At 50.7% G+C, this 57671-nt stretch carries 51 protein-coding genes and 1 pseudogene (2 of these 52 cut by a window edge); 29 read left to right on the forward strand and 23 right to left on the reverse strand.

Annotation, left to right across the window (positions count from 1 at the left end; translation table 11 throughout):
* Positions 1–720, reverse strand: the 5' portion of a protein-coding gene (locus C0081_RS13160; RefSeq protein WP_101534278.1) for a putative monovalent cation/H+ antiporter subunit A. It extends 1680 nt beyond the left edge of the window; the window shows 720 of its 2400 coding nt (coding positions 1–720); the start codon lies at positions 718–720; its stop codon lies off the left edge, out of view.
* Between the two features lie 507 nt (positions 721–1227).
* Between C0081_RS13160 and msrB the strand changes: the two genes are divergently transcribed.
* From msrB to C0081_RS13175, 3 genes are all read left to right on the forward strand, one after another.
* The gene (msrB, locus tag C0081_RS13165; RefSeq protein ID WP_101534279.1) at positions 1228–1626 is read left to right on the forward strand and encodes a peptide-methionine (R)-S-oxide reductase MsrB; all 399 of its coding nucleotides are present in this window, start codon (positions 1228–1230) and stop codon (positions 1624–1626) included.
* A gap of 151 nt (positions 1627–1777) precedes the next feature.
* Entirely contained in the window at positions 1778–2308 is a 531-nt protein-coding gene (locus tag C0081_RS13170) for a DUF3592 domain-containing protein (RefSeq protein WP_180966891.1), read from the forward strand.
* The gene (locus C0081_RS13175; protein ID WP_101534281.1) at positions 2305–3057 is read left to right on the forward strand and encodes a hypothetical protein; all 753 of its coding nucleotides are present in this window, start codon (positions 2305–2307) and stop codon (positions 3055–3057) included. Before C0081_RS13170 ends, C0081_RS13175 begins: the two co-directional genes overlap by 4 nt.
* Here C0081_RS13175 and C0081_RS13180 read toward each other — a convergent pair.
* Positions 3054–4085 carry a helix-turn-helix domain-containing protein gene (locus C0081_RS13180; protein ID WP_101534282.1) on the reverse strand — a complete coding sequence of 344 codons (1032 nt, stop codon included), beginning with the start codon at positions 4083–4085 and terminating at the stop codon, positions 3054–3056. The genes C0081_RS13175 and C0081_RS13180 overlap by 4 nt on opposite strands.
* 49 nt (positions 4086–4134) lie before the next feature.
* Positions 4135–4470: a 5-carboxymethyl-2-hydroxymuconate Delta-isomerase gene (locus C0081_RS13185; protein WP_101534283.1), complete on the reverse strand. Its 336-nt coding sequence runs from the start codon at positions 4468–4470 to the stop codon at positions 4135–4137.
* 182 nt (positions 4471–4652) lie between these two features.
* On the opposite strand from C0081_RS13185, the gene C0081_RS13190 reads away from it, so the two are divergent.
* From C0081_RS13190 to C0081_RS13205, 4 genes are all read left to right on the forward strand, one after another.
* On the forward strand, positions 4653–5162 hold the full coding sequence (locus C0081_RS13190) for a GNAT family N-acetyltransferase (protein ID WP_101534284.1): 510 nt from the start codon (positions 4653–4655) through the stop codon (positions 5160–5162).
* 92 nt (positions 5163–5254) lie between these two features.
* Positions 5255–7378, forward strand: coding sequence for a S9 family peptidase (locus tag C0081_RS13195; RefSeq protein WP_101534285.1), 2124 nt, complete (start codon positions 5255–5257; stop codon positions 7376–7378).
* Between the two features lie 198 nt (positions 7379–7576).
* Positions 7577–8644 (forward strand): glycosyltransferase, encoded by a 1068-nt coding sequence (locus C0081_RS13200; protein WP_101534286.1) that lies wholly within the window; start codon positions 7577–7579, stop codon positions 8642–8644.
* Between the two features lie 219 nt (positions 8645–8863).
* Positions 8864–9463: a superoxide dismutase gene (locus C0081_RS13205; protein ID WP_101534287.1), complete on the forward strand. Its 600-nt coding sequence runs from the start codon at positions 8864–8866 to the stop codon at positions 9461–9463.
* Positions 9464–9579: 116 nt separating this feature from the next.
* On the opposite strand, the gene C0081_RS13210 is transcribed toward C0081_RS13205, so the two are convergent.
* Together C0081_RS13210 and C0081_RS13215 are read right to left on the reverse strand one after the other, a co-directional pair.
* Positions 9580–9993: a hypothetical protein gene (locus tag C0081_RS13210; protein ID WP_146006461.1), complete on the reverse strand. Its 414-nt coding sequence runs from the start codon at positions 9991–9993 to the stop codon at positions 9580–9582.
* 169 nt (positions 9994–10162) lie between these two features.
* On the reverse strand, positions 10163–11017 hold the full coding sequence (locus C0081_RS13215) for a branched-chain amino acid aminotransferase (protein WP_101534289.1): 855 nt from the start codon (positions 11015–11017) through the stop codon (positions 10163–10165).
* A gap of 387 nt (positions 11018–11404) precedes the next feature.
* Here C0081_RS13215 and C0081_RS13220 point away from each other — a divergent pair, with 387 nt between their 5' ends.
* A complete protein-coding gene (locus C0081_RS13220; protein ID WP_101534290.1) occupies positions 11405–12076 on the forward strand; it encodes a haloacid dehalogenase type II in 672 nt (223 codons plus the stop codon).
* 11 nt (positions 12077–12087) lie between these two features.
* Here C0081_RS13220 and C0081_RS13225 read toward each other — a convergent pair whose 3' ends face one another.
* The 3 genes from C0081_RS13225 to C0081_RS13235 are packed head-to-tail and all read right to left on the reverse strand — an operon-like array spanning position 12088 to position 13540.
* Positions 12088–12582, reverse strand: a complete 495-nt coding sequence (locus C0081_RS13225) for a GNAT family N-acetyltransferase (RefSeq protein ID WP_101534291.1) — start codon at positions 12580–12582, stop codon at positions 12088–12090.
* Complete coding sequence (locus C0081_RS13230) at positions 12582–13169, reverse strand: LOG family protein (RefSeq protein WP_101534292.1); 588 nt, start codon at positions 13167–13169, stop codon at positions 12582–12584. Before C0081_RS13230 ends, C0081_RS13225 begins: the two co-directional genes overlap by 1 nt.
* A 50-nt stretch (positions 13170–13219) precedes the next feature.
* Entirely contained in the window at positions 13220–13540 is a 321-nt protein-coding gene (locus C0081_RS13235) for a heavy metal-binding domain-containing protein (protein ID WP_101534293.1), read from the reverse strand.
* Between the two features lie 324 nt (positions 13541–13864).
* On the opposite strand from C0081_RS13235, the gene C0081_RS13240 reads away from it, so the two are divergent.
* Complete coding sequence (locus C0081_RS13240; protein WP_101534294.1) at positions 13865–14911, forward strand: alcohol dehydrogenase family protein; 1047 nt, start codon at positions 13865–13867, stop codon at positions 14909–14911.
* A 90-nt stretch (positions 14912–15001) separates the two neighbouring features.
* On the opposite strand, the gene scpA is transcribed toward C0081_RS13240, so the two are convergent.
* A complete protein-coding gene (scpA, locus tag C0081_RS13245; RefSeq protein ID WP_101534295.1) occupies positions 15002–17158 on the reverse strand; it encodes a methylmalonyl-CoA mutase in 2157 nt (718 codons plus the stop codon).
* 12 nt (positions 17159–17170) lie between these two features.
* Entirely contained in the window at positions 17171–19027 is a 1857-nt protein-coding gene (locus C0081_RS13250) for a methylmalonyl-CoA mutase subunit beta (RefSeq protein WP_101534296.1), read from the reverse strand.
* An 802-nt stretch (positions 19028–19829) separates the two neighbouring features.
* Here C0081_RS13250 and C0081_RS13255 point away from each other — a divergent pair.
* On the forward strand, positions 19830–20555 hold the full coding sequence (locus C0081_RS13255) for a helix-turn-helix transcriptional regulator (RefSeq protein WP_180966892.1): 726 nt from the start codon (positions 19830–19832) through the stop codon (positions 20553–20555).
* A 366-nt stretch (positions 20556–20921) separates the two neighbouring features.
* Here C0081_RS13255 and C0081_RS13260 read toward each other — a convergent pair whose 3' ends face one another.
* Together C0081_RS13260 and C0081_RS13265 are read right to left on the reverse strand one after the other, a co-directional pair.
* Entirely contained in the window at positions 20922–21332 is a 411-nt protein-coding gene (locus tag C0081_RS13260; RefSeq protein WP_101534298.1) for a DUF4332 domain-containing protein, read from the reverse strand.
* Positions 21333–21473: 141 nt separating this feature from the next.
* Positions 21474–21860, reverse strand: a complete 387-nt coding sequence (locus C0081_RS13265) for a hypothetical protein (RefSeq protein WP_101534299.1) — start codon at positions 21858–21860, stop codon at positions 21474–21476.
* A 364-nt stretch (positions 21861–22224) separates the two neighbouring features.
* Between C0081_RS13265 and C0081_RS13270 the strand changes: the two genes are divergently transcribed.
* Together C0081_RS13270 and C0081_RS13275 are read left to right on the forward strand one after the other, a co-directional pair.
* Positions 22225–23814, forward strand: a complete 1590-nt coding sequence (locus C0081_RS13270; protein WP_101534300.1) for a helicase HerA-like C-terminal domain-containing protein — start codon at positions 22225–22227, stop codon at positions 23812–23814.
* A 216-nt stretch (positions 23815–24030) separates the two neighbouring features.
* Entirely contained in the window at positions 24031–24834 is an 804-nt protein-coding gene (locus C0081_RS13275) for a response regulator (RefSeq protein ID WP_146006462.1), read from the forward strand.
* A gap of 76 nt (positions 24835–24910) precedes the next feature.
* Here the strand turns inward: C0081_RS13275 and C0081_RS13280 are convergent.
* A pseudogene (locus tag C0081_RS13280) lies at positions 24911–25761 on the reverse strand (PhzF family phenazine biosynthesis protein).
* Between the two features lie 146 nt (positions 25762–25907).
* Here C0081_RS13280 and C0081_RS13285 point away from each other — a divergent pair.
* Entirely contained in the window at positions 25908–26393 is a 486-nt protein-coding gene (locus tag C0081_RS13285; RefSeq protein ID WP_101534302.1) for an Lrp/AsnC family transcriptional regulator, read from the forward strand.
* Positions 26394–26521: 128 nt separating this feature from the next.
* A complete protein-coding gene (locus C0081_RS13290) occupies positions 26522–27922 on the forward strand; it encodes a dipeptidase (RefSeq protein WP_101534303.1) in 1401 nt (466 codons plus the stop codon).
* A gap of 97 nt (positions 27923–28019) precedes the next feature.
* On the opposite strand, the gene C0081_RS13295 is transcribed toward C0081_RS13290, so the two are convergent.
* A complete protein-coding gene (locus C0081_RS13295; RefSeq protein WP_101534304.1) occupies positions 28020–28529 on the reverse strand; it encodes a ferritin in 510 nt (169 codons plus the stop codon).
* 343 nt (positions 28530–28872) lie between these two features.
* Here C0081_RS13295 and C0081_RS13300 point away from each other — a divergent pair, with 343 nt between their 5' ends.
* The 3 genes from C0081_RS13300 to meaB all read left to right on the forward strand — a co-directional run bounded on the left by C0081_RS13300 (position 28873) and on the right by meaB (position 32467).
* Positions 28873–29466 carry a DUF1131 family protein gene (locus tag C0081_RS13300; RefSeq protein ID WP_101534305.1) on the forward strand — a complete coding sequence of 198 codons (594 nt, stop codon included), beginning with the start codon at positions 28873–28875 and terminating at the stop codon, positions 29464–29466.
* 95 nt (positions 29467–29561) lie between these two features.
* Positions 29562–31268 carry a DUF3298 domain-containing protein gene (locus C0081_RS13305; protein ID WP_101534306.1) on the forward strand — a complete coding sequence of 569 codons (1707 nt, stop codon included), beginning with the start codon at positions 29562–29564 and terminating at the stop codon, positions 31266–31268.
* A gap of 197 nt (positions 31269–31465) precedes the next feature.
* Complete coding sequence (gene meaB, locus C0081_RS13310) at positions 31466–32467, forward strand: methylmalonyl Co-A mutase-associated GTPase MeaB (protein WP_101534307.1); 1002 nt, start codon at positions 31466–31468, stop codon at positions 32465–32467.
* A 97-nt stretch (positions 32468–32564) separates the two neighbouring features.
* Here meaB and C0081_RS13315 read toward each other — a convergent pair whose 3' ends face one another.
* The 5 genes from C0081_RS13315 to C0081_RS13335 form a co-directional block, all read right to left on the reverse strand.
* Positions 32565–33365 (reverse strand): arginine deiminase family protein, encoded by an 801-nt coding sequence (locus C0081_RS13315; RefSeq protein WP_101534308.1) that lies wholly within the window; start codon positions 33363–33365, stop codon positions 32565–32567.
* 37 nt (positions 33366–33402) lie between these two features.
* The gene (locus C0081_RS13320) at positions 33403–34440 is read right to left on the reverse strand and encodes an asparaginase (RefSeq protein WP_101534309.1); all 1038 of its coding nucleotides are present in this window, start codon (positions 34438–34440) and stop codon (positions 33403–33405) included.
* 145 nt (positions 34441–34585) lie between these two features.
* A complete protein-coding gene (locus tag C0081_RS13325; protein WP_101534310.1) occupies positions 34586–35752 on the reverse strand; it encodes an acetyl-CoA acetyltransferase in 1167 nt (388 codons plus the stop codon).
* 269 nt (positions 35753–36021) lie between these two features.
* Positions 36022–37320 (reverse strand): SDR family oxidoreductase, encoded by a 1299-nt coding sequence (locus C0081_RS13330; RefSeq protein ID WP_101534311.1) that lies wholly within the window; start codon positions 37318–37320, stop codon positions 36022–36024.
* 245 nt (positions 37321–37565) lie between these two features.
* Positions 37566–38750, reverse strand: coding sequence for an aminotransferase (locus C0081_RS13335; protein ID WP_101534312.1), 1185 nt, complete (start codon positions 38748–38750; stop codon positions 37566–37568).
* Positions 38751–38866: 116 nt separating this feature from the next.
* Here C0081_RS13335 and C0081_RS13340 point away from each other — a divergent pair, with 116 nt between their 5' ends.
* Positions 38867–39514, forward strand: coding sequence for a class I SAM-dependent methyltransferase (locus C0081_RS13340; RefSeq protein ID WP_101534313.1), 648 nt, complete (start codon positions 38867–38869; stop codon positions 39512–39514).
* Between the two features lie 178 nt (positions 39515–39692).
* On the forward strand, positions 39693–40610 hold the full coding sequence (locus C0081_RS13345) for a LysR family transcriptional regulator (RefSeq protein ID WP_101534314.1): 918 nt from the start codon (positions 39693–39695) through the stop codon (positions 40608–40610).
* Positions 40611–40629: 19 nt separating this feature from the next.
* On the opposite strand, the gene C0081_RS13350 is transcribed toward C0081_RS13345, so the two are convergent.
* Entirely contained in the window at positions 40630–41109 is a 480-nt protein-coding gene (locus tag C0081_RS13350) for an Rrf2 family transcriptional regulator (protein WP_101534315.1), read from the reverse strand.
* A 349-nt stretch (positions 41110–41458) separates the two neighbouring features.
* On the opposite strand from C0081_RS13350, the gene C0081_RS13355 reads away from it, so the two are divergent.
* From C0081_RS13355 to C0081_RS13390, 7 genes are all read left to right on the forward strand, one after another.
* Positions 41459–42499, forward strand: a complete 1041-nt coding sequence (locus C0081_RS13355; protein WP_101534316.1) for an SLAC1 anion channel family protein — start codon at positions 41459–41461, stop codon at positions 42497–42499.
* Between the two features lie 110 nt (positions 42500–42609).
* Positions 42610–44508, forward strand: a complete 1899-nt coding sequence (gene cydD / locus C0081_RS13360) for a thiol reductant ABC exporter subunit CydD (protein ID WP_101534317.1) — start codon at positions 42610–42612, stop codon at positions 44506–44508.
* Positions 44505–46220: a thiol reductant ABC exporter subunit CydC gene (gene cydC, locus C0081_RS13365; protein WP_101534318.1), complete on the forward strand. Its 1716-nt coding sequence runs from the start codon at positions 44505–44507 to the stop codon at positions 46218–46220. The genes cydD and cydC overlap by 4 nt, the downstream gene beginning before the upstream one ends.
* A gap of 286 nt (positions 46221–46506) precedes the next feature.
* Entirely contained in the window at positions 46507–47841 is a 1335-nt protein-coding gene (locus C0081_RS13370) for an acetyl-CoA hydrolase/transferase family protein (protein ID WP_210200489.1), read from the forward strand.
* Positions 47842–48110: 269 nt separating this feature from the next.
* Positions 48111–49706: a succinyl-CoA:acetate CoA-transferase ScpC gene (gene scpC, locus C0081_RS13380; RefSeq protein WP_101534320.1), complete on the forward strand. Its 1596-nt coding sequence runs from the start codon at positions 48111–48113 to the stop codon at positions 49704–49706.
* A 674-nt stretch (positions 49707–50380) separates the two neighbouring features.
* Complete coding sequence (locus C0081_RS13385) at positions 50381–51022, forward strand: transglutaminase-like cysteine peptidase (protein WP_180966893.1); 642 nt, start codon at positions 50381–50383, stop codon at positions 51020–51022.
* A gap of 312 nt (positions 51023–51334) precedes the next feature.
* Positions 51335–52570, forward strand: a complete 1236-nt coding sequence (locus tag C0081_RS13390; RefSeq protein ID WP_101534322.1) for a TIGR03862 family flavoprotein — start codon at positions 51335–51337, stop codon at positions 52568–52570.
* 240 nt (positions 52571–52810) lie between these two features.
* Here the strand turns inward: C0081_RS13390 and C0081_RS23245 are convergent, their stop codons facing one another.
* Together C0081_RS23245 and C0081_RS13395 are read right to left on the reverse strand one after the other, a co-directional pair.
* Positions 52811–52957, reverse strand: a complete 147-nt coding sequence (locus C0081_RS23245) for a hypothetical protein (protein ID WP_180966894.1) — start codon at positions 52955–52957, stop codon at positions 52811–52813.
* Positions 52958–53037: 80 nt separating this feature from the next.
* Positions 53038–53892, reverse strand: coding sequence for a D-amino-acid transaminase (locus C0081_RS13395; protein WP_101534323.1), 855 nt, complete (start codon positions 53890–53892; stop codon positions 53038–53040).
* 293 nt (positions 53893–54185) lie between these two features.
* On the opposite strand from C0081_RS13395, the gene C0081_RS13400 reads away from it, so the two are divergent.
* From C0081_RS13400 to C0081_RS13410, 3 genes are all read left to right on the forward strand, one after another.
* Entirely contained in the window at positions 54186–55100 is a 915-nt protein-coding gene (locus tag C0081_RS13400; protein ID WP_101534324.1) for a cation diffusion facilitator family transporter, read from the forward strand.
* Positions 55101–55179: 79 nt separating this feature from the next.
* Positions 55180–56139 carry an NAD(P)H-dependent flavin oxidoreductase gene (locus tag C0081_RS13405; RefSeq protein WP_101534325.1) on the forward strand — a complete coding sequence of 320 codons (960 nt, stop codon included), beginning with the start codon at positions 55180–55182 and terminating at the stop codon, positions 56137–56139.
* Between the two features lie 67 nt (positions 56140–56206).
* Complete coding sequence (locus tag C0081_RS13410; RefSeq protein WP_101534326.1) at positions 56207–56626, forward strand: MAPEG family protein; 420 nt, start codon at positions 56207–56209, stop codon at positions 56624–56626.
* Between the two features lie 56 nt (positions 56627–56682).
* On the opposite strand, the gene C0081_RS13415 is transcribed toward C0081_RS13410, so the two are convergent.
* Positions 56683–57671, reverse strand: the 3' portion of a protein-coding gene (locus C0081_RS13415) for an amidase family protein (protein ID WP_101534327.1). It continues 322 nt past the right edge of the window; only the last 989 of its 1311 coding nucleotides appear in the window; its start codon lies off the right edge, out of view; its stop codon occupies positions 56683–56685.

Raw genomic sequence — 57671 nt, forward strand, 5'->3', positions numbered from 1 at the left:
AGCGTTGCGCAGCCAGAAATGAAACGGGAATTGGGCGGATTTTGTAAAGGCGCCACCCAGAACCAACAGCAACATTGCCGTATAGGCAGGATTGTCGCGGAGAACATCCCCGCTGGTCAACAATTGGCTCAATTCCATTGAGCCACCGACTTGGCTCATCAAGATCAAACCGGCAAGCAACGCCAGTCCGCCGCCACCAGTGACCACCAAAGCCTGAAGGGCTGCACGGCGCGACGCTTCATAGCGATGATTGAACCCAATCAGCAAGAAGGACGTGATCGACGTTAACTCCCAATAAAAGAACAACGTGATCAGATTGTCGGCAACGACCACTCCCAGCATAGACCCCATAAACAGAAACATAAAGCTTAGAAAGCGCCCTTGCTCAGGGTGGCCCTTGAGATAGCCACCTGAATATAAAATCACGCATGTGCCGATCCCTGAGATCAGCAAGGCAAAGACCAGACTGAGGCCATCTACAAACAGCGAATACTGGATGTTATATTGCGGCAGCCATGCCAGAGGTGTTGAACGCACAACATTGCCTGCGGCGACGGCTTCGATAAAGCCGCATAAATGAACAAAAATAGCGGCGGGAACCAGAGCTAACAGCCAAGCTGCATTGTGCCCTAACATCCTCTTGGCGAAAGGAGCCACCAATGCAGCAGCAAAGGGGGCGGCCATTGCCCAGTTTAGTCCGTCACTGAATTCAAACGCCATGCGTCAAACCTCATTCAGCTGGTAAGAAAGCCTCTTGGCGCGGGCAGACTCCGCCACAATGGCTGTAATTGGGGTGAACTTAGTCTGGTGGCAGCAAACATCAGGATCAGCGAACCCATTTCATCAAAAGAATATTATGTTCCATCCACTTACCTAAGGGTAAATTATTCTCTATTTTTCCGATATTTATAGCCATATGGGTCTGATTAACCTAAAGCACAATGAATATTATTGTTTATCCAATTGATCACGGAGTATTCTGACGAAAATATTCGGTTAAACGTCACATTTTCACTTACAGACCAGCGCTATTTTGGCTAACTAGATTGTGAATTTGTGTGTAATGACACAACGCATGGCCGCTGATATATCCCATTCATCACATTGACAAATGCATTGTTCTTCTAAACGATTCCGCGTCTTGGGACCATACTCTATCGGTCGTATAGATCATCGTGAGCGCCATCTCTGCATTACTGTTGTTGTTCTATGAGAAAAGAGGACGTTATGGTCAAAATAGAAAAAAGTGAAGACGAATGGAAAGCACTTCTCTCCGAGGAGCAATATCGCATCCTGCGTAAACACGGCACCGAACGGGCAGGATCCTCGGCACTCAACAATGAGAAGCGGGCTGGAAAATATTTCTGTGCTGCTTGCGGCAACTTGCTTTATCAGTCTGATACAAAATATGAATCTGGTAGCGGATGGCCCAGCTTCTATGCTCCAGCAAGGGCAGATGCCGTGAGCGAGCATGTCGATCGCAAATTGTTTACAAAGCGCACAGAAATCCGCTGTGCCAAATGCGATTCACATACGGGACACGTTTTTGATGATGGTCCGACCCCTACCGGGTTGCGCTATTGCATGAATGGTGTGGCTTTGCGATTTGAAGCTGACGAAACATAGCGCTCCTGTTGCGCAGGGAGGCTCATCCCTAAAAAATTTGAGATCGCGCCATCCCAATAGATGGTGCGATTTTTGGCTTTTACCCTTTGCATTTAAAAGCCTTGAGCGTATGGTCGCCATCGTCTGAAATGTGACGGATATGGCGATACTTATGACAGATCAAACGACGTCTAAACGCGGCTTATTCAGCCCGATTGCTTTTTTATTTCTCGCGATTGCTTTGGGCGGCTTCGTCTATGCCGGACTGGGATTTGTAGGACTGCATGAAGCTCAAATTCCTGACTCTTGGCAACAGGCGCCCGGGCAGATTGTTGACACTGGCATAACTGTTGGCAGTCAGGACATGGCCGATGGCAGCAAGCTTGAGGTCTTCCAGCCCAAGGTTCGCTATCGTTATGAGGTGGGCGGGAAATTTTTGCTTGGGGAACAATTGAGCCGTCACCACCCGATGCGCTCGTTGCGAGGCGTGGCTGAGACAGAAATTGAAGACCTGCATCAAGGCACCAATGTTACGGTTTATTTTGATCCCGAAAATCCTGCGGATGCGGTCTTGCGCAAATCCGATACGATTGGACCGATGCAGGCAATTTCATCTGGACTTGCCATTGGCCTGACCTGCTTTGCAATCTTTGTCGTATCCTTACGCCGTTGGCGGAAGGTCACGCCCAAGATGACTGCTTGAGCGGCACAAGCCACGTCACCAGACAAGACAAACGTTCGAAATTGCGTTTCCGAACGTTCGAAATCACGCTTCAAGGCGCAGATACACCAGGTTTCCCCTTATTGATGAATATCGCCGCACTGACCAAAGCGGCCAAGCATTCATTAAAAGGAAACCCGATTATGCGTCTTCTCTCCCAACATTCTGTGCCAAAGCTGGCTGCTTTCGCTGTCTTTGGTGGCCTGCTAGTGGCTTTTGGTGCAAACGCCAGCAACGGTTGGTTTCAGCCAACCCACCCCGTTGAAGAAACCGTTCAGACCCGCTCGGGAGTGACCCTGCCATCAGGCAGTTGGGGCGTGGTTTATCTCAATAATGCCCGCGAGGGCAATCTATTGCACCTGCGTGGCATTGCTGGAGCTGGAACATTGGTGCTGCGCTCTGATGCGCCAAACGAATGTTTGCAAAGCTCAATCGAACTTGTGGCCGGTGATTTTGGTGGGCGCAGCATCCGGTTCGGATCAACCGGCCCCATTCGTCTGGCCATTAACAGTCGTGCGGTTGCCAAAACTCTGTATCATGGTGATGAAATTGTCAGTGCTGACATCAAAGTCGGTTACGGGCCGTCCCAAACAGATGCGGATATCATATTGTTAGAAGGTCTGTCACAAAGCCACGGCTTCGTGCTCGATCCCGGCCATTCATTCTGGGACGATCTGTTTGGCGTTGCGTTCAAAAAAGTAACCTGCCTCGGCATTTCACAGGCACGTTAGGTGCTTGGTTGAGAAGCCCTAAACTGTGATGGCGTCTGCCCTACTATGCGTTTGAACTCTGTATTGAAGCTGGATTTGCTTATAAATCCGGCTTCAAGCATGATTTCCGTAACCGGCAAATCGGACGCTGCCAGCAGCTGTTGCGCGTATTTGACGCGATATTCGTTGATATAGCGCGAAAAATTATTGCCAGTGCAGCGATTGATTACGTTGGAGATATCCCGTGACGGCATGCCAAGACGACGTCCCAGCCGCGCCAACGTTATGGCGTTGTCACGATAGAGTTGCTTGTCGATCAGTGTTTTATCTATTTGTTCCAAAAGCGCTCTGTCTTGGTCTGTCGCGGAGGTCTGTTTGCTGGTGGATGTTTCTTCACGGCTTGTATTACGCATGATCATCGGAGTGCCAACCAAGGCAGCCACGACGAAAAACATGGTCATAAATCCCGATGCGCCACTTATGAAGCGCATTGCGGGCCCGTTGCCACCCAACATACTGGCAACAATGATCACCAAATCTGCAGTGATCATCAACGCAAATAACACCACCGTGCCAATGATCATGGTTCGCAGGGTGCGAAAGGAATGCGGCGGTGTGTAAGGAAAATCATCGTCACTCAAACGCAGCAACGCGGCGATCCTGACAAGATAAACGACATTCACCACCATGATGGTAAAGTCGATTGGCAACGGAAGCCGCAACAGAAACGCCAGCTGAATGCCCAAAATAGGCAGGCCATGCCAAAGCAACAGATTGCCTACTGGCAGGGTCCCTTCCCGCGTCAGGGATCGAAAGCCCAAGAAGGCAAAGGGTGCGATCATCACTGCGATCACCGGCTGCAGCAGAAAAGCCCAATCCGCCCAACCGGAGAGCCTTAACCCCAGCAGAGCGGCCAACGTGGCGATACTGACCAGAAAACCAGCCAAAAGCCCCCGCGACAACAAAGGCAAAACCGTGTTTTGCACCAACGTGACGGCGGCGATCGTTGCCAAAACAGTGACGAGCCACACAACAGGAAATGCGATCATGTCACTCTCCTGAGAACGAATTGGCCGCTAAAAACCAGTTCATTTGCCTCTATCGCTTCAAATAGTTGCTCTTGGCCAATTCGATGGCCTCAACACTGATAGAGACATCGTCAGCCACGAGGTTGGCGATAACATCAAAATACCCACTGAGCATGCTCTGTTTCTGCTCAACGGTTCGTCCTTCGAATAATTTTGCGTCAACATGAACAAATGGTTGGTCTGTATTGGCGGTGACATAGTGTTCGACAGGGAATGCGCGCACTTTGATGGCCTGGGGAGTAAACAAACCGGTTTTGTCCGCGCTGTCCCAAATGGCTTGGGTAAGTTGTTGAATGTCGATTTTCTCAGCGAGTGCTTTGGAATAGGAAATCACCATATGCGGCATTTTGAGAACTCCTTGGGTCGACCTAATGGGCCAAATTTGGTACCGAACCCTATAGCTAACATCTCAAACGCAATTTGCAATGACTGGAGCAGAGCAAACGCGACATTTGTCCTTATGCATAAAAACAAACATCCATGACGACTAAATCTAGCCGATCAAACAGCCTCCAACCGAGCAAGCCGATGCCAGACATTCCATCCATCAAAACCGAACGCCTTTTGCTCCGCCCGATGAATATGGCCGATTGGCCACGCTATGCCGCATTGATGCAGTCCACGCGCTCCGTCTATATGGGTGGCCCCCATTCCCCCAAAGACGCATGGGGTTTGTTTTGTAGCGATGTGGCCCAATGGGCCTTGATGGGACATGGCGCCCTGATGCTTGAGAACCAACGCTCCGGCCAGTGCATTGGCCAAGTGGGGATCAATCATGGCCCTTTGTTTCCGGAGCATGAACTGGGTTGGTTTGTCTATCCAGAGGCAGAAGGCAGGGGATACGCTTTTGAAGCGGCCTGTGCCTTTCGCGCATGGGCCTATGAAACGCTCGGCATCGAGAGTTTGGTTAGCTATATGGATGCTGAAAACCACAGATCACGCCGTCTTGCGGAAAGAATGGGGGCCGTTCTTGATTCAACAGCACCGCGTCCCGATCCAGACGATCTGGTGTTCCGGCATCCTCACGCAGAAAGATGACAGTCCAATTGCGTCGGCATGCCTGCTTGCACATCAGATCTTAACGCCTTACCTGTAGGCCAAATGAAAAGCTTGTTTGCAAGGTAAATCATATGTCAAATCAAAACGCTTCGTCCTTCACCAAAGCCGCTTTCAGCTCTGATGCCCCCCGCGCAGAGCAGAGAGACCACCGCACCAGCAATCACGGCATCGAAATGACCGATGACTATGCCTGGTTGCGGGCGGACAATTGGCAGGAGGTCATGCACAAGGGGCGCGACGTGTTGCCAGACGACATCGAAGCCTATTTGGAAGCCGAGAATGGCTATACCAACAAAGAAATGGCCGATACCGAAGCGTTGCAAGCCGCTCTCTTTGAAGAGATGAAGGGTCGCATCAAAGAAGATGACAGCTCGGTGCCCTCTCCTGACGGACCCTATGCCTATAATTCCCGCTTTGTACAAGGGGGGCAATATCCCCTGATCGTTCGCACCCCACGTGAAGGGGGCGATGAGACCATATTGTTTGATGGCAACAAGGAAGCCGAAGGACAAGCATTCTTCCGCCTTGCAGCCACAGCACACAGCCCCGACCACCGCAAAATGGCTTGGGCGGTTGATACCAAGGGATCAGAATATTTCACCATTCGGGTGCGCGATCTGGAAACCGGAACTGAGCTGGAAGACCATCTGGAAGAAACAACCGGCGGAGCGGTGTGGAGTGCGGACAGCACCCATCTATATTATACATGGCTCGATGAAAATCACCGCCCCTGCAAAGTGTTTCGTCACAAAATAGGGACACCGCAAAGCGCGGATGATTTGATTTATGAAGAATCAGACGCAGGCTTTTTTGTCGGCATTGGCAAGAGCCAATCGGGCAACCAGATCATCGTCGACTGCCATGACCATGAAACCAGTGAAGTTTATTTGATTGATGCAAAAGACAACGCAGCAAAAGCAAAGCTCATCGCCGCGCGTGAAAACGGCGTTGAATATAGCGTCGATGAGGGCATGGGCGTCCTTTATATCTTGACCAATGCCGATGGTGCTGAAGACTTCAAGCTGGTGACAACCACCCCAACCCAATCGGGTCGGGCACATTGGCAGGATCTGGTGCCCCATGAATCGGGTCGTTTGCTCCTCAATCATGGCGTCTTCCAGAATCATCTGGTTTGGATGGAACGCTTGAACGGTCTCCCACGGATCCAGATCCGCAATCTAACCACCGGTGTGCAGCACGCCATTGCCTTTGAAGAAGAAGCCTATTCCTTGGGGTTTGCCGGCTCATTGGAGTTCGAAACCGACACCATTCGCTTCACATATTCATCAATGACGACCCCGTCCCGCGTGTATGATTATAATATGTCGAACCGGTCTCGCACCTTGCGCAAGGAACAGGAAGTCCCATCCGGCCACAATTCCGATGATTATGTCACACGCCGGCTGTTTGCAAAGGGGCATGATGGTGTGGCGGTGCCAGTCACCCTGCTGTATCGCAAAGACACGCCGCTTGATGGTTCGGCGCCCTGCCTTCTGTATGGCTATGGGTCTTATGGCATCTCCATTCCGGCCAGCTTCTCCACCGTGGCTCTATCCCTTGTTGACCGTGGTTTTGTTTATGCCATTGCCCATATTCGCGGTGGCAAGGAAAAAGGCTTTGCTTGGTATAAAGACGGCAAGCGCGATAAAAAAACAAACACTTTTAAAGACTTCATTTCGGCTGGAGAATTCCTCGTCGAAGAAGGCTTCACCTCACGCGGAAAGATTGTTGCCGAGGGCGGGTCTGCCGGTGGTATGTTGATGGGTGCGGTGGCCAATATGGCACCATCTCTGTTCTCCGGTATTCTGGCGCTGGTGCCCTTTGTTGATGTCCTCAACACGATGTTGGATGACACCCTGCCGCTGACCCCACCGGAGTGGCCAGAATGGGGCAATCCGATTGCGTCTGAAGAAGACTATAAATCCATCGCGGCCTATAGCCCCTATGATCAAGTCTCACCCCAAGCCTACCCTGCCATTCTTGCCGTGGGAGGTTTGACCGATCCACGCGTGACCTATTGGGAACCAGCAAAATGGGTTGCCAAATTGCGCGAGCTAAGGACCGATGACAATCTGTTGCTGCTCAAGATCAACATGGGAAGTGGCCATGGGGGCGCTTCAGGCCGATTTGACCGTCTGAAGGAAACAGCTCTGGAATATGCCTTTGCCCTGAAGATCAGCGGCAAACTGAACTGAGCCATGTGCAATACATAAAAAAGCCGCCTTTTGGGGCGGCTTTTTGTGGCCACATGCAGGAAAACACCCCATTGGTGCTGGTTCTACCTGAAATATTGCGACAGCGTTCGAAACCTGTCATAGACTCCTCATTGGAATGCATGGCAGATAGATTCGAGTGTGGATCAAACCACCTGCACTTGTTGAGGACTAAGACGAATGCAAGCGATGGATAGCGAAGCAAAAGAAACCATGCCGCGCAAGACACTGGCATTTTTTGCTCCAGAACATTCCAATAGAACCGTGCTAGACGCATACGATCTTTATTTGCATCATCTTGACCATTCGGGGCGCTTTGACATTACGATCATGGCACCCAATGGATCCATCTTTGCCCAAAAAGCGCGAGAGCAAGGCTTCACTCTTCATCCTGTTTCGGATTTTGCCCGAAAACTTTTGCTGCGCACGCCCCAACTTTGGCCTATTTTAACAGCAACCCGGCGCTATCGGTTTGATATCGCTTTGTCTCATCAGGCCTTTGCCTGTCGCGGTTTAAACATGATCGCCCGAACCGTAATCGGTGTTTGCCACGATGACCAATTTGATGGTTTTGAAGCCGCACATCGGGTCATTGCGCTCACATCCGGTGCCGCTGATCTTGCGCAAAATCTACTAGAAGACAAAGTTACGGTCGATATCCTACCCTATCCCTATCGCTGCCAATTTGACGACATTGTGCCTTTGCCAACTGACAAAGACGGCGCACTGACCATTGGAGCCAGTGGATCGTTTGAAGAGGGCGATGGTCTGGGGGCATTCATTCATGCCGCACAATTGTTGCATCAGAGTTGTCCGCAAGCGCGCTTTGTGATCGCAGGTGAAGGCCCTCTGGAGCATGATCTAAAGGAACTTGCCGACCAGATCGCACCATTTATTGATTTTGTTGGACCACTCACCCCTGAAGAGCTGGCTGAACAAATTGATATCTACTGTCTCACAGCTCCCAACGTGCCCTATTCTTTGCCGCTGTGCGAGATGATGGATGCCGGCATCGCCTGTGTATCGACCTGCACTCATGGGCCGATGGATATTCTCAAAGGCGGGATGGTGGCACCGTTGGTACCGATTGGCGACGCATTCCTTCTGGCAGTTCAGCTGCAGGAACTGCTGGAGGACCGTGCTTTCGTTGAACGGATCAAAAAATCCTGTTTTGAACGCATCCGAGAAGAGGATTTTCAACCAGATTTGTTTGAAAAACGCTTGCTCGATCTATGCAACTCAGCCTAGATTGATTCGAACAGTTGGAGACTAAACTGTCAAATAGCAAAACAGATCCGTTCTTTCCCCTATTCATTTGTCGATCTTGTGAATTTTCTGCCTGTTCTCGGAAGAATGGTATTACTACCTCTTGCCGTAGAGACGGTTTACTCCTATTTTGACATAAATCAAAGAAAGAGGCGACCGTTTGTGTCGACCTCCCCGCCCCTTCAATAAGGAGATTTTTCAATGGCTTTTGAACTTCCCGAACTGCCTTATGCTTATGACGCGCTTGGCGATTTCATGTCTGCAGAGACTTTGGAATTCCACCATGACAAGCATCACTTGGCTTATGTTACCAACGGCAACAACCTGCTGAAGGATTCCGGTCTTGAAGGCAAAAGCCTGGAAGAGATCATCAAAGCAAGCCACGGCACAAATGCAGGCCTGTTTAACAATGCAGCCCAGCATTATAACCACGTTCATTTTTGGAAATGGATGAAGCCTGTTGCCACTGATGCTGGCATGCCGGGTGCTTTGGCAGCAAAAATCGACGCTGACCTTGGCGGCATGGATAAATTCCGCGCAGACTTCATCAATGCTGGCCTGACACAGTTTGGTTCTGGCTGGTGCTGGTTGGCTCTGGTTGATGGTAAATTGGCAGTGACCAAAACACCAAATGGCGAAAACCCGTTGGTGCATGGTGGCACACCGCTGCTTGGTTGCGATGTTTGGGAACATTCCTATTACATCGACTATCGCAATGCGCGTCCTAAATATCTCGAAGCATGGTTCGACAACCTGATTAATTGGGAATATGTCGCTGAGCTTCTGGAAGCTGCCTCTTGATTGATGCCAAACTTTGGATCGCAACCATAGCGGTCCATTAGATCACAAGAATCAAAAACCCCGTCTCTTATCGAGACGGGGTTTTTTGTTTGTTTTAAGCAGTGATATAGAGGCTCTTACAGGCCACGACGGCATGGTCTGACTGAAGAAAATTCCGGATAATCGGTTCTTTTCCAATAGAGCCAGTCTTCACATTCCTTGCGGGTTTTGAAACACCCTATAGAATTGAATACTTCTTTGCTGGGGCCCCATTTAAATAACGGGTCAAGCTCTTTCGATCCCACATGACGCCCCCACCAAACATTTGAAGCACCAATTTGCTTGGCCAGCGCTAAACATTTGGATGCTTTGGGATTTGTCCGCTCCATCGCGCTGACGCTGTTTGGCAGCAACACCACGGGAGCAGACAAAGTGGCCATAAAAATCGAAAGAATCAGAAACGAAAAAAGGCTTCTTTTTGCCACCATATGCTCCTGACAATTAGTGTCCGGATGGTCCGGATAAGTCGATAGTGGTGCCAGATCCATCACATTATCTCTCATTGGAACTGACGCTGAACATCATCTAAGACAGCAAAATGTCAAAAGCAGGGCAAGCTCGACGTCTGCGGATTATAATGACCTGCTTCAATTAGGTCAGGGGAGCCAACGCTCCCCTTTCCTTATGACAAACAAATATGATTAAAGGGCAAGCGCCATGTTATTTATGGGCAAATTCCCAATATAATTCTTTTGCTTTGGCGGACATCGGCCCCGCGCCAAACTCTCTGTCATCAAACGCGACGATCGGTGCAACTTTGGAATAGTTTCCGGTTGAAAACATTTCGTCTGCATCGCGGCAATCATCAATCGACAGCGTACATTCGACGACCTTAATACCTGCGGCTGTCAGCAATTGAATGACCCGTTGGCGGGTAATACCATTGAGGAATGTTCCATTCGGCACAGGTGTTTTGACGATACCGTCTTTGACAATAAACACGTTGGCAGTAGCGAGTTCGGCAACATTGCCTAGCATGTCGCACACAATGGCGTTGTCAAATCCCTTGGCGATGGCTTCTTTCAGACACCGAGCATTGTTGGGATAAAGACATCCGGCTTTGGCGTTGACCGGCATACACTCCACGGTTGGTCGGCGGAAAGATGTGGTGGTGATGCGCATACCGGCAGATTTTTTCATTGGTGCTTCAAACATCGTCAAACAAAAATCGATGTCATCGGGATCGGCAGTAATGACACTAAGCCCTTCTCCAACACCCCAATAGGTTGGCCGGACATAGATCGCGATATCTGGATCGAACTTGTCGGCACCTTCTTTGGTTAACTCCACAATAGCACCGGCTTCCATCGTGGGGTTCATACCCATCGTGCGGGCGGAGTTGTTTGTGCGAGCGCAGTGTAAATCAAGGTCAGGCATAACCCCTTCAAACACACGGGCACCATCAAACACACTTGATCCCAGCCAGAACGCATGAGCGCGCGGCCCCATGAGAGGCGGATTGCCTTCGTGCCAGTCGCCTTTGTACCAAGTCCAGGTTTTTGAAAATTCGGTCATTGCCATTTTCCTTGCTTTTCGTCACTGCGTCTTCGGCGCAATCGTTTTTTCGTTAGCAATAGGGACGAGCCGAATGGATCAGCACACTGTCTCGAATTGTATGAAAATGATTGAAAACGCGGATTGGGCGCGTTGGAGCATGTTGTTAAGTAGATCAGATGAAAACATCTCTATTTAAAATCAGGAAGTTCTCCTGATCTTAAGCTGAAAGACCAATTTCATCCATATTCCCGTCGTGGTAGCGAAATAAAATACGATTTGAATGATGAATTCAAGATACTGTTCCCAACAATATAAAAAAACGACCTCTCATACCATTCTATTGGTGCGCAATTAAGAAAATTGATGTGGTTGGGAGACTAAAAATGACTTTTAAAGGAGACCTGCATGGCTGGAAATGACGCCTGTTCGATTTATGTGTTTGACGCCTACGGCACATTGTTCGATGTGCATGCTGCAGTACGCCAACATGCCGATGCTTTGGGCCCAAATTCTGCTTTGCTTTCCGAAATCTGGCGGTCTAAACAGCTAGAATATAGCTGGGTGCGGGCTTTAATGGGTCGCTATGTCGATTTTTGGACCTTGACGGAAGAAGCCCTCGATTTTGCCTTTAGCAAAGTGCCGGACGCAAACAAATCCACACGTCAGGATCTTCTAGCGGCATACCATAAACTGGCAGCATACGGCGAAGTGCGCATGGTTTTGGATAGCCTGAAAGCACGCGGAGCACAGTTGGCAATCTTGTCGAATGGTTCACCTGCCATGCTGGAAGCTGCAGTAGCGGGCAATGGGTTGGAAGATCTTTTCGATCATGTTCTGTCGGTCGACGCAACACGGACCTTTAAAACCAAGTCCGAGACTTATGATCTGGTGACAACAGCCTTTCGCTGTTTTCCAGATGCGGTGTCGTTTCAATCCTCCAATCGCTGGGACATCGCAGGAGCAACGGCCTACGGTTTTAACACCGTCTGGATCAATCGCACCGGCCAACCTGACGAGTATCGCGACTTGGCGCCGCTGGCTCAGTTCAAGGATTTGAATGGATTGCTGAACTTGTGAAGCTCAGGGTTTTAATATGCCTTGCCGATCACCCAATGTTCGCGGTTGCCCTTTTCAAAAGACTCAATTTCGGTGAAACCGAACGCTTTGAAAGGGGCGACATTGTCCGTCTGCATAAAGAGTTGAGCATAGCCCAGATCATGGGTAAGTGCCTCAATGTGACCAACCAGCTCATCAGTTATTTTTTGTGTATCACAGTTTGGCGAGACCATAAGGCCACTTAACCATGGCCCAAGATCATCAAAGGCCGTCATTTCTGCTTTGAGCAATACGGCCATACCAGCGATCTGTCCGGCCTGCTCACCTTGCGCAGCAAAGCACACAATGGCATCTTCTTCTTCGCCGTCAAGCGCCAGCTTTTGAAACGCGGCTTTGCGCATTTCAAACCCGTCTTCGCTATCATCTTTACTGATGGATGCATGGAAACGGGCACAAGCTTGTACCTGTTCCGGGATATCAGACAGACGAACAAACTCGAATTGATTTTGCGGCTCGGAATCGGTCATTACATCTGGCTTTCTTTTTGGATCCATTTGGCTATGTTTTCCGGCGCCTTATAGGCTTCCATCTGATCAAGCAGCGATGACGCGTCGGTGTCGACAATCAGCATGTCACGATGAGGTTGTTTGACGAAGTCTTCCTGAGACGTTTTGTCTAGAAAGCGGATAAGGTCATCATAATAGCCTTCGACATTCATTAAAGCAGACGGTTTGTTGTGCCAGCCTAACATTGCCCATGTCCAGACTTCGAACATTTCATCCATAGTGCCTGCCCCGCCGGGTAGTGAAATGAAGCCGTCGGACACCTCCACCATCTTGGCTTTGCGCTCATGCATGCTATCGACGACATGCAATTCCGTCAGGCCGGCATGATCAATTTCCTTGCGCTTCAAAGAATGGGGGAGAATGCCCACCACTTCGCCACCGGCCGCAAGCGCGGCATCGGCACAAGCGCCCATTAGACCGACAGAAGATCCGCCATAAACAAGACGGTAGCCACGGCGTGCGATTTCTTGCGACAGCGCAATTGCGGCATTTTCATATTCTTTTCTGCGCCCCCAACTGGAGCCGCAAAAAACACAAATGCTTTTCATGATTTCCCGTTCCTGCCTGACAAACCAGTGATCAGGCTATGTCAGAATCTTTATTCAATAATGACTGCGGTGCCTGATGCCGCGACCATTAGCATAGAGCCTTTATCGCCAACAGTCTCATAATCCACGTCTACGCCAATAATAGCGTTGGCGCCAAGACGCTGGGCATATTCGGTCATTTCTTGAATGGCAATTTCTCGCGCACGCTGAAGTTCGCCCTCATAGGCTCCAGACCGGCCACCTACGATGTCACGGATGCCGGCAAAAAAATCCTTGAACACGTTGGCACCAAGGATGGCTTCGCCATTTACCATGCCTTTATAGTCTTTGATGGTACGGCCTTCGACAGTGTTGGTGGTCGTAATTAGCATATTTATACCCCTGCTCAGTACAATCGATTTTACCGGTGGTTTGCGTCAAACGGGTCAAGTCACCAGTCATTTTTTCGAATAGAATTATCAAACTATTTGAAAAACTTTTCTTGCCCCCCTCAAAACAAAAGGGATTCAAATGGTTTTTCTATCCCCTAGAGAGGTAAGGACTTCTGTTTCAAGGTCAAGAAGCTTTGGGAAAGAAACCGCTCTTTTGCTGGGGTCATTTGTTTTAATGGACCACGCCCATTAGTGTGGCATAACACAGTGTGGCCGACTGAACGACGACAAACCACATCGAAATTCAACATCAAAGGCAAGCCAATGAACACGATCCCCGCACACATGAAGGGCGTATTGATGACCGGATATGGAGGTTTTGAACGCCTCGAAATACGCGATGATATTGTGGTTCCCTCCCCTGCTCAGGGTGAGGTTTTGGTGCAGGTCAGTGCAGCAGCCGTCAACAACACAGACATCAACACCCGTCTGGGCTGGTATGCCAAGGACGACGACAATGATGACAAAGCAAGCTGGTCCGGTAGCTCCCTTCAGTTTCCGCGCATACAGGGGGCCGATGTTTGTGGCCATATCGTCGCTGTTGGTCAGGATGTGGCACAGTCGCGCATTGGCGAACGCGTATTGATTGAGCCTTGCATCGTCACCGTCGATCAATCGGGGAGCGAGAGCATTCGCTATTTCGGCTCTGAGATGGATGGTGGATTTGCAGACTATACCGTTATTCCATCCGCCCAGGCGCACAAAATTGAAAGCGATATGACAGCCATTGAGCTGGCATCATTCCCCTGCTCCTATTCAACGGCCGAGAATATGCTCACGCGGGCGCGCTTGACATCAGGCGAGACAGTTCTGATCACCGGGGCGTCTGGCGGTGTTGGGTCAGCGGCGGTGCAATTGGCCAAAGCAAAAGGCGCCGAAGTCATCGCGGTGACAAGCCCTGCCAAATTTGAAACCCTGCGCACAGCTGGGGCAGACCATGTGCTGGACCGGAATGACGCGATGCTCGATATTCTGGGCACCAACAAAGTCGACGTGGTGATCGATCTTGTTGCTGGTGAAAAATGGCCTGATCTGCTTGAAGTGTTAAAACCCAAGGGGCGGTATGCCGTCGCGGGCGCTATCGGCGGGGCGTTTGTGACGCTGGATGTTCGCACGCTTTATCTCAAAGATTTGAGCTTTTTCGGCTGCACAATTCTGGAGCCGGAGGTCTTTCCCAATCTGATCAAACTGATCGAACAGAAAAAGATCAAGCCCCTGGTTTCTGCCACATTCCCGCTTGAAGAGATCGTTAAGGCACAAGAAGAATTTCTGCGCAAGAACCACACAGGCAAGATTGTTCTGACCCTTTAAAACAGGTGGCTGCATTTCCATTTCCCCCTGAAACGCGCACAAAAAAACCGGGCCATTGGCCCGGTTTTCATTTATCTCAAGCAAGAAAGCTTATTCAGCAGTCGTACCGTAACCCAGACGCTTGCTCAGTTGGTTGAGCAGGTCTACAGCGGCATCAGCGATCACTGTTCCCGGAGGATAGATAGCCGATGCACCAGCGGCATACAAAGCATCATAATCCTGCGGTGGGATCACACCACCTGCAACGATCATAATGTCACCGCGGCCTTCATCTTCGAGCACTTTTTTCAAAGCAGGCACCAAGGTCAAGTGACCCGCTGCAAGAGACGAAGCGGCAACCACATGCACGTCATTTTCGACGGCTTGTCGTCCGGCTTCTTCCGGTGTCTGGAACAACGGCCCGATATCCACATCGAAACCAAGATCAGCAAAGGCCGAAGCAATCACCTTCTGACCACGATCATGTCCATCCTGCCCCATTTTGGCAATCAGGATACGAGGGCGACGTCCGTCATTTTCTTCGAACGTTTCGACCAGTTTCTGAACCTTCAGAATCACGTCTGACATTGCACCAACCTCTTTACGATAGACGCCAGAAATGGATTTGATTTCAGCACGGTGACGGCCGAAGACTTTTTCCATAGCTTCTGTAATCTCACCGACGGTTGCCTTGGCACGTGCGGCTTTAACCGAGAGGTCAAGCAAGTTGCCCTCACCGGTTTTGGCAGATTGTGTCAGAGCTTCCAGTGCAGCATCAACATCAGCCTGATTGCGCTCGGCTTTCAGGCGCGCCAGTTTTTCAAGCTGCTGTTTGCGAACTTCAGCATTTTCGATCTTCAGAACGTCGAGCTGCTCTTCGCTTTCGGGTTTGTATTTGTTCAACCCAACCACAGTCTGTGAGCCACCGTCGATTCGTGCCTGTGTTTTGGCAGCGGCTTCTTCGATGCGTAATTTAGGAATACCGGCTTCGATGGCTTTTGCCATGCCGCCCAGTTCATCCACTTCCTTGATGTGAGCCAATGCTTTTTCAGCCAGCTCAGCGGTCAGTTTCTCAACATAGTGAGAGCCGCCCCAAGGATCGACCACTTTGGTGGTGCCACTTTCCTGCTGCAAGAACAGTTGGGTGTTACGAGCAATACGGGCAGAGAAGTCAGTTGGCAAAGCCAATGCTTCGTCCAGCGCGTTGGTATGTAGAGACTGGGTATGTCCCTGTGTTGCGCCCATGGCTTCGATAACCGTACGACCCACGTTGTTGTAAACATCTTGCGCAGTCAAAGACCAACCAGATGTCTGCGAGTGCGTACGCAAAGAGTAGGATTTTGGATTTTTCGGATCGAACTCTTCCTTGACCAATTTAGCCCAAACAAGACGCGCAGCGCGCATCTTGGCAACTTCCATGAAGAAGTTCATGCCAATAGACCAGAAGAAGGATAGGCGCGGTGCAAACGCATCCACATCCAGACCGGTTTTCACACCAGCGCGGATATATTCAATGCCATCGGCGATGGTGTAAGCCAATTCCAAATCGGCCGTCGCGCCGGCTTCCTGCATATGGTAGCCGGAAATCGAGATCGAGTTGAATTTGGGCATATTGCGCGATGTGTAACCGAAGATGTCGGAAATGATTCGCATGGATGGGGTTGGCGGATAGATGTAGGTGTTGCGGACCATGAATTCTTTCAGAATATCATTCTGAATGGTTCCGGCCAGTTTTTCCTGAGACACACCCTGTTCTTCAGCGGCAATGATATACAGCGCCATAATCGGCAACACAGCGCCGTTCATGGTCATAGACACGGACATTTTGTCCAGCGGAATGCCGTCGAACAAAGTGCGCATGTCATAGATGCTGTCAATCGCCACACCAGCCATACCAACGTCACCAGGAACGCGAGGATGATCGGAATCATACCCGCGGTGCGTGGCAAGGTCGAAGGCAATAGAGAGGCCTTTTTGACCAGCGGCAAGGTTGCGGCGATAGAAAGCGTTGGAATCTTCCGCAGTTGAGAAACCGGCATACTGGCGGACGGTCCAAGGACGCTGGGTATACATGGTGGGATAAGGACCACGCATGAAAGGTGCCAAGCCCGGCCAAGTGTTCAGGAAGTCCAGTGAGGCAATGTCGCTCTCGGTATAGACATCTTTAACATCAATGCCTTCTGGCGTGTGCCAAATGGCGTCTGACCCTTTGGCAGCTGGGCCAGCTGGCTTATATGCAATATCGGCAAAATTAGGGATCTTGCTCATCATTCCGACTCCTTAGCCCTGTGCCTGAGGGGCAATGCCCAGCTCTGCGTGAATTTTATTAAGCTCCGCGAGAACGTCGCAGCTTTCGAATGCGTAGGCGTCGACACCAGCGGCAGAGAGGGCTTCCATCAGGTCTTTAGGCCGACCTGCCAGATAGACCATTTTCGCGCCAGCAGCTTTCAAGCCTTTGGCAAGGTCTGCTCCCCGCTCCTCATACAATCCATCCGGACCAACGAGACAAGCGATTGAGGAACCAGATGCCTTGAAGGCCTCGACGGCAGCATCGTTTTCGGTAAAGCCTTTGTCCGATAGCGCGCGGATGCCACCGGCTTCAAAGAAGTTCTTGGCCCAAGTGGAACGAGCGGTAAAGTCCGCGATGCGGCCCATATTGGCAAAGAATACGGTTGGCACGCCAGCCGCTTTCGCTGCAGCGCGTAGTGCTTCATAGGGTTCAGAAATGCGAACCACTTTAAGGGCTGTGCATTTTTCACCCTCGGCAAGCTCAGGAGCGGCCAAAGGAGCCACATCAAGAACCTCAACGTCTGCTTCATCGATATTGGGGAAAGCAGAAGCACCGGTCAGAGACGCTCTGCGTGTCGCAATCAACTTGTTGCGAGCGGCATTGGACTTGGCGATTTCATCGACAAGCAAGCCTGCTTTCAAAGCCTGAACCATGTTGCCGGCTTGTTCAATCGTTTGGAACAATGCCCATGCTTTGCTGCCCATCTCGTCTGTCCAGCTTTCAACAAAGCCAGAACCCGCAGCAGGGTCAGTCACACGGTAAAGGTTTGATTCTTCCAGCAGCATGGTCTGCAAATTGCGTGCAATCCGACGAGCCAAAGGATCTGGCAAACCGTGAGTCAATGTGTGTGGCAAGATGCAAACACTGTCTGCCCCACCAACACCGGCAGCGAAGGCTGCTGTCGTGGCGCGCAGAATGTTCACAGCAGGATCCAAACGGGTCATCATGGCCCAAGATGTTTCTGCGTGAATGTGAAGCGGAACAAAATCCACGCCAGCTGCATGCATCAAATTGGCCCAAAGATGGCGCATCGCGCGCATTTTGGAAAGAGACCCAAACTGGTTGGTTTCAGCTGAAAGCGTCACATCAATGGAAGCGAGTGCTTCGGACGCGTCGAAACCGGCAGCTTCCAGAACACGCCAATATTCAGCAATGGTGGCAACCACAGCACCCAACTCCTGGGCTTCAGAGGCGCCGGCATTATGATAGGGACGTCCATCAACGGTGATGAATGGTCCTTTGAAACCTTTGGACTTGAGACCCTTGATTGTTTCAATCATTGCTGCGGATCGTCCGGCCCAGTCAGGAGCCATCGTTCCCGTCGAAGCAAATGTGCCAATGGGGTCCAGTCCGAAAGAAACTTTCAGAGAAGAAGCATCCAAGCCTTTGTCTGCGACAAAGTCGGCAAAAGCATTGGCGGCAATCTCGCCGCTCGCTCCACCTTCAAGGCGGACACTGACAAGATCAAGCATAACGCCATCAAGTGCCTTAGCGAGGCTTTCCTTGTTGGCGGCAAGACCAAAGCCATGTGCGCTGGCGCAACCGACAAAAGGAATCGACAGCATGTTCGCGCCGTTGCTTAGGTCTGTCAGCAATTGCTCGTTGGCTTTGTCTGCATCAGGATGATCCACTCTTTGACTGACAGCCCAAGGGAGATCTTCAGGGCGCATCGCCAAAGGCGTTTTTCCTGAGGCACGTTCATAGATCGGGTCTATCTTTGTGCCATCAACAGTCGTGGTAGATATGCGGGAAAGAGGTTGTCCCTTGAGGGCTTTCTCGGCTACGGCAACCCATTCATCATGGGAATAGCCGGGAAAAGTCTCGGTAATCCTCAGAGCATCGCTCATCGTGTTCGCTCCAAATTGTTAAAGTCGAGATAAGAACTACGCGGCTGGCACTTCAATCTCCGACCCATGATCAAGTTTCCCAAGCGCGATGTCTTATGCTCACAAAAAGACTCAACGCGCTTATTCTTACTTATGCGAATGTCCGCGATAATATCCAAAATGAAATTGAACGCTTTGTTCTATCTCATACTATCGTCCAAAATTTAAAATCATTTTGGGGCGAACAATCCCTTCGTTCCGAGCCGTTATGCTAGCGAGGTCGACGGTAACATGGCAAGATCGGGATACACATAAGGGTTTAAAAGGCAGCGTGCCGCTTCGCAAGCTGGCCGAATGGTCCTGTTTGGTAAAGCAATCAGTCAATTCTTTGATGTTTTCCATGTAAGTTCCCCGCCACAAACGAGGACGCAACCAAGCAATTCTGGCAACAGGTTCCATCGAATCGAACGAGAGGTTTGGGCAACGCATAACCAGCACAGGCATAAACTATCTTTGGGATCCAGGAAATTTCTCCACAATTTTACCTAGCTTTGTCGCATGAGCGTGACAAATATTGGACAATATTAACAATACCCAACCCTTGTTCATGGATTTGCAGACAATACCCCCGCTTTTGGGTTGCCCACCTGTCGACAATCGTTCAATGTCAGCTTGGGTAAATATGGGTAAAGCGACAGGTTTTCAGCGTTGATTGCAATCAGCGTTGACTTTGCTGTTGTGTCTAAATTTCGTGGTGCGTCCCGTTAGACCGCCGTAACAGCAACACAAAATTTGCAGTTTATAATTCATGAATGACCCCCTTTTGGGCAATGCCAAAAATGCGCTTTTGTTCGAAAATGCAGGCTCAACCCCTGTGGAATTTTTCGAAAGTGCCGCAAATCATTTCCGGTCCATTGGAGCGGAGCATATCCTAGTCACAGGTCTCCCTCTTCCGGGTAAAGACCTCAGCAAGCTCGTCTTATTTCAGCAATGGGGCGAAACAGAATTATCTCCATCTCAACTCGTTCATATCTATGGCAATGATCCGCTTTTGCGTAGAGTGGCTGTTTTAAACAAGCCCACTAAATGGCGATTTGGTGACAGTGAAAATAGCTGGCTGCATAAATCTGCACTCGTGAATATTTTACTGAGAAGTGCAGTCCCGCCGCGGTCCTATCAATCTTTTATTGGCATTCATATCCACCACTTCAATCACTTGCAGGTGGCTATATGTATTGCAGGTGAAACTCTGGATGTTAAAGCCCGTTCGCTCGAAGAAATAACCAGCAGTTTGCAGTATGAATTGAAAGAGATGCATGCAATCAGCCCATTGGTGACCAATCGGCCAGGTGAGTTATCGCGACGAGAAAAGCTTGTCCTCGCCTTGACAGCAGAGGGGAAGACCGCTGGTAGCATCGCTGATGAATTGCAGATCTCACAACGCACCGTGCATGCTCACTTGCAGAATGCGGCGGAGAAAATGCAAGCCTCCAACAAAACCCAGACGGTTGTGGAGGCAATGCGCTATGGACAAATCCAGCTATACTAAGTCGTTGGAGTTCTTCTTTTGGCACAGCTAAAAACCCAACGAAGACCGACCTCAAGAATCATGCGTCTTGAATGAACGACAATAGATTGGGTTCAATCGAAAGCTAAAACACAAAAGCCAACGCAGCACCGCGTTGGCTTTTGTGTTTATAGTGCCATTGGGTTGGATCATCCCAAATCACAAGCGGTGCTCAATTGGCAATCGCTTGACACATCCATCATATTCGAATCTTTGATGTTCTGGTGGTTTGACACCAATGCGTCAAACCACCACACATTCTTTGATGGAAGAAATACAGAAACATTTTATTGCCTTATAGTAACAACCCGCAAAATATCGAGGGATACAAATGTTTCGTTCTGTCCATTAGTAGGTCATCATAGGGGGCAATTCTTTGGCTTGTGCCACCCATTTTTCAACGTTGCTCTGCGCAGGAACCTGACGAACAAGTTTTTTCTCGTCATTGGCTTCCTTCATGGCTTTGGTCAGATTGGCGGCATTGCGATTGCGCAATTCTTTGACCGTATCCACTCCTGCAGCTTCCAGCAGTTCAGAATATTCTTCTCCGACACCTTTGATGCGCATCAGGTCGGACATATTCGCCCATTTCAGAATACGCTTGTGATCGATTTCGGTTTCTTCTTCCAGTGCCTTGCGGCCAACAGCATCTTTGGCGCGTTCAAGATATTTCTTGGTATTGGAAATCCCAACCGCTTTGAGCTTCTCAGCGTAGGTTGGACCAATGCCTTCGATCTTCGCTATAGGATATGATGACATGTATGCCTCCTTGTTTGCTGCCCGCAGGCTTTGTCTCTTGGTGCCAGTTCGCCCGAATTATTGACAGCTGACACAATGCACTTTTGCCATAAACAGCTTGTGACAAAAAAATACGACCCGCAAGGGCTGCATTCGTAAAATTTACAAGATTTGGCTTAGGCCGGGTACGGCAGCCACGATTTCATCAACGACACTCTCGTCGACATTTTCTTTCGCAGCGGCAACAAGTTCACCGGCAACAGATTGAACTTCACCCATCCCCAGTCCGGCGCTAGTGAGTTCATTCATAGCGGCCATTGCACCACCCATTCCGCCCAAGGACCCCATTAAACCGCCCAGAAGACCACCGCCACTGGATTCTGTTGGCGCATCCATCAAATCCGATACCCCCAACGCTTCAACCAACTGGCTCATCTTACCCTCTGGTGCTTCTTTCGCGAGGAAGTTAAGAATGATTTTTACCGCTGTCTGCGCCATTTCTTCAGAAATACCGGCAGCTGCCGCGACGCGAGAAATAATCTGTTCCATATCCGTCTCCAAAATTCGTCCCGATTCGGAACCTTACGTTAGCGTTAGCCTACACCAGACTTTTCCGAACACAAGCCGCAGATGCACGGATATTCGACACAAGTCTTATTGGCGCACCATCAACGCAACACCTTATATATATGTCGCTATTTCTGACATGCCGGTTGCGGCCTCGTAGCAAGAGCCGTAAAAGATTCAGTAGGGTTCGACCCAAGCAGCTCTGGACAAGCAATATATATAGATGAATGAATGGAAACTGAATGGGTCAATAAGAATGCATTGTGCGCAATGTCATTCCAGTGGACGTCGCCATTGATAAGCACTTCACTTGGCTGCGATGAGGCAAAAAGGATCACGGGACAGCATGTTACAGGATGATAAAGTTTATCTCGGCACGTCTTTTCTAACGGATGCCGATGGGATCGAGACCAGTCAACCCGAGTATCTCAACCTCAGACTGGCCAACCGCCACGGCCTGATCACCGGAGCCACGGGGACGGGCAAAACGGTTTCTTTGCAAATTCTGACCGAAGGTTTTTCCGCCGCTGGAGTGCCCGTTTTTTGCGCTGACGTCAAAGGCGATTTATCCGGATTAGCGGTAGCAGGCGAACCCAAAGATTTCTTGGCCAAACGCGCCGAGAAAATCGGTTTTGCAGACGAGTATGAATATGGGTCTGTGCCTACCGTTTTCTGGGATCTGTTCGGCGAACAAGGACATCCTGTCCGCACAACGATTACCGATATGGGGCCTCTGCTTCTGGCGCGCCTTTTGGGGCTGAACGATACGCAGGAAGGTGTTTTGAACATCGCGTTCAAGTTGGCCGATGATGAAGGCATGCTGCTGTTGGATCTCAAGGATCTGCGGTCCTTATTGATTAATATGGACGAACGCCGCAAGGAGCTCTCTGCTGCCTATGGTAATATTTCGTCGTCGTCCATTGGCGCAATCCAACGTGATTTGCTGGTTTTGGAACAACAGGGTGCGGAAGACTTCTTTGGCGAAAGTGCGCTTGATATTCTAGATTTGATGCGGACGACCCGTGATGGACGCGGCGTTGTATCTATTTTGGCCGCTGACAAGCTGATGCAGTCCCCTCGCCTCTATGCCACCTTTTTGTTGTGGCTACTTTCGGAGTTATTCGAGGAATTGCCCGAGGTTGGCGATAGGGATCGTCCGCGTTTGGTGTTTTTCTTTGATGAGGCTCACTTGCTCTTTGACGACGCTCCTAAAATTCTCGTTGAAAAAGTCGAACAGGTGGTCAAACTTATCCGGTCCAAGGGCGTCGGCGTCTATTTTGTTACGCAAAACCCGCTGGATGTGCCCGATGGCGTGCTGTCTCAACTTGGCAACCGCGTGCAACATGCGTTGCGGGCCTTTACCCCGCGCGACCAAAAAGCTGTAAAGGTGGCGGCTGACACGTTCCGCCCCAATCCGGGCCTGGATACCCGTCAGGTCATCATGGAAATGGGAGTTGGTGAGGCGCTTGTGTCGACCCTGATGAAAAAGGGCGTGCCGTCGATGGTGCAACAGACCCTCATTCGGCCACCAAGCTCTCGTCTGGGTCCATTAACACCAGCTGAGCGCAAAGCCGTGATCAATGAAAGCCCGATTCTGGGCATATATGACAAACTGATCGATCGCGAAAGCGCGTTTGAAATTCTTACGAAAAAGGCCGAAGAAAAGGTTAAACGGGAAGAAGAACAGCGCGAAGAAGAGGACCGTCAGCGTGAAGCAAAGGGACGAATGAAGAAAAGCCGCACAGGCTTTACGCTGCCAGATTTTGGCCGCGATGATACTCCCAGCAAAAAATCTCGCAAAAAGACCACAACCCGCCGCTCCAATCGCCAAAGCGTTGCAGAAACAGCAATGAAGTCGATCGCCCGCTCGGTCGCCTCTTCATTGGGCCGAGCCTTGGTGCGAGGCATTTTGGGCAGTCTCAAAAGCGGACGTTAGTCTTGTAGCAAGTCTTTGTTAACCTTATACATTTGATCTGGTGAATATTTACCGATTGCAAGGGTTTATAACGCAGAATGAGGCCGCCTGCCATTGGACGGCCTTTTTCATTTTGATAATAAAAAGCCAACTAAGAAGGCAGCCAAACACAACGAACCAAGTTGCATCTGGTTCTTGTTATCAACCTTTTGAAGTGAGGCTCAAGTGGCGCGTCGCTTGAAACCAGTTAAAGATCTTTCGGTTCTTATCCTTGCTCCTCGCAAGCATGATCGCCAGCTATGGTCAGAATTGCTGAAGAACTGCGGCATCAATTGTCCGCAATCCATTTCAAATATTGAACAAGCAGTAACAGTCGTTGCCTCAGGCCATGCGGATATTGTTTTTGTGGATGATTCCTATGGAGCAGAAGGGATCGCCAATGTTTTGATCCCGGCTCGTAATGTCGAATTTGCGGGCGGGCGCGGTGTTTGCCTAATATTATGCTCCAAAAAAGCAACTATGCAGGACGTTATCAACGCTCGTAAATTGGGATTTGCCTCTTTGGTGATTTTGCCAGCGTCGACCGATACAGTCCGCAAGCATCTTGAATTGGCTGCACAATATATCCCCCCCACTGATGACGAACTTGGTTGGTCAACGCCCAAAGCCAAAGCAGAACAAAAGCACAAAGGTTTGCGCGCGCGCAAGGCTCCTCCCCCGTCTGAAATAGTGCGCAATGACAAGAGTTCCTTCGCCGCCAAGGATCCAACACCGCATACTCATACCCATACCGAAGCAAATATGTCTGTGCGGGGTTCGGAGGCCTCCCGCTCCTTGGGCATGGCTGATGCAAAACAGAGCCGAGCGAAGCGGCAGGATGAGAAACCCATTGCCAGCAACCAACCTGAAGCCCCAAAGCCCGCTGATCGCGTCAATGGCAAGAAGGGTTTTTCCAAGCCACAACAGGACCAAGACTTGCTTCATCTAAACGCACCTGGACGATCTGGCCAGTCGGCTGAAGAAGAAGTCGTCTTTTTATAAAACTCCACGTCCCCCAAGTCTCGAGTTTGATTTGACTGACGCGGCAGGGTCACTTCTGACCAAACAGCAGACCCGTTCAACTCTCCTGCATCAACCGCACTTTACCGCTGACTTGCGCTGGTGTTCCCTTATCAGGCGAGACGGTTGCGACTAATCGAGACGGGTGCCCCATGTCATCCCCTTGATTTAGATGTATCGTCTGTTCGACACGCCAATCTATCTCAAGCAAGGCTTTATCCCTTAGATATCCGGCAAAAGCCGCAGCAGCCGCCCCCGTTGCCGGGTCTTCAACAACACCACCGGAGGCAAACGCGTTGCGCACATCAAAACTGGTTGGGTTTTTTGGCTGACCAGCATGATCGTTACCAACCCGTATGCCAGCATCAGCGCACGCCCCTCAGCGAGATCATAAGACATGGCGGCCAGTTTGGCGCGATCCTTAAGTCCCAACACCAAATGGTCAGCACCAGCGTGGACCTGAGCAGGTGGAATGGATAGATCAATGTCATTTGTCTGCAAACCAAACAATACCAACGCTTTGACAAGCAGCTCAGGATCGGCTGGTTTGTTATACGTGGGCAAAGATCGCAATTGCGCCGCCAGAGGATCACCTCCGACGCCCCCTTGAACAGAAATTTCTCCTTCATTGAGATAGAGAGAAAAAAGATTTGCCCCGAACCTTTGTGCCAACGCCGCACCGAGCGCGATGGTGGCGTGACCACAAAAGGCAACTTCATTCTCTGGCGAAAAATAGCGCACACGCCAGCCCTCACCCTGAGGTGCAGCAAAGACCGTTTCGGAAAAGCCGACCTCTGCTGCCATTGCCTGCATGATGCGCGCCTCTGGCAACATATCGGTCAGGACAACTCCCGCCGGATTGCCACCCTTTTGACCATCTGCAAAAGCTGCTATTTTTTGAACGGCCAGCTGCATTTTTACATACCTTCGTTTGCGCAGCCTCAGATCGACTGCTGGATATAACTGATATCAATAGAGTAGAGTTGTAACAGGCTTGATGATATGCACTAACTTAGGAAGAACCCAAGATAATCCGTTGATGTAAAGGCATAACAATGAAAACGCCAAAGATTTCGAAGGCGATTGATGAAATTGACGAGCAAATTCTTTTGCGCCTTTCCAATGATGGACGCATTTCCATGTCCGACTTGGCCAGCCAAGTTGGTCTGTCAGCCCCAAGCGTGACAGAGCGGGTGCGGCATTTGCAACAGCATGGCATCATTCGTAGCATCAGCGCAGACATCGACTGGAAAGCCCTAGGTTATGTGCTCGAAGCCATTGTGCGGATCAAACCCAGACCGGGGGAATTGCACAAGGTCGAGGCGATGATAGATGCACAACCCCGCTTCACTCATTGTGACAAGGTGACAGGTGAAGACTGTTTTGTTACCCGACTGTTGGTCCGAGACATCGGCGAATTAGATCCTCTTCTGGATCCCTTTCATGATCGAGCTGAAACCAACACAGCCATTGTCAAATCCTCACCGCTATCTGGCCGGTTGCCACCCTTGTTGGAAGAAAAAGGCTTTACCGTAAAATAGTGCATGGTCCACCTACAAGGCTGGAACAATTGAGGGGAAGCTGATACTTTCTGCACCATAGTGCAAGACACATCCCCAATGCTCCCCTATCCTTTTTTCCAGCCTTTCAGCCCCTATAAGGAACTTCCATGACACAACATGACGCCTCTCTTGATGCCGTATTGGCGCATATCGATTCCAATTTTAACGCCTCTCTTGATCGTCTCGATGCGTTGGTCCGCTTCAAATCGATTTCTACGGACCCGGCGTATAAAGACGAGTGTCAGAAAGCTGCGGATTGGTTAGCGGCTGAGTTGAATGGCATTGGCATCACCACCCAAGTGCACCCAACACCGGGGCACCCCATGGTGGTTGGACATGATAGCGATACGTCCGATAAGCCTGGCCCACATGTATTGTTTTATGGGCATTATGATGTGCAACCCGTCGATCCTCTTGAACTCTGGTCAGCAGATCCATTTGAACCCGCTATTGTCGAGCGTGATGGCGTGAAGATGATGTTCGGGCGCGGCACATCGGACGACAAAGGACAATTGCTGACATTTGTCGAAGCATGCCGTGCCTATAAAGAAGTGCTCGGGGCTTTGCCGGTTGCCCTTTCTTTGTTGTTTGAAGGAGAAGAAGAGAGCGGTTCGCCCAGCCTGCTACCTTTCCTCAATGCCAACAAAAAAGAACTGTCTAAAGATCTGGCGTTGGTCTGCGATACCACAATGTTCAATGCAGACACACCGGCAATCACCACCATGCTGCGTGGTTTGGTGGGTGAAGAAATCACCATAACCGCGGCAAACCGCGATTTACATTCCGGCATGTATGGTGGCCCCGCTGCAAACCCGATCCGCATTCTGGCCAAAATCCTTGCAAGCCTGCATGACGATGAAGGACGCGTTCTAATTCCTGATTTTTACGATGGTGTATCCGAGCTGACACCTGAAGTGAAAGCACAGTGGGACGCCCTGCCCTTTGATGACAAGGCATTCTTGGCAGACGTCGACCTATCCGTTCCGGCAGGTGAGAGCGGATACAGCGTTTATGAGCAGATCAACGCCCGCCCGACATGTGAATTCAACGGCATCACGGGCGGTTACACCGGCGACGGCTTTAAAACAGTGATTGCGTCCAAGGCATCGGTCAAAATCTCGTGCCGGTTGGTCGGGCAGCAAGACCCGGACAAGATCAGGGAAAATCTTCGTGCCTTTGTTAAAGCACTCGTGCCTGCAGATTGTAGCGTGGAATTCAGCGAGCATGGTGCGTCACCAGCGCATAGCTTGTCACCAGACTTCCCGCCCCTAAAACAGGGTGCCAAAGCTTTGAAAGATGAATGGGGCAAGGAAGCCATTCAAATGGGCATGGGCGGCTCGATCCCGATCGTTGGTGAATTCAAATCCATTCTAGATATGGACTCGATGCTGATTGGCTTTGCTCTGGATGACGACAATATCCACTCACCCAATGAGAAATACAATCTCACCAGCTATCATAAAGGCATCCGTTCTTGGGCGCGGGTGTTGGCTGCGCTGGCAGAGTAAAAATCAAGCTATCACTCAAATTCAAAAGCCGGGTTCAAGACCCGGCTTTTTTATTTAATTTCGCTCGTTCATATGCAAAAGGTCACAGAGTGGCAGATTATTCTTCGGATGTTGGAGCAGGCGCGCGCACGCTCAGACGGGCGTCCATGTCCTGAAGATTCCACTCATCATCACCGGCTGCAAGGGCCAGCTTGTAGTTGCGACGGAAGGTATCTTCTTCTTCCACCTGTTCATCAAGGAACCATTGCAGCATCGCGGTTGTACCATACTCGCGTGCTTCGGCTGCCACTGAAAAGATGTCATGAATAGAAGCTGTTACATGCTTTTCATGTTCGTATGCTGTTTTCCATGCGTCGGCAGGAGAGTCAAAATTTGATTTCGGCGCGCTCAATGCGCCGATCTCGATGCGAGCGCCGCGTTTCTCCATGAAGTCAAACAATTTACGAGCATGCTCATGTTCTTCAATTGAATGCGCCTGAAACCAGTGGGACATGCCGATCAGATCAAGAGATGCAAAATAGGCAGCGATGGAAAGATACAGATGAGAAGCAGAGAGCTCACTATTGATTTGAGCATTCAGTTTTTCAGTGACTTTTTCATTTAGCATTGGATGGCTCCTTGGTTGGGCATTCGTATGCGCCCTAAATAGACTTTGTAACCGATTTGCGGCACTCGACCAATCGATCCATCCGTTGATTTCTAATTTGGCTTCCGGATTTCTGCATATCAATTGATAATCCGGTCATTAAACCGGTCTTTTCCCCATTCAGACAATGTTGACTACTTTTCCTCCATCAGGGTAGGTGTTAGTGTCGGATCGTTGGGAGGGCGTTTAAACGTTTGGTGCGATTGGCGATTCCTTTCATCCATGCCAGAAACCACTGGACAGATATAACATCTGACCAAGTGCCTCTTTCTTTGCGCTTTTAAAAAGGATTTCGGTCAACTCAATGCTTGACTTTAAGTTCACGCCATTCGTTCGAATTTTGACAATTTCAACTGTTTGTAGCCTCCTCATCAGTTGCGGTGTGCCTGTAGGCTCTTTGGTAGATGAAGCGGGAGCGCCACCGCCTCGCGCGATCGTATCGATTACAGATGCTGGAATCGCAGGACTGACCCGAGAAACCGGATACGGCCCCAAGGCAATAGCACAAGCAATGCCGGGCTTTCAGATCGAAACCATCCAGACGGCAGGCGAAACAGGGACAGAATGGACCTATGCGGCCTTTTTGGATGGCTTGCAGATGGTGCAAATCTTTAAGGGCAGTGGCGGCAAAATCGGAGTAGTTCATGGAGTTGGCGATGCCGTTGCAGGGCCAAATGGGGAGCGCCTCGGCATGACTTTTGCGCAGTCACGGTTGCCTAAAAGTGCCTGTCGAGTGGGCCAACAATTGTGGCGCGGCATGGCAATTTGCAAAGCTGCCAACACCGAAAGAATTACATTGGTCTTCTCTATTGCCAGTTTCACTGGCCCGTTTGACCGTTTGCCTCCGTCGTCCCAACTAAACCAAGCAACTTTGCAACGCATTCTTTGGACACCTTGAAGTTTTTCGTCTTGAAAGCCTTCGTACATGCCATAAATTGGGTCGAAATCTGCGTTAAAATAAACTCCCATAGGGATGAAAAACTAGTAGTGAGTATGATCGAGTTGAACAAGATAACTACAGTCAAAACGACGGCCGCTCGTATCGGACACAAAGTGTCAGACAGGGCTGTGTTTTCTGTTGCAATTTTGGTTGCATCGCTTTCCCTCACGCATGCCCAAGCGGGTTATCTTACAATCGGGTCGCAAGCTCTTCGTGATACCACAGACATTATGCAACAGGCATTGGTCCCCAGCTCTGACTTGCCGTTTGATTTTGGTATGACAGGCTCGTCGTCCGGACAATCCTTGCAGACAGCTCAACTGGCCACAAATGGCGAGACGGCCGGTGAAGACCCTTCCAGCAAGGCAACGCCAGAAACAAATGGAACAAATGCTGACGGGATAGAGGGTTCTTCAAGTGAAGCGATGCCCTCATCCTTGACCAATCCGGTTTTGCCCAATGTTCCCTCCACTATCAAACAAAGTGACATTGTAGAACCACCTGTAACGACAGAGCAAAAAGAGCAGATCACCACGGCGCCGTTAGTAGAAAAAAGCACTCCAGCGGTCAAGAATACAGCACCTATTCGCCCCGGGCCGGCGTTACGCAAAGGCTTTTCCGCGCTTTTCACTGAACAACGCCCTTTCCTGCTCTATTCTCAGGACGCCTCAATCACCTATCTCATGCCCAATGCACTGGTGGACCATCCCTCACTGGGACGTTACTTGCGCGGCATATTGGAAGAGCGCGCACTGACCCGCTGGCAAGAGATTCGTACCAACGGTGTAGAGATAGAAGGTTTGAAATCTTCTGATAGCAATGAACGGCCTCCTCTCGTGATCACCGGTCGGGTTGAGGACCGCTTTTATTCGCCGGCATTCAGCTCACTTTATCTGGAAGAAAAATACAGCATCGGGGATAAAAAATACCCGGATCGCATTCTCAGCTTCAATTTTAGCCACGGGGACCAGAAGCCCTTTGGCCTTTCAGACCTCTTCAAAAGCGATGGCGACAAGACCCTTGGCGCCACCATTGAGCTCATTGCAGCTTATATCCAAGCGGATATTGTGAGGCAGAAAACGGTCAAATTTGGCACACCTATCACTCCGGACCAAGACTCATGGCTCAAAGGCCTCAAACCAAGTGTCTTGCTTTTTGGTACATTCACGCTGGTTCCATCGCGCGAAACAGGTAAAATCGCAGGGCTTTCCTTCCATTTCAATCCCGGCCTGCTTGGAGCAGAAGCCGATGGCAGTTACAATGTCTTTGTTCCAGCCTCCATTTTCTCTCCGGCTCTTTCTCCCAGATTTGCAGATTCTTTTGGCGGCGATGCCCTCACGGCCAGCCGTCACAATGCCAAAGGTTTCTCAACTGCAAGCGTGAATATCGAAAGATTAAAGGCCAACTCAGAGCTGGGAGGCAACATGCTGATCGAGGGAGAGGTGCCGGGCAATTGGTGTGATGGTTTTCACTTAACGCTGAACGATGTCACTTCTGGACAAATTGTTACCGAAGGTCTTGTTCAGATGTTGCCAGAGCTGCCATCCTATGGACTGTCAGGAAATATGATCCGCTTTCGCGCTGAATTGTCTGTTTCGGGCGCGGGTGGCAAAGACGGCAAACTCGTATTTGAGCCCTTCTCTGTCGCAGTGCATGAAGGGCGGGTTGCGCCACGTGTGGGCAGTGTGTGTCAAGAAGATCGCTCAATCAGTTTGCCGGATCCAGCACGTGACATGATTTCAATACCTGTCACTTATTGACAATTCCGACTTGGTTGTTCACCGATGACGCTGCATTTCCCTTTGATCTAGCAGACAAACGCGCCACGATGCGATAGAGCATGGTGGCAGCTTGAGGCAACGACTCGTTGCTACAGGCCCAGCTCGGGTGACGCACACCCAGCCCAGAATATTGATTGAAACGATACGCTCCCAAAAAGGGCGGAGGATACTGTGTTATGGCACCAGCAAAACTGAACGCGGAGACGTTGGCTACACAAATAAGAGAAGGCAACAGGGCTTCTTTGGCACGCGCTATCACCTTGATAGAAAGCCGCAAACCTGAACACCGCCTCATCGCGCATGATTTGTTGACAATTTTGCTGCCATACACGGGCAAAGCCCATCGCGTTGGGATTACGGGCGTTCCCGGCGTCGGAAAATCCACCACAATCGACCAGTTGGGCACCAACCTGACAGCGACGGGCAAGAAAGTTGCCGTTTTGGCCGTTGACCCGTCTTCAACACGCACCGGCGGCTCTATCCTGGGCGACAAAACGCGTATGGAGCTTCTCTGCGGCGATCCCAATGCGTTCATTCGCCCTTCTCCTTCCGCAGGAACACTGGGCGGAGTTGCGGCCCGCACCCGCGAAACGATGTTTCTGTGTGAAGCGGCTGGCTATGACGTGATCCTTGTCGAAACCGTTGGTATTGGTCAATCAGAAACCACGGTAGCCGACATGGTCGATTTCTTTCTTGTGTTGATGTTGCCCGGTGCCGGCGATGAATTACAAGGGATTAAAAAAGGCGTTTTGGAAATCGCCGATATGATTGCGGTGAACAAAGCCGATGGCGATGGCTGGGCTCGTGCGCGCAAGGCTGCCGCTCAATATCGTGCTGCTCTGCATATCATGCGGCCAGCAAGCCCCAATTGGTCTCCACCGGTTATGACCGTCTCCGGCCTCGCTAATGAGAGCCTCGACAAGATGTGGAAGCAGGTTGTAATCCATCAAGAAAAACTAACAGCCACGGGCGAATTGCAAGCAAAGCGCAGTGGTCAACAGGTCCGCTGGATGTGGTCCATGCTGGAAGACCGTATGAAAGCGCTGTTGCGGGAAAATGAAAGCGTAACCTCTCTACTCGAACAAGTTGAGAGTGCCGTTGAAAGTGGTTCAATGCCCGCGTCTGTTGCTGTTCAGGATATAATGGATAGCCTTCTCAACAGCCTGAAAAATGGTTAGCCCGACCAATAAAGCCGACCATGTCGCAGTATGGCCTTCGCTAATAAAGACAAAGACGGAGAGACTCGTAGGTTCGGTCTCTCCCTACTAGCCCTTTTCAAACTCTGGAAAAGCGCAGCGACATGCAAGAAAGACCTCCATCGACCAAGGCAGCTTGACTAGTATCCAATTCGACCAGTTTGAGGTCAGCAAACCGCTCGCGCAATATCTGTGCGGTTTTAGGAAAGCCTGCTGACAACAAAATAGTATCATTCACCCGTATGGCGTTTGCTGCGGCTTCTTCACCCTTTGCGACCTGCACAATTTGATAGGCATCAAACACACCACTTTGTGCCATGACCTCGGTGCAGAGGATGGTATTGTCTCCCAAAAAAGAGCTGGCGGTTTTAAAGTGCAGAATGGATGCTGGCGTTTGCACCATTCTGGCTTTGTGACCCCAACCGGCAAGAAGCGTTTCAAGCTCGGAGAATCCGGATTCATCTGTTCGGGCGGACAGACCGACGAGAACTTCATCATCGGTGACCATGATATCTCCGCCGTCAACCATCCCCGGCCCTTGTAATATATGCACTGTGTCAAAATGCGTGTACAATACAGGCAACATTTCCTGTGTTTCACCGGCGCGGCTTTTGGCACCGGGTCGCAACAGGATGGCACCTTGCGGCATGCATAAAGCGGGATCTTCAACGAACACCGAGTCAGGGTAGGCCTCAAGTGCTGGTAGACAGCTCGGCTCAACACCGGCCTCTCCAAGAGCCACCAAATAGGCCTTGTGTTGCGCGATAAACAAAGCCGGATCAGGGTCTGGGCCACCACCAGCTCGAAGGCCTGAGGCAATAGACTGTCCCGGCATTCGACTGATGCTATGTGTGAAACGAAATCCCAATCCTGATGTCATCTTAGATCGTCCTTTTGAAAGTAATATTCCAGCACGCTCAGACCGTCTTTTTCTGCATCAAATGTGAAAGCGCACCATCGACCAGTTTGACATCGCCAACATGCAAGCCATTCCAGTTTATGAGCTTGTTTGAGCGCCATTTTTCCATGGCAACAGCCTCACCTTCACTCATAGGCAAAAAAGCATCCAACACAGCTGCCATCAAAACCTCCGATGCGCGCGATGCGCCATCCCAGCATTTAACGGCTACACCAAGCCCCTGATCGGGCAATGTGGCGCAAAACACGCCTTCAGCGCCGGTTTTGACGAAAGCCCGCTCCGCAAAAATTCCCATGACATCGGAGCAAAAACGATCATGCCCTGCCACCATATAAGGGGCTTTTGCCACGGCATGTCGCAGTCGTTTTGCCGCATCAGCACGTGTCGGAGAAAGGTCTGTTCCCGTGCCGAACCGGGCAAAGGCGTGGGCGAGATTTTGCAACGGAATGGCATAGGTCGGAATGGAACATCCGTCGGTGCCGCACAGATCCATCCATGCATCCCCATCGAGCGCAACACCGGTCATCTGTGCCAATACAGATCGGATTTCACGTTGAACGGGATGCCCGGCTTTGACATATCCTTGGTGGTCAAACCCGGCTTTTTGAGCAAAACAGAGAAAGCCAGCATGTTTGCCAGAGCAGTTGTTATGCGCAGCTGTCGGCTGAACTCCGTTGCGATGCAGGATTGCTTGATCATATTCGAACTTAGGAGACTGTGCCCCACATTCTAGCGCATCCTCAGTCAAGCCGCATGCCGATAGCATGGATTTGACCGTATCAACATGGATCTCCTCGCCATTATGAGAGGCACATGAGATAGACAAAGCCTGCGTTGATAGATCAAACGCATCTGCAGCGCCGGATTCGATGAGAGGCAATGCTTGCAGGCCTTTTATCGCTGAGCGAGGGAAGACAGGGCTTTCAACGTCACCAATGGACGAGACCATATTGCCGTCGGTATCGACCACTGCAATAGCACCCATATGCCAGCTTTCCACCCTAAACCCACGGGTGACTTCAACCAAAACCGACATTCTGAGTTCCTTTGTCTCGTTCACGCCTTAGATGCGAAAGCCTATATCTTGCACAAAACAAGGGCAAGGTTGAATTTTGAGTACAAAAGGGCAAAACCCCGTTCACTGCATAGTGACGGGGTTCTGCCAAGGCGCATTGGGTTTGTTATTTGACGCGTTCCAAGATGGACACATAGTTGGCCACCGCTGCTCCACCCATATTGAAGATGCCACCGATGGTCGCATTTTCAATCTGCATATCACATGCCGTATTGGTCAATTGCATGGCCATGAGAGCATGCATAGAAACACCAGTGGCTCCGATTGGATGGCCCTTTGCTTTGAGGCCACCAGACGGATTGACCGGTAGTTTACCGCCCTTTGTCACCCAGCCTTCTTTGATGGCCCGTTCGCCCTGCCCCGCCGGTACAAGCCCCATGGCTTCATATTCGATCAGCTCGGCAATGGTGAAACAATCATGCGTTTCAACCAGCGACAAATCATCCAGATTGAGCTTGCTGTCGTCAAAAGCCTGCCGCCATGCCTCGCGACAACCGTCAAATTGCAGAATATCACGCTTGGACATGGGCAAAAAATCACTGACCTGTTTGTTGGCGCGAAACAGGATCGCCCGCTCGTGACTTTTGGCAGAAGCCGCTTCGGACAAAACCACCGCTGCAGCACCGTCCGAGACTAGCGAACAATCTGTTCGTTTCAAAGGACCGGCGACCACCGGATTTTTTTCGCTCTCTTGCAGGCAGAATTCATAAGGAAACTCTTTGCGCATTTGAGCAAAAGGGTTGGACATGCCATTTTTGTGTGCTTTGGAGGCGATCATCGCCAATGCTTCGCTTTTATCGCCATAACGCTCGAAATAGAGACCTGCTATTTTGCCAAACACCCCTGCAAACCCCATCGGGGTTTCACCGTCTTCTGGCAAATAGGAAGCTTTGAGCAGAATATTTCCAATTTCACGGCCTGCGGTGGTGGTCATTTGTTCAACGCCGACAACCAACACTTTACGGGCGCGGCCAGCCTCAATGGTCTTGATGCCTTGCGCAATCGCGGCTGATCCAGTGGCACAGGCATTCTCAACCCGCGTTGCCGGTTTGAACCGAAAGGCTGGATCGGCTTGCAGAACAAGCGACGATGTGAAGTCCTGACTGGAAAAACCGCCATTGAAATGGCCCAGAACAATCTCGTCAATGTCAGCAGGCTCCAGCCCTGCATGAGCCACGGCTTCGGTTGCGACATCCACAATCATGGATTCGACGGTAGCGCCTTCCAGCTTGCCAAATTTACTGTGAGCCCAGCCTACGATACATGCAGTCATGTTGGTCCTCCCCGACCATTATACGCCCGTCCTTTGCGCTCATTGTTTTGCAGCAAAAGACAGGTCTTCAAAGAGTGTGTTACACATTATGGTCTCGTTTTGACGTAAACGTCAAAGTAAATATCACCAAATTAGACCTTTGATTGCGTATTCTCACTGAGAGTCGCCCCAAAATACCAACGATACAATTCTATAAAATATGGGAAAATCCACAGGAATCTTTGCGGAATGATGGTCTCGGTTGAGGAAATGAGGGCAACTGCGCAGTTTTAGCGACCTGTCAGCAAACTGCGCGTGATCAAAGCCAACATCATTGCAGGCACAGCCTTCAGCAACGAACCCAGTGGGTCAATCCACAATTGCGGCACCAGAATGGTTGCCGACACCAAATAGACAAGCGTCATCAAGATCATCGCCAGACACACTCGCTGCGCAAGATTTCGCACAAGAATTGCGGCTCCTAGACCAATATCGATGAACGCAGCGCTCGCCAACAAAAACTGTGATTGCAGGATGGTGGCACCGGACGCAGTCAACAAAGAAGCGGCCTGAGGCATCTGACACAGGGTGATGACACCCGTGGCAATCCAAAAAAGCGACAAAGTCACGATGAGCACCGGAAGCATCAGGGCCAGTTTGCTGAACCACCGCTCCTGAGTGGTGCTGGGAATGATCGCCAAGGTTTCCTCGTATGAGCGACAATATCGCCCCGAGATAGAATGCCAGAGCGATGGATCACCAGTCACATGCCCTTCAAGCACTTGCATGGAGGTGCTACGCAAAGGTGACCGCCAGCCCAGTTGCCCCAAGACATTGGCAATACCGCTTAAGGCATGCGCAGCCCTTTCAGAAAGGCGAATGGTGTAAGCGGCAGGCGAAAAGCCAAGCCAGTTGCGCATACCTGCAACCAATTCCTCAAAGGAATGGCTTTCGGCTTCAACGAGATCAATATCGGCATGCGCAGGAATTCGCCCTTCAACCGCCATCAAGGCCGCTTCAGTTAGCTCATCCACATGGATGGTCTGCATGCGTCGATCCGCCATTACCATCGGCTGGAAATAAGGAAATCCGGCGAGAAAACGCAACAATGCAGTGCCGCTATAAGCAGAAGGCGCCAGCACGAGCCCCGGACGCAAAATCACCCAATCAATCGATGAGTCCATAACAGCGTCATCACCCAAAGCTTTGGTGCGCATGAAGGCGGTGGGAGCATTGGGCTCAGCTCCGGTTGATGATATTTGAACGAACCGTGCAATACCGCGTTCGCTACAAGCTTCCAGACAGCCCTGAACGGATAGATGATGAACCGCTTCAAGATCGATTAACAAGCTATCCTGCAATGCACTTGCGGCATTTACGACCGCATCCACACCATCAAGAAAATGATTCCAATCGGAGGCTTTGAGCATCCGACGCATGTCGCCCTTTAGCCATTCCACTTGCGGCAATAATCGGCTCGCAGATTTTGGGGTTCGGGAGAGGCTCACAACCTCATGCCCTGCCATGAACAGAGTCCGGCAGATTTCCGATCCGATTAGGCCATAGCCCCCAAGAACCAGAATGCGCATGGTTTTCCTTGTCCACTCATGTTTCAAACGTCGACGGCTTATGGCGTCACTGTGTCTAGACTATATCAGGACCCGACGCGATAAAACCCAATTCGACATGATTCTCGTGCCTAAACCGATTTGTTTGCGAATGTAAACATCCTAGGGGGCAACGTCACCACCCCAATTAGCATAACTCAGCCAAACAAAAATGCACAATTCTGGTTTGGGTTAAATTTCTAGCTTATTGCTTCATGGGTTGAGCACTAGGCTTGTACCCATTTCAACAAGCGCTTCACTGCGTCATCAAGCACAGCATCCTTTTTGGAAAAACAGAAGCGAATGAAGTTTTTTGGCACCTCTGATTGATTGTCCTTCACATAAAATGCGGAAACGGGAACGGCGGTCACCTTGGCCTGTTCCGTCATCATTTGGCAAAAAGCAACGTCATCCAGCGCGCTGTCAATGCGCAGGCACACCGCTGTAATATCAGTGGTGAGAAAATAGGTCCCCTCGCATGGAATCACATCGAGCCCTACTGCGGCAAGGCCCTTGGCCAGTCTATCGCGTTTTGCCTGTAAGTCGGCGGCCAATGCATTGTAATAATTATCGCCCTTACTCAGCCCGAAAGCGACTGCGGATTGAAGATTGGGAGGCGTTGTAAAAGTTGTGAATTGATGCGCTTTGGCAACGGGGTCCAACAGAGACGCCGGACCAGTTACATAGCCAACTTTCCATCCGGTTAGAGAAAAGGTTTTGCCCGCAGATCCGATGCGTAGACAGCGCTCGGCCATGCCATCCAGTGTCATAAGCGGAATGTGCGACCGCCCGTCAAAGGTGATATGTTCGTAGACTTCGTCGCAAATAGCATAGGCATCATATTTAATGAGCAGATCGGCAATCCATCCTAATTCTTCACGGCTGAAGACCTTGCCTGCCGGATTATGGGGATTGTTCAACAAAACCGCTTTGGTGTTATCCGAGAAGGCCTGTTCCAAAGCATCACGGTCCAGTGTCCAGTTTGGCGGCACCACACGTACACTCTTCACGACGGCCCCGGCCCTTTGAGCCAAAGGCAAATAACAATCGTAAAGAGGTTCAATCAGAATGATCTCGTCGCCCGGTTCGATAAGCGCCGTCAAGCAATCCGACAGAGCCTCAGTCGCTCCTGAGGTCACAAGCACCTGAGAGTTTGCGTCTATATCAAGATCATAAAATCGTTTATTGGCATCTGCTACTGCCGTGCGCAAGGCCGGTAGACCCAACATGGGTGGATATTGATTGTAGCCGTTCAGCAACTCATCAGATGCATTGTGCCGAATATCAAGCGGCCCGTCTACATCAGGAAAACCTTGCCCAAGATTGATAGCGCCATGCTGCGCTGCAAGGCGGGACATGGTTTCAAAAATGGTGGTGGGCAAGCCCGTATATATCGTATTGGTCGGCTTCACTTTTGCCCTCCATTTGTTGATTGGCCTTGACGGACTGGCGATCAGCCCTACATGATTTTGCGCTAGAAGAAAAGAATTTGCTATGTGTTTGCTATGCGAAAGGCAACAGAAGGTCCATGCCCCCTATAGATGACATAAGAGACGGACGCAGCCATCGAGAGAGAATAGATTTCTTTAGAGCGGTTTATCATCATGCCGATGGGGATCAGAAAAAAATTCCATGGGCAACAGAGGGCGCCAAACCAGAGGTCTTGGACTGGCTAGCGGCCAACCCGACACCTGCCGGAGCGCGTGCGCTCGACGTAGCCTGTGGTTTGGGCGAAAATGCTGAAGCCTTGGCCCAGGCCGGTTATGAAACGGTCGCCTTTGATGTTAGTGACAAGGCCATAGACTGGGCAAAAAAGCGCTATCCGAACTCGTCTGTCGATTATCATCAGGCCGATCTATTTGACCTTCCGCTGGATTGGGGACGCTTCGACCTGGTCCACGAGTGTTACACACTGCAATCCCTGCCTGATGAATTGCGCACAAACGCCTTTGACGCCATCGCGCGCTTGGTTGCTCCCGGCGGGACATTGCTTGTTTATGCGCGAGTCAGGCCCGACGGGTCGGAGTGGGAACATGCCCCTTGGCCAGTGATGCTGGGGGAGTTTGATGCTTTCATACATGCGGGATTGGATCTCATCAGCGACTCTCATTTTGATTCAAATGGCCGAAACGGCATGATCCCGCATGCATTCTTGGTTTACAAACGCCCGATTTGATTGCTTGCTTGGAATTTGCCTCAGTTGGCCTTGTCCACTGATTGGGTGAGAAACCAAGGCAGAAGCCAGCCCAAACGGTCTAACAAGCGACTGTCACACAGTTTCACAACGAAAAAACTATATTTAGCGTAGGTTTGGCCTATAGTTGCGCACCCAATTCTTTCGTTGTTTGAGATAAATGCGCAACCAGATTGACCTCCTTCGACCGGCTGCGGTCTTTGCATCAGTGGTGCACCATGCCTCGTTTCGGTCTGCCGCCGAGGCTTTAAAAATGTCTGCGCCGCTTGTCAGTCAGATGGTGAGTGACCTTGAGGCACGGTTGGGCGTACAGCTGCTCAACCGCACCAGAAGCAGTCTGACACTGACACCCGCCGGTCAGCAGCTTTTTGATACAACATCATCCATGCTGAACCTATTTCGTGATGGGTTAAGCACCATTTCTCCCCTGCAGTTGCAGTTATCCGGTCGGTTACGGATCTGCGCGCCGACGACTTTGGAAAGCAGCGGGTTTGCGCGTTTCTTGCAACGTTTCACAGCTGAAAATTCTGATATTGAACTTGAACTGGATTTGTTTGATGAACTTATCAAAGAGCCGGAAGAACGCTATGATCTAACGTTGCGCTTTGCACCTCTTGATACTCAATTAAACCATGCACGTCTGTTGCTAGAAGTGGATTTTCTGTTGGTGGCAGCTCCCTGCCTTCTGAACCAGCCGATGACAGCCGCACAATTGAACCATGAAGAATGGGTCCACTCGCCAAACAGCCCCACCGATCTAGTCATACGCAAACTGACAACAGGAGAAACCGATCAAATTCGCCCAAGCAATCATTTGCGTGTCTCCAATATCGCTATGGTGCGCAGACTGGTAGAAGAAGGGATCGGGTTTGGTACATTTCCAGATTTTAGCGTTCAACAAGCCCTTGATTCAGGCAAGTTGGTCAATGTCATGCCGGACTGGATCACAGGTCGCTGCGGTTTGTTTTCAATTATCCCGCCCAAACAATTGGAATCGAGTGCGGCCCGTCGTTTTGTGGATGACCTTGATGGATATTTAAAAAACAGCAATCAGGCGCAGTCGGCTTTCATACGCTAGGGCCACAAGACCACAAGCTTCAGCTACATTTCGGCGTATGGATTTTTGTCAGCACAGTGAGCTGATCATTGAGCCCCAAAAGCGGTTTCAGACATTCTGGGTGATCAACAAGATCTGCCAAAGTGTGGGCATCCAGAACTTTGAGGAAAGCAGCCAACGCTTCTTGCAGCAAGCTACGAAATTTGCATTTCGAGATCAAAGGACATGTATTGGTTTCCTCTGAGAAACACTCAACGATGATCAGGTTTTCTTCGGTTTGGCGCAATATTGTGCCGACATTGATCTCGGATGGCAGTTTGGCCAAACGAATGCCCCCATTGCGACCACGGATGGTTTGTATTGCCCCAACATGCGTCAACCTTTGCGCAATCTTGTTCAAGTGATGACAAGAAATATCGTAAGAATCGGCAATTTCAGCCAAACGCACAGGTTTATCCGGCTTCAAAGCACAATACATCAACAGCCGCATGGCATAGTTTGAATGCTGGGTAAGACGCATAGAACCTCTCGAAAATCGCAAGCGTTCGTTGTGAACATTGATGCTCGTTCTTCGACACAAATGGGCTTGCCGAGTCGATGCTTTAAGAAAGCCGTTTCAGACTGATAACAGACTGGTTGAGAAAAAGCACTGTCACTTAAAACACCAAAACACTGGGGTGGTAGGTTTCAGTGACAGCACCATTGCCCCCTCACCGGAAAGCATGAATTATAATTTGTCTACAGAAAACATTCATAATTTCGAATTTATTGTCATTTCCCTGCGTTCCTCTGTTGCAACTATTTTATCAGGTTATATAACAGGCATCAAGTTTACTTGTTTAATCTCCGAACAAACATGGAGAGGCAGAATGACGCATCCAGATGACGGCAAAAGCCAAGAGACAGACAATCCATCAGCCACCACTCCAAGTGGGGCAGAAGATACACAGCAAAACGAAAAACCGTCTCGACTCGAACATTTTCCCAATTCTTTCTTTGCAATGATAATGGGACTAGCGGGCTTTACGCTCGCTGCAGAAAGACTGGAAAAAAGTCTTGGATGGGCACATCAAACCAGCCTCTTTTTGCTTGTTATCACATTCACGATTTTTGCGGTTTTGCTTGGCCTTTATGCACTGAAGGCCGTGCGCTATCCCGCCATGGTGATTTGGGAATGGAATCATCCGGTTCGCATCAACTTTTTCCCAGCGGCGTCCATAGGCCTTATTTTGATGGGGACCGCATTGGGGCCCTTTTCAGAGACCCTGAGCCTGATTGTCTGGGGACTGGGAGCCGCGCTGCACATTATAGCGACGCTGGCTGTGCTTTCCACATGGATCGGTCATCGCATTTTTGAAAGCCCGCAACTGAATCCGGCATGGTTCATTCCTGTCGTTGGCAATATCATCGTGCCAATCACTGCCAGCCGCTTTGGTTTTGTTGAATTGGGTTGGTTCTTTTTCTCGGTAGGATTGGTGTTCTGGATGGTTCTCTTGACGCTTGTCTTTAACCGTCTAGTGTTCCACAACCCTCTTCCCGCGCGCCTATTGCCAACACTGATGATCTTGATTGCACCACCTGCGATCGGATTTGTGGCCTATGTCAGCATGACCGGTACACTGGATACCTTTGCCCGCATTCTGTTCAACATTGGGGCTTTCTTTTTCCTTATTATTCTCATGCAGGTCCCCAAACTGGCTAAGATTTCCTTCACGCTTTCCTGGTGGGCCTATAGCTTCCCGCTCGCGGCCCTCACAATTTCTACGCTTTTGTTTGCAGAAAAGGCGCAATCAGACCTTCACCTCATTGCAGGCATAGGTCTTTTTGGTCTACTAATTCTGGTTATTGCTGGTCTTTTACTTAGAACGGCAAAGGCCATTGCAAATCAACAGATCTGCAAACCAGAGTGAGACCGGTCCTTTTTCCATCCGTGCAGACATGCACGGTTGGAAGCCCTGCGTAAGCAGTGGACGCTCTCTGGATGCGCATCTGAACAGAGTATAGGGTTGCGTGAGCGTCTATGACGACAAAGCAGGTATCAAACGAGGCCACGTTGGAAGCGCCCCAACCGTCCAATCAGACGGAAGCTGTTTCCAAACAGAACGCCAACAAACGCAGTGGTCAAAAATCCGCAGACCTGTGGTTAAACGCCTTACTCGCACCGCATAAAGCTGACCTGCGGACCAAATCCTGGCTTGATGTTGCCGCCGGATTGATGAGCATTCCACAAGCCGCGTTTCTGGCCGCAGCAATCGGCGTACTATTTATTGATAAAGCCGGACTTAAAGGTGTGCTGCCTTATGCAATCGGGTTGTTTGTTGTTATTGCCGCCCGCGCCGGATTTTCCTATTTTGCTGGCAGGATCGGCCACAAGGTGTCTGCGCATGTACGGCGGGATCTCCGGTTCAAGCTAGCGCAGGTGTTAGCCTCGCAAGCTCCACTGGATACAGAACGCAAGTCAGCGGGTGAAGTGGCTGCGCTGGGCTCGGACATCATTGAAAAGCTGGATGCTTATGCCAGCCGATATTTATCCATCAAATTGCAATTGGCAGTGGTTCCACTGACTATCGCTCTCGCGGCTGCGTCGGTCTCTTGGGTCGTGGCTTGCATTTTGTTGCTGTGCGGTCCCTTGGTGCCTGTGTTTATGGCAATTGTCGGGCTCCGTGCCAAAAAGGCATCTGACAATCAAATCTCGGCTCTTTCAGATATGAGCGAGAGTTTTCTTGACCGCATTTCCGGCATGACCACTTTGCGTCTGTTTCGCGCGGTTGGTCGCACCCGTGCAGAATTTGAAGGATTGGCCGACGATTATCGCCACGCGACCATGAAGGTCTTGAGAGTTGCCTTCCTTTCTTCGGCTGCGTTGGAACTATTCTCGGCACTGGGCATAGCTCTGACCGCTATTTATGTGGCTTATCATTATCTCGGCTATGCTGATTTTGGCAGCTATGGTGTACCCATTACGATCAGCACAGGGGTATTTGTATTGATGCTGGCACCTGATTTTTTTGCACCCTTGCGCGAGTTTTCTGCCTCTTACCATGACAGAGCAACCGCGAGGTCAGCCGCCGAACGCCTTAGCCAAATGTTGCCGCTAGAGAGTGTCTCGCAGACAGAAACTCCGGTTGCCCCAAATGATACGACCCAATCAACACAACCAAACAGCAGCCCCCCGATTACCAGCATCGCTTTCAAAGCGTGTGATCTGGGTTATAGTTCGGACCGAGGGGCCGTGATATCAAATTTCACAGGCTCTTACGTGACCGGTGAGAGTGTCGCTATCCTTGGGGCTTCCGGTGCGGGAAAGTCGACCGTATTGGCCGCATTATGCGGTTTTCTTGCGCCAATATCGGGCGAACTTGAGATCAACCAGCAAAGAGTGCAGGACGATCAAGCGCGTTGGGATACACTCCGCGAGACCATCGCATGGATTGGGCAAAGGCCTCATATTTTCCATGGCTCGGTTTTGATGAATGCGCGGCTTGCAGCACCAGAATCCGACCGGTCTCAAGTGCGCGCCGCCCTGTCACAGGCTCACGCGGAGCATTTTGTTGCGCAACTTCCCCGAGACCTCTTGACAATTTTGGGCGAAACCGGCTTTGGCATCTCCGGAGGGCAAGTGCGCCGCTTGGCCATTGCCAGAGCCCTACTCAGCCGCTCCAGTCTGGTGTTGTGCGATGAACCGACCGCCGATCTGGATGCTGACACCGCGCACTTGGTAACAGACAGCCTGATGCAGATGGCCAAGGACCGACTGTTGATCGTTGCCACCCACGACAGAGCCGTTGCAGAGCGTTGTGATCGTATTTTGTATGTGCGGGATGGAAATATCCAAGAAATCTCCAACGAAAAGCTGGATACCATTGACGCAGCTGACTTGCTTGGGATTGAAGCGACTGAGGGAGGGCGTGAGCTATGAAAACACTGATCGCCATTCTCCGGCTTTATTGGCGCCACTATCCCGGCTGGTTTTTATCCGGCATCGGCATCGGTCTTCTCGCCGCACTGGCTAGCATCGGTTTAATGGCCACTGCTGGCTGGTATTTGGGTGCAACGGCAATGACAGGCGCGACCAGTGTTGGTACGACGTTGGCCTTCAATACGATCTATCCAGGATCCCTGATACGGATTGCTGCGCTTACCCGCACCTTTGGTCGCTATGGTGAGCGGATAGTGACCCACGACGCAACCTTCAGGTTTTTGGCCCGGATGCGCCTTCATGTCTTCGACGGCATTTCTCAGCTCTCCTTTCGCCGCCTTCGCGATTTCCGATCTGGTGAGCTGTTGGCGCGACTGACTGCAGACGTGGATGCGCTGGATGGGATTTATCTAAGAGTGATCCTGCCACTATTCACCGCCATTCTCGCCACGCTGGGGCTGTTGGTAGCGTTGCACGGTATCAATGGCCCGATGGCCCTGGCAATCGCTATAATTCTGCTCGCAACCTTGATTGTCCTACCGTGGCAAGCGGCTCGGATCGGCGTAGCATTGGGGCGGCGCATAGCTTTTTCTGCAGAAGCCTTGCGGTTGCGTTATATCGACTTGCTGCGCGGGCAAGTTGAACTGATTATGGCCGGCCGCCTCAATGATCAGATTTCTTCTATCCAAAGAGCCGCTGATAAAATCAAACAATTGCAAGACCAGCTTTCCCTACATGATTTACGGGGGCGGACACTGATCAGTCTTGCTGGCGGGGCGGCGTTGGTTGCAGCTTTGCTTGTCGGCAGCTGGGCTTATGAGCGAGGCGAAATGAGCGAAGCAGTGCTGCTGCTATCCTTGCTGGCGGTGGTCGCGCTGATCGAGCTGTTGGCCCCCATTCGGCGCGGCCTGCTTGATATTGGGCGCACGCTCTACGCAGGGCAACGCATTCTGCCGCTGATCGCGGATCAGGCCAAAGAAGACACCAGTGACCTTGAAGACCACGGGGCCGTACGGCTTGCCATCGAGCGTGTGGACTTTGCCTATTCAGCAAAGGCTGCGCCGGTGTTGCGTGATTTCTCCCTCTCCCTACGATCCGGGGAAGCGATTGGCATTGTCGGGAGCTCTGGGGCTGGCAAATCCACCTTGCTCAGCCTTGTAGCAGGGTTGCTTGACCCAATGACCGGACGGATTCGGCTGGACTATGAAGACGGTCGGATGGCGCATTTGACGCCCCGCATCGGACTGCTGACGCAACGCACTGAACTGTTCCGGCAAAGTCTAGCCTTCAACCTCAGGATAGCCGATCCCAGAGCTGATACGCGTGCGCTTGAAACCGTGATGGATGAAGCGCACTTGACCAACCTGCTCAATCGATTACCTAAGCGCCTTGAACAAACGCTCGGCGACGACGGACAAGGACTTTCTGGTGGCGAGAGCCGTCGTTTGACCTTGGCACGGCTGTTGTTGTTCAAGCCCGACCTGTGGCTTTTAGATGAAGCGACAGAAGGTCTGGATCAAGTCACCGCTCATGCGGTACTGGCTACATTGCGCGCCGTAACACGAGACAAAGCCCTGCTTTTTGTCACTCATAAAAAAGCAGAAGCAGCGTTGGCTGACAGACTTCTCGTTTTAAAAGAGAATGAAGCTCCTGTTCTCGTAGCAAGGGCGGATCGCGATCAATGGCAAGCGTTGCTTTCCAGTCTGAGATGACCGCTTTCTAGTATCAATTTGACCAAGACTTTGCTTCGAATTGCTCCACTCACCTTGCTTAGTTGCGAGACACCCTGAAGCGTTTCAAACAGGTTTGTCGCAAAGCTCATTGATTCAGCCCAAAAGCGCCCAATTTTCTCGGTTTTTCCTCACCTTTATTGCATTCAAATCCCGCAAAAAACCGCCATTCTTCACCCTTGGTCCGAATTCACTTTGGTCCCCAATGGTGTTATACTTTTGGAGAATATTTTTCTTAGATCGTAGAACCCCGAAAAGAGGTTATCTCGTGTCATTGCCCGTATCTTTGTATGACGAGCTGTATCAACAAAAACTCACCACACCAGCGAAGGCGGTTGAATGCATTGCCGACCAGAGCAACCTCATCATGGGCATGGGTGTGGGTATGCCTCCCGCGCTGATGCAGGCGGTGGGAGATAGGGCAAGGGCTGGCGATTTCACCCGCCTTAACGTCTATTATATGCATGGGCATAACGATATTCTCACAACGATTTTCACGCCTGAAAATATGCCCTATATAAAGCCTCATCCCTTATTCATGTCTCATGCCGACCGGGCGCTTGCCAAAATGGGCAATGATCGTGGCGAGGAATGGATTCATTTCGTCCCTTGCCTGTTCCATCAGGCAGGACGTTTGATGACAGAAGCGATCTCCCCCGACGCGCATATTGTGACTGTCTCACCAATGGATAAATCAGGCTACTTCAGCCTTGGTACCAGCCCCGACTATAGCGCGACCGTTATCCGCAAAGCCAAGCACGTGATTGTCGAAGTGAACGAGAATATGCCGCGCACATTCGGCGAGAGCCTTGTTCATATTTCCGACGTCAACAATGTGGTTGAACACACCACCCCCTTGATGGAGACCATTATTGGCGGCAGCAGCGAGCTGGACGAGGTCATCGGCAAAATTGTTGCGGATCAAGTGCCAGACGGCGCGACCATTCAAATGGGTATCGGAGGTGTGCCGAATGCCACCATGCGATTGCTCGAAGAAAAGAATGATCTCGGCCTCCATTCTGAGTTGTTTTCGCCCCCTATGGTCCGCCTTATCAAAAAGGGCGTATTAAACGGGCGCAACAAGGCGCTGTTGCCTTACAAACATGTGTTCACTCTTGCTCTTGGCGATCGGGACATGTTCGACTTCATGGACAACAATCCATCCATCGTCGGCTATCCAGTGTGTTGGGTAAACAATCCGTCCATCATCCGGCAAAATAATAATCTGGTGTCTGTCAATGCCGCCATTGAGGTGGATCTGTCAGGTCAGGTCAATTCCGAGGCGATCAGTGGCCATCAGTTTTCCGGCACGGGGGGACAACTGGACTTTGTGCGTGGCGCTTATGCGTCAGAGGGTGGGAAATCCTTTATCGCCCTGCATTCTACCGCCAAAAAAGGCACCCTTTCCCGCATTGTACCCAAGCTGTTGGGAGGCGCTGTGACCGACCCGCGCATGGATGTGATGAATGTGGTCACCGAATATGGCATGGCCGAACTCAAAGGCAAAAGTCTGCAGCAACGCGCCGCAGCCCTGATTGAAATTTCACATCCTGACTTTCGCGATGACCTCAGAGCGGAAGCCAAAAAGGCCAACCTGTTGTGAACAACCATTCGGTAGTCAAGAGAGATGATGTAGCCACCCGCAAACAGCACAGCAGGTACGACTCCGCATGACCAACCAACTGCTGAATGCACGAGTAATGCCACTCCCCCAGCTGAAGCGAATGAACCGCAAACCTGCTGATTTGGAAAACCGGTTTATATCAATGCAGCACAATTTTCAGCCGTCTATTAATCAAATACTGGCCCGATGTCGCCTCCCGCACAAGGGCCTCCCCAACACAATAAATTTCCTGATAGGAGAAAACAAGAATGGGTAAGTATGGAACACTGGAAGATCGCGTCCACTGTTCATTCCTAATGAACAAGGTCATGACCGCCGAAGACACCATTGGCATGTTCAAAAATGGTATGAACTTGGGCTGGTCCGGTTTTACTCCAGCGGGCTATCCCAAAGCAGTGCCCATCGCTCTTGCCGAGCATGTAGAGAAAAACAACCTTCAAGGCAAGTTGCGCTTCAATCTGTTCATCGGCGCTTCCGTTGGTGCGGAAACCGAAGACCGCTGGGCCCAAAATGACATGATTGACCGGCGCTGGCCTTACCAGACAGGCCGGAACATTGCCAAGGCCATCAATGAAGGCCGCATCCGCATGGGTGACAAACATCTATCCTTGTTTGCTCAGGATCTGGCCTATGGCTATTACACCAAGGATTCCAAGTCCGGAAAACTTGACCTGGCCATCATTGAGGTATCCGGCATCACCGAAGATGGCTGCCTAATACCGTCGGCGTCCGTTGGTGTGATTCCAGAAATCATCCAAACCTGCGACAAAATCATCCTTGAAGTGAATACCGCAATGCCTTCTTTCGAAGGTATGCATGACGTCATGGTTCTGCATGCGCCCCCACACCGTGAAATCATCGGTATTACCAAAGCTGACAGCCGTATCGGCAGCACCTTTGTTCCCTGCGATCCAAGCAAGATCGTGGCTATTGTCGAGTCCGATTATACCGACAAGGGCCGTGAACTGGCAGGGGCAGATGAAGGCTCTATCGCCATTGCAGACTCTTTGCTCAATTTCTTCGCCGACGAAGTGAAAGCCCATCGCCTGCCTGAAAATCTTCTGCCGCTGCAGTCCGGTGTTGGCTCCATTGCAAACGCGGTGGTGAGTGGGTTGGCCAAGGGACCATTCTTTAACCTGAGTGTTTACACAGAAGTGCTACAAGATGGCATGTTGGATCTGTTTGACTCCGGCCGCCTGAATTGTGCGTCCTCCTGTTCGCTCTCACTATCAGAAACCGTCGGCATGCCGCGCTTTCTTGCGAACCGCGATTTCTATCAAGACAAGATCGTGCTACGTCCTCTGTCGATCTCGAACAACCCCGAAGTGGCGCGTCGCCTCGGAGTGATCGCGATGAACACCCCGATTGAAATTGACATGTATGGCCACGCCAACTCGACACTTGTGGGCGGAACGCGCATCGTCAATGGTATTGGTGGATCAGGAGACTTCCTGCGTTCGGGCTTCCTGAAGATTATGCATACACCATCGGTTCGACCAACAAAAACCGATCCAACCGGTATCAGCTGCATCGTTCCGCATGCCCAGCATATCGATCATACAGAGCATGATCTGGACATTGTAGTCACCGAACAGGGGCTGGCTGACTTGCGTGGCTTGGCGCCGAGAGACCGTGCCCGCACAATCATAAACAATTGTGCCCATCCTGATTACAAAGAACAGATGATGGATTACTTCTTAATGGCGGAAAAAGACTGTCTCGCCAGAGGTGTTGGTCATGAACCTCAATTGTGGGATCGCGTCTTCAAGATGCAGCTTAATCTCGCCAAAAATGGCACCATGAAGGTTAAAAACTGGGACGTCAAAATGGATCTATGTGAATAGGTTTCGACCCTTTTGGATTGAGAGTTCGGTTCATTAGAAAATGGATTTGGATTTATCATCCCTTCAAATGCAAACAAGAAACATAAAGCGGCGATAGAAATCGCCGCTTTATATATTGGTTATCTCTATTTATTTCAGTTGGTTAGCTTCATTTTCTACAAGTTTGATTCTGACACTTCATGTAGAGATTCAGGCTTCTAATATCTGGATGCATGGCGTTCAGACATTGATTCTGAGAAAGTGATTCAAGATGCTTCGCTATCTGGATGTCAGGGCTTGGTGCCGCCCCACGCGTTAGGGTTAAGAGCGACTTAATCAATGCTCCTGATACGAACCCAATCGGTAACATAGGCGTTAAGGATAGCAGATATTAACCGTGCATATTTGGTAGTTTTTACAAGAGCCGAACCATGTGCGTTTGGCGCGCAGAACGCACGCACAGCGTTAATAGTTCCTTTCTGAATTGGGACAGTAAATTCAAAAACACAGACCCAATAAGACCTTGATCTTTTCCCGTTGGCAAACTCATGAATTTTGGACGCAAACCGCGCCCAGTTGCGATTTCGTATGGTTAATGACCTCTAAAGCTTTAGGCCAAATCCCCGCTCATTTTCAAAGAGCTTCTTTAAATCGCAAGCGTAGATTTTCCTTCAGATTGTTGAAGGGGAATGCTTTTGTATCGGCACAAAAAATTTGCAGATTTGATCGCAGTGAGCGCTTTGGTCACAGGAGTGATGGGAAGCGTGCTTGTCTCGGTGGGACAGGCTCATGCGACCGGCTCTTCCGCGTTTTCAATGCGTGTCACCCAGCGGACCAGCACACCTGCAGGCCATGTCTATTATTGTGCCAACGAACCCAAAGCTTGCGCCCGCCATGGCAAAGGCGTCAAGATATTGACGGAGCAGAACTGGAAACAGCTGGTTAAAATCAATTCGAGCGTCAACAACAGTATCAAGGCCGTAGAAGATGGCCAAATCGACCAATGGTCCGTCTATGTCAAAGAAGGAGATTGCGAAGACTACGCTCTGACGAAACAACGTGAGTTGTTGCGGAATGGATGGTCATCGGACTCTCTGTTGATTACAACAGCCTATTTGCCCGATGGGGCCTATCACGCTGTTCTGGTGGTGAGAACCGATCGAGGCGAATTTATACTCGACAATTTGAACCCGCTCATCCAACCGTGGCAGTCTGTTAAATATCGCTGGAACAAACGTCAGGCTGTGGGCAATCCTCAAATCTGGCAAAGCATTGCTGGTGCGCCAAATCAACGCAACGGTCAATCAGTCGGTAGTTTGAATCCGAAACCTAGGTAATAACACACCGATTAAAGGAAATTTGAATGTGTGGCGTTCTGCGCCACGGCCTCCCACTCCCGGAGGCATGAGGCGGCCCGTGCTGAGCGCGTGTCTGGAATATGGTTCTCTGGATAGTCGAGCGATACCGCCGATCTATCAACAAGCCATATTTAGGGAGACTATTCCAACCTGAGCCAGGACGGCTCATTCACACGCTGTCCTTACTAACCCTGGAGAGCAATCTTCAGGGTCTTTTTTTTGTAAGCGGTCATATCTTAATTCTATTTTTGAGACTATGAATACCTCGGTAACCAAACAGGAATCATAGTCATGGCACAGCAACAACAAAAAACAGTCGCAATCATTGGTGCAGGTGCCGCGGGCTTGATGGCGGCGGAACGCCTGTCAGACATCCGTCCGTATCTTGAGATCACGCTATATGATGCCATGCCTAGCCCAGCACGCAAAATCCTGATGGCTGGCAAGAGCGGCCTGAATATCTCTCATACAATTGGTCTTAAAAACCCCGACCGTTTTGCGAAGAACTATGGGGATGCGGCTGATTGGATGGCGCCGATGCTGGCCGATTTTGGAACCAAACAAGTTGTGAGCTGGATGGAAGGTTTGAGACAATTCACCTACACCGGCTCTTCAGGACGGATTTTCCCAAAGGTCATGAAAGCATCACCGTTGCTGCGCGCCTTGATGCACCGTCTGGATGGACGCGGCGTTAAGCTGGTCACACGGCATAGATGGAAAGGCTGGAATGAACAGGACCAGCTGTTGTTTGATACCCCTGATGGAGAAGCAGCCATCAAAGCTGATGCCACATTGCTGGCATTGGGTGGCCCAAGCTGGCCTCGTCTGGGCACAGATGGCGCCTTTTTGCCAGTGTTGGCAGACAAAGGGATAGCAGTCAGCCCCTATCGTCCAGCCAACTGCGGCTTTGATGTTGATTGGCCCGAAGAGTTTGTCCAAGAATGGGCAGGACATCCCATCAAATCGGTTAATCTGTCCTTTGGTGATCAAACGGTGCAGGGCGATTTTGTTATCACACGGCATGGTATCGAGGGCGGGGCTGTCTATGCGCTTTCGGCTCAATTGCGAGATGCGATCGAAGAAAATGGCGAGGCCATGCTTCAGGTCGATCTGCGCCCGCATCACGGCCATGATGACCTGTTAGCAAAAATCAATCAACCACGCGGCAAGCAAACGCTGGCCAATCATTTGCGCAAGAGTCTACATTTGCGCGGTGTTAAAAGCGCGTTGCTCAAAGCCTGCACAGACAAAGCCGTGATGACAGATAGCAACAAGCTGGCCGCTACCTTGAAAGCACTACCAATCCGCTTGGTGCGCCCTCGCCCCTTGGAAGAAGCAATTAGCACGGCTGGTGGCGTGGCCTTATCAGAGCTGAATGATGGGCTGATGGTCAAACAAAAACCAGGTCTGTTTATCGCAGGGGAAATGCTGGATTGGGAAGCACCTACGGGAGGCTATTTGCTGACGGCATGCCTGTCACAAGGCTATAGAGCGGCTGGTGGCATTGCAAAATATACGCTCATTTAGGGGCAAATGGCATTGAGGTTACAATAATGAGAGCTTCATGTAGCCCAATATATGGCAGTTAGAAGTGCGATTGTGGCTGTCATTTTCCAGTATTTTATGCAGACCATCAACCACACCGCACAATCGGTCCAATCGAAATTAAGATCAGACCAAATCAACCATCTGTCTTGGACTCTGTCTTTTAAAAAGACGTGTTCGTCATCGTCTTTACCCACAGTGAATATCCGCTAAAGAACATCGTCAAAAAGACTGCAATAAATTGCCTGCAAGCATGCTGATCATGATGAGCGAAGATACCGCCAACACGAAGGTTTTGAACCAGCCGCGCCGACCAGCCATACGGTCTTTTAAAAAGGTGTGATTGGATTCGCCTGTATTGTCAGTCATCGCTTCAAACTCCATAATCTGACTTTAAAATGGGTCTGAGGCGACGACAATCAAGGGGGCTTTGAAATTCAAAGCAGGATTTACTTCAAGCTTTTGAGAGCGAAGGCGATGTAGAGTTCACGCAGACGTTTAGCCACCTTGCCCGGTTTTCCATCTACGATGGGTTCACCATTGAAAGTCACAACAGGGGTGACAAACATCGAGGCTGACGTGATGAAGGCCTCTGCGGCGTTGCTCACTTCATCAGGTGTGAAGCTGCGTTCTTCCACGGTGATACCGGTTTCTTCCGCCAGAGCCAAAACCGCTTTGCGGGTAATTCCGTGCAGAATCTTGTTTGACAACGCGCGCGTGAGCAGCACGCCGTCTTTGGTGACGATATGCGCGTTGTTGGATGTGCCTTCGGTAATGAAACCATCTTCAACCAACCATGCGTCGTTTGCCCCGGCATCCAGCGCTGTCTGTTTGGCCATGGAAGCGGGCAACAGGCCAACCGTTTTGATATCACGCCGCTGCCAGCGGATATCTGGGGTGGTGACAACGGAAATGCCGTTTTGTGCAGCGGCTGTGTCGATCACAGGGCGGCTTTGAGTGAACATAACGAGCGAGGGTTTTGAGTCTTTGGGAAATGCAAAATCGCGATCCGCGGCACCGCGCGTCACCTGAAGATATAAACCGCCTTCATTGATATCATTGCGTTTGAGCATCTCTAGCTGGATCGCTTCAATTTCTTCCAGAGAGCAAGGCAGCCCCATATTGAGCGCATCGACCGAGCGTTGCAGGCGCGCAAGATGGGCGGCGTTGTCCACCAGTTTCCCTTGCAGAACAGTCGACACCTCGTAGATGGCATCAGCAAACAGAAACCCGCGATCAAAGACGGAAATCTTGGCCTCATCTTCGGGCAAAAATTCGCCATTCACATAGACAATGCGGGACATGGATAAACCTTTCTTTCTGACAATTGGGATGGTTGGTAAAGACTCAGGCCGCTGCAACAGACCCGCTTTGACTGGGGCATGCGATTGCTGGTTAGTTTATGCAAGGGTCATCACGATGACAATTGGTTGGCCGTTGAGGCATGGAAAGATCGATAGTTATGCACTTCAAAACTCTCACGGCAAATTGCATGTGGGCAATTGGCTTGGGCTGTGCGAAAACCAGTTCAACGTCTGGCGGTTTGCGAACGGCTTGCCGCCCTTTAAGAATACGCTCCCAGATCAATGGTTGAGAGATGACACAATCCAAGACATATCTAAACACCAAACAACTGGCCATTGGCTCTGTACTGATTGCTTTGAGCGTACTGGCGCTTAAATATACAGCCTATGCAATGACCAACTCTGTTGGTCTCTATTCCGACGCATTGGAATCGCTGGTCAATCTGGCTGCTGCTGTCGCTGTTGTTATTGCAGTCTGGATGAGTGAAAAGCCAGCCGATCACAATCACCCATACGGCCATCACAAGGCGGAATATCTCTCAGCAGTGCTTGAAGGCGTGATGATTGTGTTGGCCGCGATTGCCATCTTCATGGCCGCAAGTGAGAGTTTTTTCAATCCACGTACTCTTAACATCCCTATTCTGGGGTTGCTTCTGAATGGTTTGGCAGGCGTGTTGAATGGTGTTTGGGCTGCCGTGCTGATCCATCAAGGGCGGCGGTTGCGGTCTCCGGCCTTGGTGGCTGACGGCAAACATTTGTTGACCGACGTCTTTTCTTCCGTGGGTGTCTTGATCGGCGTTTTGTTTGCGCTTTGGACCGGCCTGCACTGGCTGGACCCTCTCTTGGCAATCTTTGTTGCCGCAAGTATTTTGTGGACAGGCTGGGGGCTTATTCGCGGTTCGGTTAGTGGCTTGATGGACGAAGCGGTGGATGACGAAGAACTGGCACGAATTCAGAATATTATCATGGCCAATGCTGACGGAGCCATTGAGGCACATGATCTCAGAACGCGCCACGCTGGCCGAGTGATTTTTGTCGAGTTTCATTTGGTTGTACCCAGTATCCTGAGTGTATTTGACGCTCATGAGATCTGTGACCAGATCGAACATGCCCTGATGGCCGCACTGCCCCATGCCAATGTGACCATTCATATTGAACCGGAAGACAAGGCCCATGCTCCCCACACAGACGGCAGCATGGTGTTTTAGTCCGATTTACATTGCCATCGTGCTAGGCTAGCCTGCCCTTAACGTAACATGCAGACTTTTAACGCGCGAGGACGAAGCCATGAGCCTTCCTGCTCTTTTTAAGACATTGACCCTGCCTGCAGTGGCTTCGCCGATGTTTATCATTTCCAATCCGGAGATGGTGATCGCCCAGTGCAAAGCCGGTATTGTAGGCTCCTTCCCTGCGCTCAACGCACGTCCACAGGAAGCCCTAGACGACTGGCTCACTCAAATTGAAGATGCGCTGGATGCCCACAATCAGGTCAATCCGGACAGCCCTGCGGCTCCCTTCGCCGTCAATCAGATCGTACATCGGTCCAATGATCGCCTGATGGCCGATCTTGAAGTCTGCGTAAAACACGAGGTGCCAATTGTTATCACCTCACTCGGGGCGGTCGAGGCCGTTAATGAAGCTGTGCATTCCTATGGTGGCATCGTATTGCATGACGTGATCAACAACCGATATGCCAAAAAGGCCATAGAAAAAGGTGCCGATGGCTTGATCGCGGTTGCGACCGGAGCTGGTGGTCACGCAGGCACTCTATCGCCGCTGGCGTTGATTGGCGAGATCCGCAGTTGGTTTGGCGGGCCGCTGTTGCTGTCAGGGGCAATTTCTACAGGAGCATCCATTCTTGCAGCTCAAGCCATGGGCGCAGATCTTGGCTATATTGGCTCGGCCTTCATTGCGTCTCAGGAGGCCAATGCAGACGCGGCCTACAAACAGATGATCGTCGATTGCTCGGCTGATGACATTCTCTACACCGACAGATTTACCGGTATCCACGGTAATTATCTGGCGCCGTCCTTGACTGCAGCAGGCATTGACCCCAAAGACATTCTCAAGGAAGAAAAAAACAACATGGATTTTGCCAAGGCCAATGCCGACAACGCCCAAGCCTGGAAACATATTTGGGGGTCGGGACAAGGCATTGGCACGGTCGAGCGTGTTGAACCCGTGGCGGATATTGTTGCGCGTCTCAAGGCTGAATACTCAGCGGCACGGGTGCGATTGTTGGGTTAAAGCTCGGCATGTTCCCAGTCCCCAACGACCATGACCTTCTTAAGTCTCAACCAGAAATGATTATGCCATGACCACAGGTTTGTACGCCGCCCTCCTCATCATGCTCTTTATCGTTCTGTCCTTCAGAGTGATCCAAGGCAGACAAAAATACAAAGTGGCCTTGGGGGATGGCGATCAGCAACCCATGCGCCAACTGATGCGCAGTCACGCTAATTTTTCCGAATATACACCGCTGTTTCTGATTTCACTGGGGTTGGTCGACTATAACGGCCTGCCGCCCTATGCCGTCCATGGTCTTGGAAGCGCATTTCTGGTCGGCCGCTTGCTGCATGCCTATGGTGTCGGCGTCAAGGAACGCATCGTAGACGGACAATTGAAACACATCAAATACCGCCAATACGCCATGCTGCTCACCTTTGTCACGCTGGCAATCAACAGCGTGATTCTCGTCGTGCAATATGGTTTAAGCATTTGGGCTGTGCATTAGAATTTTCACGTCTGCTTCAACTGCAAACGCTGTCGGCCCAATATAGTGCGCGAACACTAGCCCTTGTCGTTTGTGCCAGAACCGGTCAAATGCCCGTGCACTTCTTCTGCAAAATTGAGAAGACTAAGATCATGCCCAGCGACCGCTGTTAACATGATGCCGATTGCCGATCCACCATGATGAAAAGGGATCGAAATACTACAGCAGTCCATGACATTTGCGATGGATGGATTGCGTAAGACTTGCAGATTTACGCGCCCATATTCTTCATCGGATTCCATAGAGTCAAAACTCGGCGGCAATATAGGCACCGTTGGCATTAGAAGAACGCGCGCGCCAAGCTCGGATTTATATTGCTCAATCAAGGCAGCACGCCGGTTCAAAGTCTTTCGATACTCAACGGCATTGACCTCATTGGCGCGCCCCATGCGCGTTGGGCCCGCTACACGAGGGTCCATCAGATCACGTTGGTTTTGATATGCTTCGTCGTATTCTGCGCGCGACTCGATAGAAGAAAACTGCCAGATGGGCAGTGATTTTAGCGCTTCTAGAACATCGAGATCAGTTTCAATAACAGTGTAACCGCTATTTTGAATGAGCTTTACAGCGGCTTCAAATCCTTCTGCTACTTTCGGTTCGAGATCATCCAGACCGTAATTCAGCGGAACAACAAATTCGCGAGTGACGTCATTGCCATTGCTTTGATTTCCAGTGGCCATGGTCTTATACGCAGCTGCGCAAGCAGACACGCTGTTGGCCATCGGTCCGATACTGTCCAAACTACGGGATAACGGCTTACACCCTGCAACAGAGACAGTGCTTTGGCTCGGCTTGAACCCGACTATCCCGTTAAAAGCAGCCGGGATACGCAGAGATCCACCGGTATCGGTGCCAATTGCAATGTCTGCCAAACCACGAGCAACACTGACAGCGCCTCCGGATGTCGACCCTCCGGGGATTGCTCCATCGACCAAAGCATTTTCTGGCGTTCCGTAATGTGGATTTAGCCCAAGCCCGGAATAGGCCAGTTCGGTCATGTTTGTAT

This window comes from Cohaesibacter celericrescens, from assembly GCF_002866925.1.
GTDB classification, from domain to species: Bacteria; Pseudomonadota; Alphaproteobacteria; order Rhizobiales; family Cohaesibacteraceae; genus Cohaesibacter; species Cohaesibacter celericrescens.

Bases quoted from the DNA above. Each gene is read 5' to 3' on its own strand.
- msrB (WP_101534279.1), top strand. From the start codon at position 1,228: ATGGTCAAAATAGAAAAAAGTGAAGACGAATGGAAAGCACTTCTCTCC.
- C0081_RS13170 (WP_180966891.1), top strand. From the start codon at position 1,778: ATGACAGATCAAACGACGTCTAAACGCGGCTTATTCAGCCCGATTGCT.
- C0081_RS13180 (WP_101534282.1), bottom strand. From the start codon at position 4,085: ATGATCGCATTTCCTGTTGTGTGGCTCGTCACTGTTTTGGCAACGATC.
- C0081_RS13185 (WP_101534283.1), bottom strand. From the start codon at position 4,470: ATGCCGCATATGGTGATTTCCTATTCCAAAGCACTCGCTGAGAAAATC.
- C0081_RS13190 (WP_101534284.1), top strand. From the start codon at position 4,653: ATGCCAGACATTCCATCCATCAAAACCGAACGCCTTTTGCTCCGCCCG.
- C0081_RS13195 (WP_101534285.1), top strand. From the start codon at position 5,255: ATGTCAAATCAAAACGCTTCGTCCTTCACCAAAGCCGCTTTCAGCTCT.
- C0081_RS13200 (WP_101534286.1), top strand. From the start codon at position 7,577: ATGCAAGCGATGGATAGCGAAGCAAAAGAAACCATGCCGCGCAAGACA.
- C0081_RS13205 (WP_101534287.1), top strand. From the start codon at position 8,864: ATGGCTTTTGAACTTCCCGAACTGCCTTATGCTTATGACGCGCTTGGC.
- C0081_RS13215 (WP_101534289.1), bottom strand. From the start codon at position 11,017: ATGACCGAATTTTCAAAAACCTGGACTTGGTACAAAGGCGACTGGCAC.
- C0081_RS13220 (WP_101534290.1), top strand. From the start codon at position 11,405: ATGGCTGGAAATGACGCCTGTTCGATTTATGTGTTTGACGCCTACGGC.
- C0081_RS13225 (WP_101534291.1), bottom strand. From the start codon at position 12,582: ATGACCGATTCCGAGCCGCAAAATCAATTCGAGTTTGTTCGTCTGTCT.
- C0081_RS13230 (WP_101534292.1), bottom strand. From the start codon at position 13,169: ATGAAAAGCATTTGTGTTTTTTGCGGCTCCAGTTGGGGGCGCAGAAAA.
- C0081_RS13235 (WP_101534293.1), bottom strand. From the start codon at position 13,540: ATGCTAATTACGACCACCAACACTGTCGAAGGCCGTACCATCAAAGAC.
- C0081_RS13240 (WP_101534294.1), top strand. From the start codon at position 13,865: ATGAACACGATCCCCGCACACATGAAGGGCGTATTGATGACCGGATAT.
- scpA (WP_101534295.1), bottom strand. From the start codon at position 17,158: ATGAGCAAGATCCCTAATTTTGCCGATATTGCATATAAGCCAGCTGGC.
- C0081_RS13250 (WP_101534296.1), bottom strand. From the start codon at position 19,027: ATGAGCGATGCTCTGAGGATTACCGAGACTTTTCCCGGCTATTCCCAT.
- C0081_RS13260 (WP_101534298.1), bottom strand. From the start codon at position 21,332: ATGTCATCATATCCTATAGCGAAGATCGAAGGCATTGGTCCAACCTAC.
- C0081_RS13265 (WP_101534299.1), bottom strand. From the start codon at position 21,860: ATGGAACAGATTATTTCTCGCGTCGCGGCAGCTGCCGGTATTTCTGAA.
- C0081_RS13270 (WP_101534300.1), top strand. From the start codon at position 22,225: ATGTTACAGGATGATAAAGTTTATCTCGGCACGTCTTTTCTAACGGAT.
- C0081_RS13285 (WP_101534302.1), top strand. From the start codon at position 25,908: ATGAAAACGCCAAAGATTTCGAAGGCGATTGATGAAATTGACGAGCAA.
- C0081_RS13290 (WP_101534303.1), top strand. From the start codon at position 26,522: ATGACACAACATGACGCCTCTCTTGATGCCGTATTGGCGCATATCGAT.
- C0081_RS13295 (WP_101534304.1), bottom strand. From the start codon at position 28,529: ATGCTAAATGAAAAAGTCACTGAAAAACTGAATGCTCAAATCAATAGT.
- C0081_RS13300 (WP_101534305.1), top strand. From the start codon at position 28,873: ATGCTTGACTTTAAGTTCACGCCATTCGTTCGAATTTTGACAATTTCA.
- C0081_RS13305 (WP_101534306.1), top strand. From the start codon at position 29,562: ATGATCGAGTTGAACAAGATAACTACAGTCAAAACGACGGCCGCTCGT.
- meaB (WP_101534307.1), top strand. From the start codon at position 31,466: ATGGCACCAGCAAAACTGAACGCGGAGACGTTGGCTACACAAATAAGA.
- C0081_RS13315 (WP_101534308.1), bottom strand. From the start codon at position 33,365: ATGACATCAGGATTGGGATTTCGTTTCACACATAGCATCAGTCGAATG.
- C0081_RS13320 (WP_101534309.1), bottom strand. From the start codon at position 34,440: ATGTCGGTTTTGGTTGAAGTCACCCGTGGGTTTAGGGTGGAAAGCTGG.
- C0081_RS13325 (WP_101534310.1), bottom strand. From the start codon at position 35,752: ATGACTGCATGTATCGTAGGCTGGGCTCACAGTAAATTTGGCAAGCTG.
- C0081_RS13330 (WP_101534311.1), bottom strand. From the start codon at position 37,320: ATGCGCATTCTGGTTCTTGGGGGCTATGGCCTAATCGGATCGGAAATC.
- C0081_RS13340 (WP_101534313.1), top strand. From the start codon at position 38,867: ATGCCCCCTATAGATGACATAAGAGACGGACGCAGCCATCGAGAGAGA.
- C0081_RS13345 (WP_101534314.1), top strand. From the start codon at position 39,693: ATGCGCAACCAGATTGACCTCCTTCGACCGGCTGCGGTCTTTGCATCA.
- C0081_RS13350 (WP_101534315.1), bottom strand. From the start codon at position 41,109: ATGCGTCTTACCCAGCATTCAAACTATGCCATGCGGCTGTTGATGTAT.
- C0081_RS13355 (WP_101534316.1), top strand. From the start codon at position 41,459: ATGACGCATCCAGATGACGGCAAAAGCCAAGAGACAGACAATCCATCA.
- cydD (WP_101534317.1), top strand. From the start codon at position 42,610: ATGACGACAAAGCAGGTATCAAACGAGGCCACGTTGGAAGCGCCCCAA.
- cydC (WP_101534318.1), top strand. From the start codon at position 44,505: ATGAAAACACTGATCGCCATTCTCCGGCTTTATTGGCGCCACTATCCC.
- scpC (WP_101534320.1), top strand. From the start codon at position 48,111: ATGGGTAAGTATGGAACACTGGAAGATCGCGTCCACTGTTCATTCCTA.
- C0081_RS13390 (WP_101534322.1), top strand. From the start codon at position 51,335: ATGGCACAGCAACAACAAAAAACAGTCGCAATCATTGGTGCAGGTGCC.
- C0081_RS23245 (WP_180966894.1), bottom strand. From the start codon at position 52,957: ATGACTGACAATACAGGCGAATCCAATCACACCTTTTTAAAAGACCGT.
- C0081_RS13395 (WP_101534323.1), bottom strand. From the start codon at position 53,892: ATGTCCCGCATTGTCTATGTGAATGGCGAATTTTTGCCCGAAGATGAG.
- C0081_RS13400 (WP_101534324.1), top strand. From the start codon at position 54,186: ATGACACAATCCAAGACATATCTAAACACCAAACAACTGGCCATTGGC.
- C0081_RS13405 (WP_101534325.1), top strand. From the start codon at position 55,180: ATGAGCCTTCCTGCTCTTTTTAAGACATTGACCCTGCCTGCAGTGGCT.
- C0081_RS13410 (WP_101534326.1), top strand. From the start codon at position 56,207: ATGACCACAGGTTTGTACGCCGCCCTCCTCATCATGCTCTTTATCGTT.